This is a genomic window from Cyclobacterium sp. L-R (assembly GCF_056859355.1).
Genome location: NZ_JBSXOH010000034.1, coordinates 57,672 through 102,538, shown reverse-complemented (window position 1 = coordinate 102,538; position 44,867 = coordinate 57,672). Strand labels below are relative to the sequence as shown.

37 protein-coding genes and 1 pseudogene are annotated in these 44,867 nt (G+C 38.8%); 34 read left to right on the top strand and 4 right to left on the bottom strand.

Features of this window, described 5'->3' with window-relative positions; translation table 11 throughout:
• Positions 1-200: 200 nt before the first annotated feature.
• Positions 201-1,529 carry a Gfo/Idh/MocA family protein gene (locus AC13EX_RS03330; RefSeq protein WP_482891534.1) on the bottom strand — a complete coding sequence of 443 codons (1,329 nt, stop codon included), beginning with the start codon at positions 1,527-1,529 and terminating at the stop codon, positions 201-203.
• Between the two features lie 345 nt (positions 1,530-1,874).
• Here AC13EX_RS03330 and AC13EX_RS03325 point away from each other — a divergent pair, with 345 nt between their 5' ends.
• From AC13EX_RS03325 to AC13EX_RS03230, 20 genes are all read left to right on the top strand, one after another.
• Positions 1,875-2,876 (top strand): 3-keto-disaccharide hydrolase, encoded by a 1,002-nt coding sequence (locus tag AC13EX_RS03325; RefSeq protein WP_482891533.1) that lies wholly within the window; start codon positions 1,875-1,877, stop codon positions 2,874-2,876.
• A 468-nt stretch (positions 2,877-3,344) separates the two neighbouring features.
• On the top strand, positions 3,345-4,439 hold the full coding sequence (locus tag AC13EX_RS03320; RefSeq protein ID WP_048644716.1) for a PepSY-associated TM helix domain-containing protein: 1,095 nt from the start codon (positions 3,345-3,347) through the stop codon (positions 4,437-4,439).
• A 264-nt stretch (positions 4,440-4,703) separates the two neighbouring features.
• Entirely contained in the window at positions 4,704-5,045 is a 342-nt protein-coding gene (locus AC13EX_RS03315) for a zinc ribbon domain-containing protein YjdM (RefSeq protein ID WP_048644024.1), read from the top strand.
• Between the two features lie 553 nt (positions 5,046-5,598).
• Positions 5,599-8,043 (top strand): ligase-associated DNA damage response DEXH box helicase, encoded by a 2,445-nt coding sequence (locus tag AC13EX_RS03310; protein ID WP_482891532.1) that lies wholly within the window; start codon positions 5,599-5,601, stop codon positions 8,041-8,043.
• Positions 8,044-8,129: 86 nt separating this feature from the next.
• The gene (locus AC13EX_RS03305) at positions 8,130-9,257 is read left to right on the top strand and encodes a PQQ-dependent sugar dehydrogenase (protein WP_048644026.1); all 1,128 of its coding nucleotides are present in this window, start codon (positions 8,130-8,132) and stop codon (positions 9,255-9,257) included.
• Between the two features lie 87 nt (positions 9,258-9,344).
• A complete protein-coding gene (gene betA, locus AC13EX_RS03300) occupies positions 9,345-11,003 on the top strand; it encodes a choline dehydrogenase (RefSeq protein ID WP_482891531.1) in 1,659 nt (552 codons plus the stop codon).
• Positions 11,004-11,017: 14 nt separating this feature from the next.
• Complete coding sequence (locus AC13EX_RS03295; RefSeq protein ID WP_482891530.1) at positions 11,018-12,496, top strand: aldehyde dehydrogenase family protein; 1,479 nt, start codon at positions 11,018-11,020, stop codon at positions 12,494-12,496.
• A 12-nt stretch (positions 12,497-12,508) separates the two neighbouring features.
• A complete protein-coding gene (locus AC13EX_RS03290) occupies positions 12,509-14,050 on the top strand; it encodes a sodium:solute symporter family transporter (RefSeq protein ID WP_048644029.1) in 1,542 nt (513 codons plus the stop codon).
• The gene (locus AC13EX_RS03285) at positions 14,034-14,999 is read left to right on the top strand and encodes a nucleoside hydrolase (protein ID WP_339713858.1); all 966 of its coding nucleotides are present in this window, start codon (positions 14,034-14,036) and stop codon (positions 14,997-14,999) included. Before AC13EX_RS03290 ends, AC13EX_RS03285 begins: the two co-directional genes overlap by 17 nt.
• Positions 15,000-15,082: 83 nt before the next feature.
• Positions 15,083-16,723 carry an acetolactate synthase large subunit gene (locus AC13EX_RS03280; protein WP_048644031.1) on the top strand — a complete coding sequence of 547 codons (1,641 nt, stop codon included), beginning with the start codon at positions 15,083-15,085 and terminating at the stop codon, positions 16,721-16,723.
• A complete protein-coding gene (locus AC13EX_RS03275) occupies positions 16,720-18,117 on the top strand; it encodes an aldehyde dehydrogenase family protein (RefSeq protein ID WP_048644032.1) in 1,398 nt (465 codons plus the stop codon). The genes AC13EX_RS03280 and AC13EX_RS03275 overlap by 4 nt, the downstream gene beginning before the upstream one ends.
• Positions 18,118-18,384: 267 nt before the next feature.
• A complete protein-coding gene (locus AC13EX_RS03270; RefSeq protein ID WP_482891529.1) occupies positions 18,385-18,984 on the top strand; it encodes a YdeI/OmpD-associated family protein in 600 nt (199 codons plus the stop codon).
• Positions 18,985-19,025: 41 nt separating this feature from the next.
• Entirely contained in the window at positions 19,026-19,670 is a 645-nt protein-coding gene (locus AC13EX_RS03265; protein ID WP_482891528.1) for a YdeI/OmpD-associated family protein, read from the top strand.
• Between the two features lie 39 nt (positions 19,671-19,709).
• A complete protein-coding gene (locus AC13EX_RS03260; protein ID WP_482891527.1) occupies positions 19,710-20,252 on the top strand; it encodes a DUF1697 domain-containing protein in 543 nt (180 codons plus the stop codon).
• A 339-nt stretch (positions 20,253-20,591) separates the two neighbouring features.
• Positions 20,592-21,407, top strand: a complete 816-nt coding sequence (locus AC13EX_RS03255; RefSeq protein ID WP_482891526.1) for an alpha/beta hydrolase — start codon at positions 20,592-20,594, stop codon at positions 21,405-21,407.
• A gap of 131 nt (positions 21,408-21,538) precedes the next feature.
• Positions 21,539-22,120, top strand: coding sequence for an O-methyltransferase (locus tag AC13EX_RS03250; RefSeq protein WP_482891525.1), 582 nt, complete (start codon positions 21,539-21,541; stop codon positions 22,118-22,120).
• 125 nt (positions 22,121-22,245) lie between these two features.
• The gene (locus AC13EX_RS03245; RefSeq protein WP_482891524.1) at positions 22,246-22,704 is read left to right on the top strand and encodes a DUF1569 domain-containing protein; all 459 of its coding nucleotides are present in this window, start codon (positions 22,246-22,248) and stop codon (positions 22,702-22,704) included.
• A gap of 193 nt (positions 22,705-22,897) precedes the next feature.
• Entirely contained in the window at positions 22,898-23,242 is a 345-nt protein-coding gene (locus tag AC13EX_RS03240; RefSeq protein WP_482891523.1) for a hypothetical protein, read from the top strand.
• Between the two features lie 80 nt (positions 23,243-23,322).
• Positions 23,323-23,688, top strand: coding sequence for a DUF1801 domain-containing protein (locus tag AC13EX_RS03235; protein WP_482891522.1), 366 nt, complete (start codon positions 23,323-23,325; stop codon positions 23,686-23,688).
• Between the two features lie 211 nt (positions 23,689-23,899).
• Entirely contained in the window at positions 23,900-24,415 is a 516-nt protein-coding gene (locus AC13EX_RS03230) for a hypothetical protein (protein WP_482891521.1), read from the top strand.
• A gap of 103 nt (positions 24,416-24,518) precedes the next feature.
• Here the strand turns inward: AC13EX_RS03230 and AC13EX_RS03225 are convergent, their stop codons facing one another.
• Complete coding sequence (locus tag AC13EX_RS03225; protein WP_482891520.1) at positions 24,519-25,406, bottom strand: LamG-like jellyroll fold domain-containing protein; 888 nt, start codon at positions 25,404-25,406, stop codon at positions 24,519-24,521.
• Positions 25,407-25,625: 219 nt separating this feature from the next.
• On the opposite strand from AC13EX_RS03225, the pseudogene AC13EX_RS03220 reads away from it, so the two are divergent.
• Together AC13EX_RS03220 and AC13EX_RS03215 are read left to right on the top strand one after the other, a co-directional pair.
• Positions 25,626-27,218, top strand: a pseudogene (locus tag AC13EX_RS03220) (sulfatase family protein).
• 21 nt (positions 27,219-27,239) lie between these two features.
• Positions 27,240-31,067 carry a PVC-type heme-binding CxxCH protein gene (locus tag AC13EX_RS03215; RefSeq protein ID WP_482891519.1) on the top strand — a complete coding sequence of 1,276 codons (3,828 nt, stop codon included), beginning with the start codon at positions 27,240-27,242 and terminating at the stop codon, positions 31,065-31,067.
• Here the strand turns inward: AC13EX_RS03215 and AC13EX_RS03210 are convergent.
• A complete protein-coding gene (locus AC13EX_RS03210; protein WP_482891518.1) occupies positions 31,064-31,681 on the bottom strand; it encodes a hypothetical protein in 618 nt (205 codons plus the stop codon). The genes AC13EX_RS03215 and AC13EX_RS03210 overlap by 4 nt on opposite strands.
• Positions 31,682-32,039: 358 nt before the next feature.
• On the opposite strand from AC13EX_RS03210, the gene pdeM reads away from it, so the two are divergent.
• The 12 genes from pdeM (at position 32,040) to AC13EX_RS03150 (ending at position 43,617) form a co-directional block, all read left to right on the top strand.
• Positions 32,040-32,723, top strand: coding sequence for a ligase-associated DNA damage response endonuclease PdeM (gene pdeM, locus AC13EX_RS03205; RefSeq protein ID WP_482891517.1), 684 nt, complete (start codon positions 32,040-32,042; stop codon positions 32,721-32,723).
• A 42-nt stretch (positions 32,724-32,765) separates the two neighbouring features.
• Positions 32,766-33,656 carry a cell division protein FtsX gene (locus AC13EX_RS03200; RefSeq protein ID WP_482891516.1) on the top strand — a complete coding sequence of 297 codons (891 nt, stop codon included), beginning with the start codon at positions 32,766-32,768 and terminating at the stop codon, positions 33,654-33,656.
• A 4-nt stretch (positions 33,657-33,660) separates the two neighbouring features.
• Positions 33,661-33,864 carry a DUF3098 domain-containing protein gene (locus AC13EX_RS03195; RefSeq protein WP_048644046.1) on the top strand — a complete coding sequence of 68 codons (204 nt, stop codon included), beginning with the start codon at positions 33,661-33,663 and terminating at the stop codon, positions 33,862-33,864.
• A gap of 5 nt (positions 33,865-33,869) precedes the next feature.
• Positions 33,870-34,664, top strand: coding sequence for an undecaprenyl-diphosphate phosphatase (locus AC13EX_RS03190; protein WP_482891515.1), 795 nt, complete (start codon positions 33,870-33,872; stop codon positions 34,662-34,664).
• The gene (truB, locus tag AC13EX_RS03185) at positions 34,664-35,353 is read left to right on the top strand and encodes a tRNA pseudouridine(55) synthase TruB (RefSeq protein ID WP_482891514.1); all 690 of its coding nucleotides are present in this window, start codon (positions 34,664-34,666) and stop codon (positions 35,351-35,353) included. Before AC13EX_RS03190 ends, truB begins: the two co-directional genes overlap by 1 nt.
• Positions 35,340-36,290 carry a bifunctional riboflavin kinase/FAD synthetase gene (locus tag AC13EX_RS03180; RefSeq protein WP_339713801.1) on the top strand — a complete coding sequence of 317 codons (951 nt, stop codon included), beginning with the start codon at positions 35,340-35,342 and terminating at the stop codon, positions 36,288-36,290. The genes truB and AC13EX_RS03180 overlap by 14 nt, the downstream gene beginning before the upstream one ends.
• The gene (locus tag AC13EX_RS03175) at positions 36,283-36,978 is read left to right on the top strand and encodes a CoA transferase subunit A (protein WP_048644050.1); all 696 of its coding nucleotides are present in this window, start codon (positions 36,283-36,285) and stop codon (positions 36,976-36,978) included. Before AC13EX_RS03180 ends, AC13EX_RS03175 begins: the two co-directional genes overlap by 8 nt.
• Positions 36,979-36,990: 12 nt before the next feature.
• Positions 36,991-37,659 (top strand): 3-oxoacid CoA-transferase subunit B, encoded by a 669-nt coding sequence (locus tag AC13EX_RS03170; protein ID WP_048644051.1) that lies wholly within the window; start codon positions 36,991-36,993, stop codon positions 37,657-37,659.
• 58 nt (positions 37,660-37,717) lie between these two features.
• A complete protein-coding gene (gldC, locus tag AC13EX_RS03165; protein WP_048644052.1) occupies positions 37,718-38,059 on the top strand; it encodes a gliding motility protein GldC in 342 nt (113 codons plus the stop codon).
• Between the two features lie 585 nt (positions 38,060-38,644).
• Positions 38,645-41,536 carry a TonB-dependent receptor gene (locus AC13EX_RS03160; protein WP_482891513.1) on the top strand — a complete coding sequence of 964 codons (2,892 nt, stop codon included), beginning with the start codon at positions 38,645-38,647 and terminating at the stop codon, positions 41,534-41,536.
• A gap of 12 nt (positions 41,537-41,548) precedes the next feature.
• A complete protein-coding gene (locus tag AC13EX_RS03155; RefSeq protein WP_482891512.1) occupies positions 41,549-43,015 on the top strand; it encodes an SGNH/GDSL hydrolase family protein in 1,467 nt (488 codons plus the stop codon).
• A 5-nt stretch (positions 43,016-43,020) separates the two neighbouring features.
• Positions 43,021-43,617 carry a nucleotidyltransferase family protein gene (locus tag AC13EX_RS03150; RefSeq protein WP_482891511.1) on the top strand — a complete coding sequence of 199 codons (597 nt, stop codon included), beginning with the start codon at positions 43,021-43,023 and terminating at the stop codon, positions 43,615-43,617.
• A 391-nt stretch (positions 43,618-44,008) separates the two neighbouring features.
• Here AC13EX_RS03150 and AC13EX_RS03145 read toward each other — a convergent pair whose 3' ends face one another.
• Complete coding sequence (locus AC13EX_RS03145; RefSeq protein WP_339718104.1) at positions 44,009-44,758, bottom strand: glucosamine-6-phosphate deaminase; 750 nt, start codon at positions 44,756-44,758, stop codon at positions 44,009-44,011.
• Positions 44,759-44,867 lie beyond the last annotated feature (109 nt).

Genomic DNA, 44,867 nt, shown 5'->3' with positions numbered 1-44,867 from the left:
AAGTGTTGCAATTGCAAGAAAATCAGGCTGTTTGGAGATTTTAGCATAGCACCGCTATGGTGAAATTGAAAACAGCAACGAAGTGGCTGATTTTAAAGCGATTTCAGCACGTAATAGATTGTCTATTGCATATTTCGGGTTTAATTTACATTTAGAAAAAAGGAGAATTACTAAAAGTAATTTTCATGTATAGCAGCAAACTACACTTTTGGGAATTCCCATTCCCCATGGTATTCGGGTGCAATGAATTGATTTGCTACCTTATTCCCATTAAACTTACCAGCGGCTTCATTCCAATTCAAATATTGGGTACCAGACCTGGCCGCAATATTTCCCATATGAGCATAAAGAGCTACATTTCTACCTGTTTCAATTGGGCAATTGGTAATACCTCTACTTCTTACACAGTCTAGGAAATTCAGCACATGAATTTCCATATCGCTCTTCCCTTTAAAGTCAAACTTTTCCTTGGCCAAAAACGTGGCTTTTTCACTTTCTCCTTTGTCTCCTAGCCTAATACTCCAATCACCTCTATCTGCTAAAAGAACACCTTTTTCACCTACGAATTCCACCCCATAGGCTTTGTCATAGGGACCTGTTTGTATTCCCGCCGTATGCGACCAATGAATCATATAATCCTCCATGGGGTAACTCACATCCATCATTTCATAAGTCTCACGGTAATAAGTATCCATATTGTAATTGGCAGCAGAAGCAAGCACAGTTTTGGGTTCATGGCTTATTTTCTTAGCCCAAAGTGCCATGTCCACCAAGTGAACTCCCCAATCAGTCATCAAGCCTCCTCCATAATCCCAAAAATGCCTCCAACTACCGTGCACATGATTGGGGTTATAAGCTCTTTTTTCTGCTGGACCTTGCCAAAGCGCATAATCCAATCCTTCCGGAACCGACTGATTAGGTACTTTACTTGAACCCATACCATAAGGAAAATTGGCCCAAACATTCACTTTCTTAATCTCTCCAATTCCTCCTGAATGGATGTGTTGCATGGCACTATTCCATACTTCACCACTTCTTTGCTGTTGGCCAACCTGCACTACCCTATTGTATTTATTGGCTGCGGCCACCATCACATTACACTCAGCAATACTGTTTGCCAAGGGTTTTTCCACATATACATCTTTACCTGCCTGACAGGCATACACCGTAATCAAGCAATGCCAATGGTCTGGAGTACCAATAATAACAGCATCTATTTCTTGGTTATCAAGCAATTGCCTAAAATCTCCATAACCTTTCGGCGTTTGTTTAAATTCATCTTTTATATCTACCAATCTTTTCTCCAGAACGTTCTGATCGACATCACAAATCCCAAGACAGTTTACCTGGCCCGTTTTCATCATGTGGTGTAAAATATTAAAGCCTTTGCTTCTAGCCCCAATCAAGCCAATATTGATTTTATCATTGGTCGAAAAATTGGGTAAACCGGAATAAGCTGAGTGCATCATCCCTAAACCTGCTACTGTCAAAGTGCTGTTTTTTAGAAATGCTCTTCTAGATTGTTTCATACTATTCATTTTTTTCCAAATTGAATATAAATATTTAAAGTAAACTATGCCATTATTTCTTTTTTTAGAATTCAAAAAAAACAGCTTCTTACCTAAAATCACATGAGAAAAAGAACATATAGAGCAATTAGCATTAGATTTTCGAGGCAATTATATATGCTGTACCCAGCACTGTTCTCTGGGATTTTTTATAGGCCAATACAGTAATGTATCATTGCTATCAAGCAGAGGCAAAAGTATTTATTGAGAAAAAATCGTTCAAGAATAGAAATAATTATTTACTTTCAATATTTCCATGTTGAAATTGGAAAATAGCTTTAAGAAACAACTCAAAATTAACACGCAATGAAAAATGTCATAAGTTCATTTTTATTATTATTATTTATTGTCGTTCACAGCCATGGCAATACCCTTTCAAACAATCAGTTGGCCAATCCTTTTCTGGGCATGTGGGGTCTGGAAATTGAAGGAGGAGGAGTCGGATGGCTTCATGTGCATGAGGATCAGGGTTTTTTAGATGCTGAGCTCCTATGGATTGGTGGAAGTGTCCTGCCCGTATCCAATGTATATTTGGCAAATGAAAACACACTCGTAGTCACTAGAACCAATATTTCAAAGAAAAGTGATGAGCGAAGCCATACCATTACCAATACCCTTAGAATAGAAAAGACTGGAAACACTTTAAAAGGAACCATGTCAGGCCCACGAAGAAACGGAGAATATGTGGCAAATTTCACTGGGTTCCCTATGCCTGCCATGCCAGCCAAACCAGACCTTTCAAAGGTAGTTTATGGGCAACCCATTTCCTTGTTCAATAAGAAAGACCTAACAGGTTGGGAATTGATGAATCCCAAACAAAAAAATGGTTTCAAAGTAGAAAATGGAATATTGGTTAACGATCCGGTGCAACCTGAAAATGGAAAACACATATCTTATGGAAACATCCGTACCAAGCAGGAATTCAAAGATTTCAACCTCAAACTTGAGGTAAATGTACCCAAAGGAAATAACAGTGGTGTTTATCTAAGGGGAATTTATGAAATTCAGGTGGTAGACTCCTATGGAAATGACTTGGATTCGCACAACATGGGCGCATTGTACAGTCGTATACAACCTAGCCAAGCCGCAGAAAAACAAGCAGGTGAATGGCAAACAATGGATATCACTTTAGTAGACCGACATGTGACGGTAATATTAAATGGTAAAAAAATCATTGACAACCAACCTGCTTGGGGACCTACAGGTGGAGCCATGAGTGCTGATGTACTATCTGCTGGCCCTATCTATTTGCAAGGGGATCATGGGAATGTAAGTTACCGAAATATCGTATTGACACCTGTAAAATAAACTACATTAGTCGACTTACTTCCAAGGTATTTAATCTAAAAAAAACCACAGGAACAAGCCTGTGGTTTTTGTATTTAAACATTGTGCTTTTCTGAAATAAATACTTCAATACGAGCAAAATCGAATAAATACTTTCCTGTTTTTGCAAATTTATGTCAACTGTTCCTCCATTTTGAAACCACAGGTTTAATCGAAAGAATAGCCATGCCAAAACAGAATTCTAAAAAAAAATATTTACATTCAAAGCTTTAAACTCCTATTCTGCAAAGAAATTCACCCTTCTTTTCCTGATAATAGGTTATAAGGTAATGTATTCGCAAAAAAATCAGTTTTCCCAACACTGCTGGGACTTCTGCCAAAACCGCAATGATTGACGGATAATGAACCTATACCTACGAAGGACAAAGTCGCTTTTGCATGTCTTGGCTTAAAATAAATCACCCCTATCATTTTAAACTTTATTCATTCATGTCCATTAGAAAAGTCCTTGCTAAAATACACCTGATAATTGGTTTGGGAACAGGTTTTCTATTCTCGATTATAGCACTTTCCGGAGCACTATACACTTGGGAACCTGAAGTAAGCCGGATAATTTATCAGCACGAGGTAGAGAAACAAGACAAACCTTTTGTTGATATTTCGACATTAAGAAACACCATGCAACAAGCCTTCCCGGAAGGCGATTTCCGCACTGCACTCTATCGCGACCAAGAAAGTAGTATCGAGGTTTTATTGTATGTTCCAGGCACCTATTTCCTGGCCCAAATCAATCCATATACGGCTGAGCTTATCCACTTACAAGACATGAAAAAGGGATGGCTAAACCATTTGAAAAACTTACATCGCAATCTTTTACTTGGAGACATAGGTAGAGAAATTGTTCATTGGGTAACCTTATTGGCGCTACCAATGCTGATTTCTGGCCTGGTATTGTGGTGGCCACTACGAGGCTGGCCAAAAAAAGAAAAATTCAGCATTAAATGGTCCGTTTCTCCAAAGAAGTTAAATTATGATCTACACAATGTTCTGGGATTTTATGCCACTTGGATCCTTATTTTTAGCATTATCACAGGACTCTTTTGGGGTTTTAAGGTGGTGAAAGATGTAACCAAAGAAATAAGTGGTGAAAATGAAATGAGCTATGAAAGCCCAAGTTCTCTGATCCCAACTACCGATCAAGGTTCAGATCCCAACAAAATTTTAAACATGCTGATTGAAAAATACCATACTGAATTTTCTAATTCTCAAGTAAGAATTAATGTTCCTCATGGCAAAAAAGAAGCCATCCATATTTCCGTTATTGATCCCAATAAAGGGTTAAATGCTATCAATCATTTTTATCATGATCAATACAGCGGAGCCCCTATTCAAGGAAAATTTTTATATGGATTATCTAGTGAAAACAGCACTTTCAACACTATTAACGCCATGGTCTATGGAGTTCATTTAGGAGACATTTTGGGACTTCCAGGAAGAATGCTTGTGTTTTTAGCATCGCTTATAGGTGCCTCCCTACCTATAACTGGATTTATTTTCTGGCTTGGGAAAAACAAGAAAAAGTGATAAACTCAACTTAAACTATAGGCTCCCCCTGTTTCATTCGAACTTTACATAAACTAATTAAGTTCAGGCTATTTGTAAAGAATCCGTTAAGACACTACCTTAAGAAAAAAACAGAATAAACAACTGAATTAAATATTTTTTCCTCACGAAACAGAAGGATACTCGTCTATTTTGACTTAAAACAAAATTCAATAATTCACAATAAATTCATGGACAAATAGAAATATTATCCTTTAATTGCGCCAAAATCAAATTTATGAAATCATGTCCGAATTCCCACCTTGCCCAAAATGTGAATCTAAGTTTACCTATTCTACAGGAGGCCTACTATTATCTTGTCCTGAATGCGGACATGAATGGAATCCCGAAGAAACAGAAACAACAGATTCTGGTACAGAAGTAAAAGATGCTAATGGCAATGTTTTGGTAGATGGAGATTCTGTAATTGTATTGAAGAATTTACCCGTAAAAGGTTACCCTCAACCAATAAAAGCAGGTACAAAAGTGAAAAACATTCGACTAACAGATGGCGACCATAATATCGATTGTAAAATTGCAGGTTTTGGGTCAATGGCTTTAAAATCTGAGTTTGTAAAAAAAGGTTAAAAAAGCTGATTTAACGAAATGTCTTATAGAAACATCCGTTTATTAAAAGTCTATGAGCGAGCGGTGATACATCATGCCGCTCGCTCATAAACTTAAAAGGCCAATAATTTTATTATTGGTAATTAATTAGATTTTTTTTTAAAACCTTGAAATTGTTTTATTGACACTTGGGGTAATATAAAATGAGCAAAATAAAACCTATGACTCATTAACTTTGTCAATACCAAACTAAATTGACTCTATTTCCAATACCTTATTTTGGTAGTTGCATCTTTTTGGCCCAATTTTCTCTACTCTAGAAACTTACTCGAAATAGAATAAACATTCACAAACAAATTGTGTTTTCAAAGCAGAATTGAAGTTGGTTTTAAAGAAAAGGCACAATACTGTAAAATTGGATGTGTTTTTCGAAATTTTCAACTCTATAGCCGAAGAAAAAAGAGCTACCTGAATTTGCTTGGCATACATTACATATACTGCTGAATATTGCATAGTTTAGGTAAAACCTTTTTTATTATTAGGCATAGCGCTTCACTTATAGGAGTTAAGATATATGAAGAATGAATGGGTAAAAGATTGGTATTCCTTAAAAAACAGAACTCCCTACGATTTCCAGAAAGCTTGCCTAAAAAATTATCTAGCAGGAGAAAGTGGTCTATTGAATGCCCCTACAGGTAGCGGGAAAACAATGGCACTGTGGATACCTGTATTACAGGAATATGTCAACCAGTATCCCGACAGTTGGAAAAAGCCTAGAAAGAACGGTTTGCAAGTAATTTGGGTAACACCATTAAGGGCATTGGCACAGGACATTGGCCAAGCCATGAAGGAGGTATGTTCAGAGACCGGCTTAGCTTGGAGAGTGGCTGTGCGAAATGGCGATACATCTGCAGCCCAAAGACAGCAGCAAAAAAGATCCATGCCAGAGTGCTTGATTACAACTCCTGAAAGCCTTCATCTATTAATTGCACAAAAAGGAAATGGATTATTGTTCCAAAACCTGAAAGCAATAATAGTGGACGAATGGCACGAATTATTAGCAAATAAACGAGGGGTTCAAATTCAGCTGGCCATAAGTTACTTAAGGACTATTGCAAAGACATCTATAAAGGTTTGGGGGATTTCAGCTACGATTGGTAATCTGTCTCAGGCACACCAAGTATTGATAGGTCCTCAAGCGCCTGTCCTAATCGTTAGAAGTAAGTTAAAGAAAAAGATCAAAGTAAGTTCTGTGTTACCTGATGAGGTGGAAAAATACCCTTGGGCAGGACATTTGGGAGTAAAATTACTTCCTAAAATCATTCCTATAATAGAGAAAAGCCAAACTGTGCTGCTCTTCACAAATACTCGTGCCCAAACAGAAATTTGGTATCAAAAAATATTAGAAGCCAAGCCAGACTGGGCAGGTGTAATGGCCATGCACCATGGTTCTCTGGATCCTCAAGTAAGAGAGTGGGTGGAAAATGCCCTTCATGAAAAGAAATTAAAACTTGTGGTATGTACAAGCAGTTTGGATCTTGGGGTTGACTTCAGACCCGTGGATACGGTAATACAAATTGGCGGGCCAAAGGGAGTAACCAGGTTCGTTCAGCGGGCAGGTAGATCTGGCCACGAACCCGGTGCTACCAGTAAAATATTCTTTGTGCCTACCCATTCTTTGGAATTAATAGAGGCAAGTGCATTAAGGAAAGCCATAGACAAAGGGGAATTCGAAGACCAGATTCCCATGGAAGACTGCTACGATGTAGGCGTGCAATTTTTGGTCACCCTTGCATTAGGAGATGGGTTTAAATCCGAAAAGGCCTATCTATTAATGAAAAGTTGTTTTTCCTTTCGAAACCTTACTAGAGAAAAATTTGATTGGATGTTGGCATTCATAACAGTTGGAGGAAAAGCATTGGGAAGTTATGAAGAGTTCTCCAAGGTAAAAATCTCTGAAGAAGGCCTTTACCAAGTAGTGGACAGAAAAATCGCCATGCGCCATAGGCTTTCTATAGGCACAATTGTAAGTGATCCCATGATTCAAGTCAAGTTCATTACAGGAGGTTATATAGGTTCTGTAGAAGAAAGTTTTATCACCAAATTAAAACCTGGGGATGCATTTTGGTTTGCCGGTAGAAACCTCGAATTCATTAAGGTAAAGGAAATGAAGGCTTTGGTAAGAAATTCTAAAAAGAAAACAGGAACCATTCCAAGATGGATGGGTGGAAGAATGCCTCTTTCATCAAGACTGGCATACATGATTCGTCAGGAGTTACAAAATGCCTCAGATGATCACCTTGATTCCATTGAATTGAAAACCATACTACCTATCCTACAACTTCAAAAAAACCTCTCTGAAGTACCAAATCAACAATCATTATTAATAGAAAAATGCAAAAGTAAAGAAGGCTACCACGTCTTTTTTTACCCTTTTGAGGGAAGGTTTGTCCACGAGATTCTTGCAGCACTAGTGGCTTACCGAATCAGCATAAGTCATCCCATCAGCCTCAGCATTGCAATGAATGATTATGGATTTGAATTGCTCTCGGATAGTCCAATTCCCATTGAAGATAGTCTAGAAGGGGATTTGTTTCGAAGGCAAAATTTGATGGATGACATTTTTGCAAGTATTAATGAAAGCGAAATGGGTAAAAGGCGTTTTAGGGAGATTGCTGCAATTGCGGGTTTGGTTTTTCAAGGTTATCCAGGAAAAAGCGTTCCTACCAAACACCTACAGGCAAGCTCAGGAATTATATATGGGGTATTTGAAAGCTACGATCCTGACAACCTCTTGCTACAACAAGCACAGCAGGAAGTCATGCAAATTCAGATGGAAAAAAACAGGCTTTTTCAGGTTATTGAGAGGATTAACAAACATGAAATCAACCTTATCAACACTAAAAAATTAAGTCCATTTGCCTTTCCCATAATGGTGGACAGGCTTAGTCGAAACAACATTAGCTCTGAAAATCTAACGGACAGGATACTAAGGTTGCAATTTGAACTGCTAGATTAAAACTTGTTTTGGAGCATTTTTAAATTTAAATTAGCCATTTAAATACCAAAATAAATCTATCCTATTCCATTATTTACTTATACTTTATGAAATCATTATTACTTACCCTTTTGGTGATCAGTTCGTATGTGACCTGTATGGGTCAAACACCTCCCAATGGCCCCGAAGTTACGGATCCAGAATGGAATGCTTATGATATAGAAACAGTAGTCGATGGCTTCAATATCCCTTGGGGATTAGCGATTTTGCCTGATGGAAGTATGCTTATCTCTGAGAAATCAGGAGATTTAGTACATTTCAAAAATGGAAAGAAAACAAGTATTACGGGATTGCCTGAAATATGGGCAAAAGGTCAAGGAGGACTTCTTGACGTGGTTTTACACCCTGACTTTGAAAACAACAAATACGTTTATATTTCTTATGCATCTTCAAGAGGCCCTGAAAAAGGAGCACACACTGCCATAGGACGTGGACAATTGAATGGTACTCAATTGGTTAATTTTGAGAGATTATATAAAGCCTCGCCAAATTCAGAAGCAGGTCAGCATTATGGTTCTAGAATCGCTTTTGATAAAGAAGGCTACTTGTATTTCTCCATAGGAGAAAGGGGAGCGAAATTTGAGAACCCACAGGATATCACTCGAGACGGTGGTAAAGTTTATCGACTTTACGATGATGGAAGAGTACCTGAAGACAATCCTTTTTACAATGAATCTGGCGCAAAAAAAGCCATCTATTCATTTGGACATAGAAATCCACAAGGTATGATTGTACACCCAAAAACTGGAGCTGTATGGGTAAACGAACATGGTCCTAAAGGAGGTGACGAAATCAATATAGTGAAAAAAGGGGCTAATTTTGGCTGGCCTGAAATCACTTACGGGATCAATTATGATGGAAGCATATTGTCAGAAGAAACAGCTAAACCAGGCATGGAGCAACCACTTTACTATTGGGTGCCTTCTATTGCTCCAAGTGGATTTGCCTTTATTTCAAACAGCAAATACCCAGCTTGGGAGGGAGACTTTTTAGTTGGTTCTTTGAAGTTTGGATACTTAGAGAAACTTACAATTAAAAACAACAAGGTTACCAAAAGAGAAAAAGTTATTGATGGTTTAGGACGAGTTAGAAATGTTGTCCTGGGTCCTGACGGAATAATTTACGCCGGAATAGACGGAAAAGGGATAGTTAAAATTGTCCCAAAAGGAAAATAAAACATACATGTTCAAACAATAGTAATTGCTGCTTAAAAATTAACTTAAAGCAGCAATTACTTTTTTTTGGCAGGCCAACAATCCTTCATGAAAAAGTCCAAAGAAAAATATGATTTTATAATTATTGGTGGAGGTTCTGCAGGCAGTGTACTGGCCAATAGATTAAGTAAAGACCCCTCTAATAAAGTTCTTGTTATAGAAGCTGGAAGACCTGACCACGGTTGGGATTTTCGAATTCAAATGCCTGCTGCTTTAACTTATCCCCTAACCAACAATTTCTACAACTGGGGATACGAATCAGAACCTGAACCTTTTATGCACAATAGAAGGATTTTCCAACCTCGTGGAAAGGTATTGGGAGGGTCCAGTGTTATTAATGGGATGATCTTTATTCGTGGCAATGCCATGGATTATGAAAAATGGGCCAGGGAAGAAGGACTTGAAAACTGGAGCTTTGAGCATTGTCTCCCCTACTTCAAACGATTAGAAAACCGACTTATAGGTGGTGACACCTACAGAGGTGATAAAGGTCCACTTTACCTAACTACTCCTAAGTGCGACAACCCACTATTTAAAGCATTTTTTGAATCCGTTCAAGAAGCTGGATACCCACTCACTGACGATGTCAACGGGTATCAACAGGAAGGTTTTGGGAAATTTGACGCCACCATTTATAAAGGGAAAAGGTGGAATGCTGCAAGGGCCTATGTGCACCCTATAAAAGACCGTAAAAACTTAACCATACATCTCAAGTCAACGGTAAGTAATATCCTATTTGAAGGAAATACTGCCATTGGAGTAGATTATTTAAAAAATGGAAAAAATGAGCAGGCTTACGGAGCACAGGTAATTTGCTGCGGTGGAGCAATCAATACCCCTCAGGTCTTGCAACTTTCCGGAATAGGTAATGCCAATGAGCTAAAAAAATTAGGAATTCCTGTAGTAGCCGACCTAAAAGGTGTGGGTGAAAACTTACAAGATCACCTGGAAGTGTATGTACAATGGGCCGCAAAAAAACCTGTTAGCCTCTACCCTTCCTTAAAATTCTATAACCAACCCAAGATTGGACTTGAGTGGCTGTTTAAAGGAACTGGTGTGGGTGCAAGCAACCATTTTGAAGCAGGAGGATTTATCCGCGGAAATAAAGAGGTAGCTTATCCCAATTTACAGTATCACTTTCTTCCAATTGCGATTAGGTACGATGGCTCTGCTCCAAACGAGGGGCATGGTTTCCAACTACATGTTGGTCCAATGAATACAGATGTGAGAGGCCATGTAAAAATAAAATCCACCGATCCAGGTAAATACCCAATAATAAAATTCAACTACTTGTCCACAGAACAAGAGAGAAAAGAATGGATAGAAGCGATCAGGTGTACAAGAAATCTTATCAATCAACCTGCTTTTGATGAGTTGCGGGGGAAAGAATTATCACCTGGAGCTAAGGTTGAAACCGATGAAGAAATACTTGATTTTGTAGCAAAAGAAGGTGAAAGTGCTTACCACCCTAGTTGTACTGCCAAGATGGGTTATGACGACATGTCTGTGGTAGATGCGAACTTAAAAGTTCATGGTATTAACAACCTTTCCATTGTGGATGCATCTGTGATGCCCCATATTACCAATGGAAATATTTACGCACCAGTGCTAATGATTGCTGAAAAGGCTGCTGACATTTTGTTAGGCAATAGCCCTGAACCTCCTCAAAAGGTCCCTTACTACAAGCACAATCCTGAACAAAACTAAAAACCATTCTTCAATTGATCAAACCAACTAATTTATATATTGACGGCACTTGGCAAGAGGCTATTTCTAAAGAAGTCAGGACCATTTACAACCCATTTGACAATCAACCATTAGCCACTGTTGCAGAAGGCGATAGAAAGGATGCTCAAAAAGCAATCTCAAGCGCAAGGAGTGCCTTTGAATCAGGAGATTGGCGGTATACGACTGCTGCAGAACGCGGAAGGTTGGTCTATTTATTGGGAGATCTTATTGAGAAAAATAAAGAAAAACTAGCCGAGCTTGAAACACTGAATACAGGAAAAACACTTGCTGAGAGTCTCTGGGACATGGAGGACATTGCTGGAATTTTCAGGTATTATGGTGGTCTTGCGGATAAAAATGAGGGCGAAAGCATCGCCAGCCCAAATCCCAATAGCCAAAGTTTATTGGTAAAAGAACCCATTGGAGTGGTTGGAATGATTTGTCCTTGGAACTATCCACTACTTCAAGCTGCCTGGAAAATTGCCCCAGCCCTTGCTGCAGGATGCACCATGATAATAAAGCCCAGTGAATTCACTCCACTTACAACGCTTCTATGGACAAGTTTAGCTGAAGAAGTAGGTTTCCCTAAAGGTGTTATCAATACAGTTTTGGGGCCTGGTCACAGCATTGGAGCAGAACTTGCAGAAAGTATGGAGGTAGACATGATCTCCTTTACTGGCGGAATTGTTACAGGGAAAAAGATAATGGAAGCAGCCGCAGGAAATGTCAAAAAAGTAGCATTAGAACTGGGAGGCAAAAACCCCCATATCCTATTTGAAGATGGAGATTGGGAAACGGCTATTGACTTTATATTAAATGGGGTATTCTTCCATGCAGGCCAGATTTGCTCTGCAGGCACACGTGTAATGGTGGCCTCCTCCATACATGACAAGGTAGTAGAACACTTAAAACAGAGGATAAGTAATATCCGCCTTGGCAACGGAATGGAAAATGACACCCAAATGGGGCCTCTGATTTCTCAGGCTCAATTAGATAAAGTATCAAACCACGTGCAGAAAGCCCTAAAAGAAGGGGCTAAATTGGTTGTAGGAGGTAAAAGACCAACTGAAGAATCTTTGAAAAATGGTTTTTTCTATGAACCAACTTTGCTCACTGATTGTACGGCTGACATGGCCATTGTAAAAGAAGAAGTATTTGGTCCGGTGGTTCATGTGGAAAAATTTGAAACCGAGGAAGAAGCCATCAAAAAAGCGAATGACACCATTTATGGCTTATCCGCTGGCTTTTGGTCTCAAGACCAACAAAGAGTTTCCAGGGTTTCAAAAGCATTGCGATTTGGTACTGTTTGGGTCAATGACTTCAACGTCTATTTTGTTCAGGCACCATGGGGTGGTTATAAACAATCGGGACAAGGAAGAGAACTCGGCCACGCAGGACTAGAAGAATTTCAAGAAGTAAAGCATATTTATCAAAATTTCAAACCCTCGCCTTTAAACTGGTTCGGAAATTAAACCACCAAAGTTATCGATACCAAGACCTTAGGAATCCTCATAACAGTACTATTTTATCTAATTATTCTTTACATTGGATATTATGCCAGCAAAAAAGAATCCGGTGACCAAACATCGCAAGGACTTTTACTAGCTGGTCGCCGAATGCCCGCCTGGATCGGGATTTTCACCATGACTGCCACATGGGTAGGTGGCGGTTACCTCATTGGAACAAGTGAAGCCGTATACGATAGTGCAAGAGGCCTAGTTTGGGCGCAAGCTCCCTGGGGCTATGCATTAAGCCTAATATTGGGTGGATTGTTTTTTGCAAAAAAAATCCGAAGCTTTGGTTTTACTACATTCATCGATGTATTCGAACATAAATACGGTAAAAAAACCGCTGCAATATTATTTATTCCTGCCCTAATAGGTGAGATTTTCTGGAGTGCCGCCATTCTCGCTGCTTTGGGCATAACCTTCGCTACCATTTTTGAACTAGACCTAGAAACATCAATTCTTGTTTCAGCAAGTATTGCCATAGGCTATACCATGATGGGGGGATTGTGGTCGGTAGCCTATACGGATGTAGTTCAACTTATTTTTATTATCCTAGGTTTGGGAATAAGTATTCCTTTTGCTTTAGATAAAATTGGAGGTTTAGATGCCGCATTAACCATTTACGACCAACAAATAGCCAATGGCTTTACCTTATTTCCAAGTCTAAATGCCTTTACAGGAAACGATCCGGCATGGGGAAATAGCATATGGGTGTGGGTGGATTTTGCCTTGCTCTTGATTATGGGAGGAATTCCCTGGCAAGTCTATTTTCAGCGGGTCTTGTCTTCAAACTCAGATAGATCAGCGGTTAGATTATCTATCTTGGGTGGGCTTTGTTGTGCCTTAATGGCCATTCCTGCCATACTTATCGGGGTTGCAGGTGTTGGTTTTGATTGGACACAATCTACCTTAGGCGTAGCTCCCGAACCAACCATGGTCCTGCCCTATGTATTGCTAGAAATGACTCCTCCAATTATTGGAGCATTGGGGCTTGGAGCCGTAGCTGCAGCTGTAATGTCATCTGTGGATTCTTCCATATTATCTGCAGCTTCTATGTTTACCTGGAATTTATACAGGCCATTGATAAACCCTTCATGCACAGACAAACAAATCAAAACCTCAATTCGACTGGCCATTTTGGTCATAGGTTTGGTTTCTACCTGGCTTGCCTTAACACTTCAAAGCGTATATGAACTCTGGTACCTTTGTGCCGATTTGGTTTATGTCGTTTTGTTTCCTCAATTGGTGATGGCTTTATATTTTAAAAAGGCAAATAGAAATGGGGCCATTGCAGGAATAATCATAAGTTTATTTTTAAGGTTTGGTGGCGGTGAACCCATCTTTGGAATTTCCCCATTCTTACCCTACCCTATGGAAGACCCAATTGCGGGAATTGAGTTTCCTTTTAGAACATTCTCCATGTTTTGTGGTTTAATTAGTATTCCAATAGTGTCATTGCTTTTTCCAGATAAAAATCAGATTGAAACATCCTCTTTAACCAATGAACGATCGAATTAATTTAATCTTTATTCTATTTTTTATTATTTCTCTACCCCTAAAAGCGCAGATCCCCGTTATCTTGGATGCGGATTTGGATTCCGACGTAGATGACGTTGGTGCACTAGCCATGCTGCATACGCTTGAAGACAATCAAAAAGTCAAACTATTAGGTGTGGTTGTAACTAGTGATGACCAAGATGCTGCTGCCTGTGCCGCTGCAATCAATACTTTTTACAATAGACCAGAAGTACCCATTGGGGTAGAAAAAGGGATTGCACTAAGAAGTTTTTCCAAATACACAAAAAGTTTGGCAACAAGTTTTCCCCACCCTTTAAGGGGAGGGAAAGAACCTGAGGATGCCACTCAACTCTATAGAAAATTACTGGTCAATTCTCCTGACAATAGTGTAATCATCATTAGTATTGGCCACTTGACCAATGTGCGAAACTTATTGGAGTCTAAGCCTGATCATTTAAGTCCCTTGACCGGCAAGGAACTGATTCAAAAGAAGGTGAAACTTTGGTCCTGCATGGGTGGACAATTCCCAAGCGGAAAAGAGGCCAATTTCTATCGGCCTGACCCGGAGTCTACGCTAATTGCAGTTAAAAACTGGCCAGGCGAAGTGATTTTTTCAGGTTGGGAAATTGGCAATGAGATCATCACAGGTGGAGATTTCCTAAAACACGCACTCAGTGCTGACCACCCGGTAAGCCTTGCCTATAAATTATTTAATGAATACGCTGGAAGACAAAGCTGGGACCAAACCTCGATTCTTTATGCAATATCTGATAAAAAGTATTGGGAGTTGAGCCCAAAAGGTCAGGTTCTTGTTAATAAAGATGGAAGCAATTCCTGGAAAGAAGATCCTAATGGCTTACATCGCTACTTAATAAAACATTTACCTCCTGCTGAAATAGCAAAAATAATTGATTCTCTAATGATTGGTATTTATAGGCCTGGTTTTTGAGGCTGCACAGATAATGAATTGTTTATCCAAAGCTCGGTTTTTTCTATCTTGAAATTGAAACCACAACCAAAAACTTTTATTGTATGAAAGCATCAGATTTATTTGTAAAAGCACTGGAAAAAGAAGGTGTGGAATATATTTTTGGCCTTCCCGGAGAGGAGAATCTTGATATACTGGAGTCTTTAACGGATTCAAAGATTAAATTAATTTTAACCAGACATGAGCAAGGGGCCGGTTTTATGGCGGCCACCTACGGAAGGCTAACAGGAAAACCAGGGGTATGTATGTCAACACTTGGTCCAGGTGCTACCAATTTGTTTACTCCTGGAGCTTACGCTCAATTGGGCGCCATGCCCATGTTAATGATAACTGGTCAAAAGCCAATTAAAAAAAGTAAGCAAGCACGCTTTCAGATAATAGATGTGGTCGATATGATGCGCCCTATCACCAAATACACGAAGCAAATTGTAGATGGCAATGTAATCGCTTCTAATATTCGGGAAGCTTTTCGCTTGGCCACTGAAGAACGTCCGGGAGCTGTACACCTGGAGTTACCGGAAGACATTGCCCAAGAGGAAGTGGATGATCATGTATTTGATGTGGTAAGCCATTTATTGCCCAAACCGGACGATGCCGCTATTTTAGCTGCGACTGAGATGATTCAAAAGGCTAAGATGCCTCTATTGCTAATTGGAGCTGGTGCCAACAGGAAAGTGATATGCAAAGCCCTTGCAGATTTTGTAGACAAAACAGGAATCTACTTTTTCACTACCCAAATGGGAAAAGGGGTTATCGATGAGCGACACCCACAATATCTTGGAACAGCAGCGCTTTCAAGCAATGATTTTGTGCATGCTGCCATAGATGAATCTGACCTAATTATCAATGTAGGTCATGATGTTATTGAGAAACCTCCTTTCTTTATGAAGCAGGGTGGTAAAAAAGTTATCCATGTCAATTTCTCTGCAGCCGAAGTAGACCCGGTATATTTCCCACAATTAAATGTTGTTGGTGATATTACCAGTTCTGTTGAGAAATTATCGGAAGCAGTAAAACCTTCTAAAAGTTGGGATTTTAATTTTTACAAAAAAGTAAAATCTGAGGTTTCTCAACATCTAAGCAAATATTTTGAAGATGAACGCTTCCCTACCTTACCCCAAAGGTTAGTCAATTTACTGAGGAATAAACTTGGGGAAAAAGATGTGATCACCTTAGACAATGGAGTGTATAAAATCTGGTTTGCCAGGAATTATACTTGTTATCATCCCAATACTCTTTTGCTAGACAATGCTTTGGCAACCATGGGGGCCGGTCTCCCATCTGCCATGTGTGTTAAATTATTAAACCCAGACAAAAAAGTAGTAGCTATTTGCGGTGATGGAGGATTTATGATGAATTCTCAGGAACTGGAAACAGCAGTACGATTGGGATTAAACATGGTGGTAATTATCCTCAATGATGAATCCTATGGCATGATCAAATGGAAACAAGAAGACATGGGCTTTAAAGATTTTGGTTTAGACTTTAAAAACCCTGACTTCGTGCAGTATGCCAATAGCTATGGGGCACACGGTCATCGCCCAGAGAGTGACAAGGAATTACAAGAAATTCTGGATAAAGCACTTAACAACCCGGGCGTACATGTAATCGACCTAAAAGTTGATTATTCTCTAAACCACCCGATCTTAAATGTAATGTTGAAAGAAAAAATTTCTAAGTTATGAATGAGGAATTAAAAGTATATTCACCTTATGACAATACACTAATAGGCACTTTACCTATGACCAACGCGGAAGAGTTGGAAAAAATAATAGAAACCGCTCATGTCCTTTTCCAGGACAGAAAGCAATGGATTCCGGCCCATAAAAGGATTGCTATATTGGAAAAGGCCAGGGCAATAATGGAGGGAAAAATTGAAGAACTGACCAACAAAGCTGCTCAAGAAGGAGGAAAGCCTTACCAAGACTCCAAAGTAGAAGTAAAAAGGGCCATCAACGGATTGAAAATTGCAACCGAAGAAATCTCCCATATGAAAGGTGGGCAGATCCCTATGGGAATCACTGAATCTTCAATGAATAGGCTGGCATTTACCATCCGTGAGCCTATTGGTGTGGTAGCTTCCTTGTCCGCGTTCAACCATCCTTTAAACTTGATTGTTCATCAAGTGGTTACTGCATTTGCAGCAGGTTGCCCGGTTATCGTCAAACCAGCAAGCAAAACACCATTTTCTTGCCTGGCATTGGTAGAAATACTTAAAGAGGCTGGAGTACCAGAGGGCTGGGTTCAATCCATCAACTGTAGCAATGAACTCGCAGAAAAATTAATAAAAGACCATAGAATCAATTTTCTATCCTTTATAGGTTCTGCCAAGGTTGGCTGGTCACTTAAATCTAAAATGGCTCCTGGAACAAGGTGTGCATTGGAACATGGAGGTGCAGCTCCAGTGATAGTTGAACCAGATGCGGTTATGGAAGACATGGTGCCTTTATTGGTTAAAGGCGGTTTTTACCATGCTGGACAAGTTTGTGTGTCGGTACAGAAGGTGTTTGCCCACAGCTCTATAGCAGAAAAGCTGGCTAAAGACATTGCCGACGCAGCGAAAAAATTAAAAGTTGGCGACCCATTGGCAAAGGATACGGAAGTTGGGCCATTGATACAAACTGGAGAAGTGGACCGTGTGGATGAATGGGTAAAAGAAGCCATTTCAGGCGGTGCTGAGCTATTGTGTGGTGGTAAAAAAATCAGTGATACTTGTTATGAACCTACCGTATTACTTAATCCTTCAAATGATGCCAAAGTTTCAAAAGAAGAGATATTTGGTCCAGTTGTGTGTGTGTATGCCTACGATGATAGAAATGAAGCCATTGACTTGGCCAATAGCTTGGAGCTCCATTTTCAAGCTGCCGTTTTCACAAAAGACCTTGACATCGCCTTAGATACAGTACACAAATTAAATGCTACCGCCGTTATGGTAAATGACCATACTGCCTTTAGGGTAGATTGGATGCCATTTGGTGGAAGGGATGCTTCTGGGGAAGGAATGGGGGGAATACCTTATTCCATGCACGAAATGACACGTGAAAAACTCATGGTCTTCAAAAGTAAATTATTGCCTTGATCAATATTTACTCTTTTTATTAAAATGGCTTTTCGAATCAGTTGAAAAGCCATTTTTTTGTCCATATATAGTGAACATTAGAATTCACCCTGAAAATTAGCCAGATAAAGTGAGAGTAAACTACCCTGAAAAAACGGCCTCTTTCTCCAATACAGATTAACCATCCCCCATTATAGCTCAATTAATAGGGGCTACAAAAATTTTATTTTTTGTTTAGAAACATATATTGTGATATTTTAGAGTGTCATAAATAATTCAGCAGTATCTATGAATTCTAATGTTGATTTTTATTTCGCTAAAGGCAAAAAATGGCAGGCAGAAATGAGCCTATTAAGAAAGGTGATTTTGGAATTCCCATTGACCGAAGAATTGAAATGGGGTGTTCCATGTTACACAATGCCCTCAAGCGCCTCCACCAAAAAAAGCAATAATGTTCTATTGATTCATGCTTTTAAGGAGTACTGTGCCGTATTGTTTATTAAAGGAGCATTATTAAAAGATGCTGACAAGGTACTTGTTCAACAAACTGAAAATGTGCAGTCAGCTAGGCAAATGCGGTTTACAAATGAAGAAGAAGTCCAAAGGCTTTCACCAACCTTAAAACTTTTAATCAAGGAGGCCATTTCAATTGAGAAAAAAGGCTTAACTGTACCAAAGAAAAAAACAACAGAATATACCATTCCTGAAGAATTTCAGAAGGAACTTGATAAAGACCCTGAACTACTCGCTGGCTTTAAATCACTAACTCCAGGTAGGCAAAGAGCCTATCTATTGTATTTTTCCTCAGCAAAGCAATCCAAAACCCGATCTTCAAGAATAGAAAAATACAAGCACAATATCCTTAATGGAAAAGGATTGGATGATTAACAGGACCTTTGCTTAGAAAGCTCAAAAAATAAGAGAGAACAATGAACCTTGGAGTAGACCATTATTTAGCAGACGGCTGTGGACGTTGTCCATTGGGAGCTACACCAGATTGCAAGGTGAATAACTGGCGGGAGGAATTGAAGCTTTTAAGAAAAATTATTCTAAGCTGTGATCTCACAGAAAAAATTAAGTGGGGTGTTCCTTGCTATACAATTCAAAACCCTAAAACCAGCAAGTCAGAAAGCAATGTATTAATAATGAGTGCCTTTAAAGAATATTGCTCAGTAAGTTTTTTTAAAGGAGCACTACTCAACAATGTAGACAATCTCCTAGAAAAACCTGGCAAAAACACCCAAGCTGCTAGATTAATCAAATTCACCAATGTTCAACAAATAGTGGATAATGAGAAGCACATTCGAAAATTAATTTTTGAAGCCATAGAAGTGGAAAAGGCAGGTTTAAAGGTAGAAAAGGAACATAACCCAGCTGAAATCCTCCCCGAGGAATTAAAGGTCAAATTCATTGAAAACCCAGACTTTAAATTGGCTTTCCATACATTAACCCCAGGAAGACAAAGAGGATATATTTTGTATTTTTCACAACCAAAGCAAGAAAAGACCAGGCTGTCTCGAATAAATAAATACCTTCCAAATATTATGGAAGGAAAAGGCATGCAAGATAAATAGCCTTTTCAATTAAAAATAAATAAGTATTCAGCAAATAACATGGAGAAGAAAATCGCGATTCTAAGAGGGATTAATGTTGGTGGTAAGAAGAAAATTTTGATGGCGGACCTAAAATCCATGTTTGAAGGATTGGGCTATTCAGAGGTCTTAACATATATCCAAAGTGGTAATGTGATTTTCACTTTTGAAAATCACATTACTGAAACAGAAATGGCTGAAGCCATAGAAATAGCAATTAAAAATAAATTCGGTTTTGATGTTCCAGTAATCGTATTAGCTGCCAAGGAGATACAAAACACTTTTAAAAACAATCCATTTTATGGAACTACTGATACAGACATCTCAAAACTCCACGTGACCTTCTTAGCTGATGAACCTGAAATCGAACTGCTTAATAAGATTCAAGCTTTGGATTTCAGTCCTGATAAATTTGATATTATAGGAAGAACTGTTTTTATTTATTGCGAAGGAAAATACCATCAGTCCAAGTTAACCAATAACTTTTTTGAGAGTAAACTTAAAACCTCAGCAACTACAAGGAACTTAAAAACTGTCAAAAAACTTTGCGAATTAAGCCAATAAACCTATCCAATAAAAAGAACATGAACTTATAGCCAATGAAATCCATAAGTAATTTAAACCCGAAATATGCAATAGACATTCTATTACGGCTGAAATCGCTTTAAAATACCCAATCGTTGCTGTTTTCAATTTCACCATAGCGGTGCTATGCTAAAATCTCCAAACAGTCTGATTTTCTTGCGATTGCAACACTTCTCGTAAACACGGAACAGGCATCACCCCTGACTATCGTCAGGGCCAGGAAATCCTATTAAATAATCCGGGTTAAAAATTCAATTGTCCTACTTTTAAAAAATCGAGCATATATAAATTCCCAAAATATTTAACCAACCCAATCCCATGAAAAGAATTGTATTGATTTTATGCTTTGCCTTATCGGCATTGTATACCCATGCGCAGGGGGACAATTATGAAATCGTTGAGAACATCCCTTATTATGGGGATGAATTAAGGAAATCAGATGCTTACATTGCTGAGCGCTGTGTGCTGGATATTTATTACCCTAAAGACCTGAAAAGTTTCGCTACAATAGTTTGGTTCCATGGTGGCGGAATCACTTCCGGGAAGAAAGAAATTCCAGAACCTTTAAAAAACAAAGGAGTAGCTGTGATTGGGGTAAACTATAGATTATCTCCAAAAGTCAAAGCCCCCGAATACATAAAAGATGCGGCCGCAGCAGTTGCCTGGGCCTTTCAAAACATTGCCGACTATGGAGGAGACCCTACAAGTATTTTTGTTTCCGGACACTCTGCCGGTGGCTATTTGGCAAGTATGATAGGCTTGGATAAATCCTACCTTGCAGCCCACAAAATAGATGCAAATGACATTGCCGGATTGATTCCTTTTAGCGGTCATACGATTACACATTTCACTATACGCGGTGAGCAAGGAATCCCTGGAGAACAACCTACCATAGATAAATATGCGCCCTTGTTCCATGTCCGAAAAGATGCTCCTCCACTATTATTGATCACAGGAGACCGTGAACGCGAACTTTTGGGAAGGTATGAGGAGAACGCATACCTAATGCGTATGATGAAAGTAGTTGGACATAAAAAAACTGTCTTGTATGAAATGGATGGTTATGGACATGGAATGACGCACCCTGCCTTTCCTTTATTAATCAATGAAGTCAAAAGAATTATTGGAAAATAAACCTTGCTATATTGCAAGTCTATTTGCACAGTTTCTAGGAAAAAAAGAGGCTTCAGTGAAAAAGAATTAACCCTAAAAAAGCTAGGAAACCAGCTTTTAGGAAAAAAATAAATTTAGCTATAACAATAACTATGGATCAGTCCAATATTACAGACATTCCCTCTGTTTACCCAAAAATTCAAGCCAAATCCGATGAGATTGGCTTTAGCATGCCTTCTGATTTGTACATTGGTAGTTTGCTAAAAACACTTATTTCCTCCCGTACAAATGCCAATATTCTGGAATTGGGCACAGGGATCGGCTTGTCCTTGGCATGGATGGTGGATGGATTAGGAAAAGATGGTTTACTTACCACCATTGAAAACGATCCCGAATTAACGGACATTGCAAAGGATTATTTTGGAACAGACCCAAGGCTTTCTATTCTTTGTGAAGATGGCGAAAAATGGATAATAGGCTATTCGGGTCCACAATTCGATTTAATATTTGCAGATGCATGGCCAGGTAAATACAGCCAGATAGATGAAATATTATCTATGGTAAAAGTTGGCGGCTTTTACATAATTGATGACATGAATCAACAAGAAAACTGGCCAATAGGACATGCTGAAAAAGCCGAAAACCTAGTTAAATACCTTGAGAAAAGGAATGACTTTAACCTAACCAAAATGAATTGGTCAACGGGTGTAATTCTCATGACAAAAATAAAGTAGACTTAGGGAAAACATTAATATTTCGAATATTAACCTATCCCAAAGAACTGAAAGAAATTGCATTTAGAGGACTCGTTTTAGTCTAAAAATCGTAAATAACACATTCAAACTTTAAGGACATTAAAATGGCTTTACCCAATATATTTAACAAAAGTGTAACGGATGAAATGATTGCACGAATCAATAAGCTGAAAGCGGATACCAAACCTGAATGGGGTAAAATGTCGGCCCCGCAAATGCTTGCCCACTGCAACGTCACCTATGAAATGGTATACGAGAACAAACATCCCAAACCAAATTTTTTCATGAAGTTTATTTTAAAAACTTTTGTGAAAAACATAGTTGTAGGTGAGAAACCATACAAACGCAATTCCCAAACAGCTCCGGCTTTCCTGATTACTGATTCCAGGGATTTTGATTTAGAGCGTAAAAGACTTATTGGTTATCTAAATCAAACACAGCAACTAGGAGAAGAAAGCTTCGATAACAAGGAATCTCATTCCTTTGGCAAGCTTAGCAAAGTAGAGTGGAACAATATGTTCAACAAGCATCTTGACCACCATTTAACGCAATTTGGGGTTTAAATTATTTCTAGAAATTCATTGTTTTTAGAAACTAGAGCTACGACCAAAATGCATTGTTCCTGATATAGGAAAATTTATAGGCTTCTGTGGCTTTCATTTTAATTTAGAGAAAATCAACCCTTATGAAATTGGGTAAGTGAAAGCTCCTGACTATCGGTATAAAGAATTCGGTAAGGCATAGAATAGTTTAAAGATGATAAAACCTGCAAATAAAAATCTTTTACCTTTCCCTGATTTTGTTAAGCGAGTTTTCAGTTATGGATCCATTGCTTCTGCTATTCTTATAGTATCTCTTGGAATAGGCATACTTGGGTACCACTATATAGGTGAATTAGAATGGATCGACAGCTTGTACAATGCGTCCATGATTTTGACTGGAATGGGGCCTATTGATGAAATGTCTACCAATGCGGCCAAATTATTTGCCTCCGCCTATGCACTCTTCAGTGGGGTGGTGTTTTTAAGTACTGTTGCGATATTTTTTGCACCCTTTGCCCACAGGTTAATGCATTTATTACATATAGAATCAATTGATTAAGGATGAGGAAAAGCGCCTTCACTAAATTATTCGCCGTGTTTACAGTAAAAAATTAGTCCACTTACAAATTCACCGTCCTCTTGAAGAAAATAGACTCATTTTACCACAATACGCCTGAACCTGAGCGAAGTGTATTTTTAGCTATCAGTAATTTCATACTTTCTCTGGATGGAAATATCAGCACTGATTTGAAATACGGCATGCCCTTTTTTAGCTATAAAAATAAAATGTGTTGTTACCTGTGGAAAGACAAGAAAACAAATGAACCCTATATCGGGATTGTTGAGGGAAATAGAATAAACCACCCCCAACTTGAAAAAGGTAATCGAAGGCGGATGAAGATTTTACGCGTTGACCCGAACTTGGACATTGACATAGAGACCATCAGTGAGATTTTAAATAGCGTAATCGCCCTGTATAAAGATGGGACCATCAAAACCAAATAAGTAGGGCTGCTAGGTTTTCGGCAGGGATTTTGGCAGCAAAAATAGCTAAGCCATTATAATTAGAATTTCAATATAATGTTAGTATTTCACCAATAAACAAATGGTAATTAATCCTTTATAAAGTTAAAAGTTCACACCATCAATTTCTAATTCCCATAGGAATAGCTTATTATAGTAATTAATTCTACCAACAAGCCCAAAAGAACCAAACATGCACTTATACAACTATAAACGAAGAGACCTACGAAACGGCATTCACTTATTGGGTGCTATCCTTATATTGACTAGTATTTTCGTCTTATTAAGCCCCTTATTTATTGAAGCTGGGGAAAAGTTGCAGAAAACTCTATGGGTAGGTATCAGTGTATTCATTGCAGGACTCCTTATTATCAATACCTATGAGGGAACATTGATTAATATTGACGACAATAAGGTCAAGGATTACTTTTCATTTTGTGGTTTTAAAACCGGGAATTGGAGAAAACTTCCTGTAGTAAAAGCCATTAAGTTAGTTCCTATTGAGCAAAAAACAAGCAACACTCCGAATGGAATAAGTCCGACTTTTATTTCTATAAAATCCAGTTATGAAATCATCCTCATTTTTGCTCCTGAACATCCTACTTATGCCTTTTCATATACCAATAAAACTTTAGCCCATAAGAAGTTAGAATTACTTTCGAAAAAGCTTTTAGTAGATAATAAAAAAACAATTCCATCACGGAATTGAGCAATCAAAATGCAACAAAACCTTATTTCATCACATAAATGGAAATCAACTGATTAACCCTATGTTAAATTTAAGGCAAAAAGATTAGACCATTTGAACTGGTTTAATCCGCTTTAGTCGTGAATCCATTTTCCACCATTGTTTGCTGAAAAATCTCATTTATCTCTATTTCATCTAAAACCTTGTCAAAAACAGCCAATCCTCCAATTTGTCCATTGAAAAAATTCCCCATTCCTCTGGAAAGAACTACTGCCCCCACTGTAAAATCCGAACCGTTATTTCCTATGCCCTTTTTAAAATGATAGGGGTTTTTGGAATGAACTAGGCCATCAGGAAGTCCTTCAAAACCTTTGGTGTTATTGATTGGCTCAGGTGCTCTTTCCTGAAACTCCCCATCTAAAAAGGCCTTAATGTATTCACCGTCATAGGTAAAAGCAATATAGTGCCATTCCCCTTTGGTTAGTTTTTGCTTACTTGCTGCATAATCGCAACTGTAAGGAAAAGGTGGTGTAGGACCACCGGAATAGGAAATATGGCCACAAACCTGAGCTGCGCCATTATAATGTGGGAGGTCTACAAACAATCCATATTGACGTTTACCTCCATCCGTATATTCATTCCACATTCCACCCACAAAACCTGTTTTACCTTCCCACTTCACCCAGGCCATTACCGTAACACCTTGATTTTTACCATGTATATTAAGCTCACCCGTATTTTCATAAGGCAAAGAGAAAAAAGCCTCATTTTCCATTAGGGCTGAATATCCTGTCAATGGTCCCTCGGCAACTCTTTCAACACTTCCATTCATTTCTTTAAGTGGAAATTCTCCCTTACCTACAGCCAACCTTTCATGGCCTGCTTCTTCTTCAAAACCCCAGGCAGCTACAAGACCATCCCTTTCTTGAAGTTGGGTCATGGGATCACTTTCCTTACAACTGAGCAGAAGGAGAACAGAAATCAAAAAATAAGCTAATTGTGAAAATTTCATGGTAGACAATTTATTAGTTGATCAAATATAATAAAGGAACCTGATTCAACAAGGCATTTCCCCAGTCTCAAACCCTTTCTATGCCTCGTTTTACTCCTCACAAACCACAGCAGGATAATTGGAAAATAAAATTTACAACAAGGTTTTACACCTAACAATTTCTAGATCACCCAATATTCTATATATTGTTTACTTCTTTAGCTATTTGCAATTGAGAAGATGAAATTTATCAATATGAAAAGACAACCATACCTGTCATGGATGATGAAACCCTTTGTTTTTTTCTTGCTTTTTGTACTGGCCTCCTGCTCAGAAAAACCAAAAGATGAAGAAGAGACACCTAAGCAACCTAATATACTGTTCATCTTCACCGACGACCATGCCTTTCAAGCCATTAGTGCTTATCAAGGTCGTCTTGCAAAATTGGCTCCCACTCCAAATATAGATCGTATTGCAGCTAAGGGAATTCTTTTCAACAAAGCCTATGTAACCAATTCTATATGTGCTCCTTCAAGAGCTTCAGTGCTCACGGGAACACATAGTCATGTAAATGGGCATAGAACAAATGCAGATACTTTTGATGGTAGTCAAATCACCTTCCCTAAACTTCTCAGAGAAAATGGCTACAACACTGCATTGATAGGCAAATGGCACTTGAAATCTGTACCCACAGGCTTTGATCATTGGGAAATCCTTCCTGGCCAAGGGCACTATTACAATCCTGATATAATTTCTGCTACAGACACTACGATTGCAGAAGGCTATGTTACGGATATTATTACAGACAAGTCTTTGAAATGGCTGTCTGAAAATCAGGATAGTGGAAAACCTTTTTTGCTTATGCTTCAACACAAAGCACCTCACCGAAAATGGGAAAAAGGTCCTGAGCATTTAGACCTTTATGAAGAGCTTACCTTCCCCGAACCAGACAACTTATTTGATGACTATGCCACCAGAGGTACTGCAGCCAAAACACAAGACTTGAGCATAAATAAAACCATGGATTTGGCTTCTGATTTAAAGATATGGACAGATGAAAATAAAAAAGGTCCAGTATTTAATCGTACCTATGGACGAATGAATGACAGCCAACGTGCCAATTGGGATGCTACTTATGATCCAATTATAGCAGATTTTCAGGCTAAAGACCTTAAAGGTGATGATTTGATCCGATGGAAATACCAAAGGTACATGAAGGATTACCTGGCCACTATTAGATCAGTGGATGACAATGTGGGACGTGTATTGGATTACCTTGAGGAAATTGGGCTCAACGAAAACACTTTGGTGGTATACACTTCAGATCAGGGGTTTTATTTGGGAGAACACGGTTGGTTCGACAAGCGTTTTATGTATGAAGAATCTTTCAGAACGCCCTTATTGATGCAATGACCTGGTAAAATCCCGGAAGGGATTACCAGTGACAAACTTGTTTCCAATCTTGATTTTGCCCAGACCTTTTTGGATTTGGCAGATATTCCTGCCCCAGACCGCATGCAAGGCCGCAGTTTAGTTCCTTTGATGATGGGGAATACTCCAGAAGATTGGCGAGACTACTTGTATTATCATTACTATGAATTCCCTGCGGTTCATAGTGTTAGAAAACACGAAGGTGTTACAAGTGAAAGGTATAAATTAATGCATTTTTATGAATTGGACGAATGGGAACTCTATGACCTTGAAGCTGATCCCACCGAAATGAATAACATCTATAACGACAGTTCCTGCGATTCCATTAAAACCGCCATGACGGATCGCTTAAAACGTATCAAGACCCAATATGGAGTCATCGTACCCAAAAGCAATTATTAAGTCAATACCAAGCCCAAAACCATGCGAATAACTTATTCTCTAATCCTAATTGTATTTATTGTTTTCGGTTGTGGACAAAGCAATAAAAATGAAGAATCCAAAACATTAACCGGAGCTGATAGCCTTATTGTCAAGCTTGACGAATCAAATCAACAGGTACAGGTTTTTAGAAAGGGAGATTTGAAAACACCTCTTCTAACACAGGTGGCGGAAACAGATTTCAGGCCTTATATACATCCAATAGTGGCTCCTGATGGTAAAGGCATTCTGACAGAAAAAAGCCCCAATCACCACAAGCACCAAACGGGAATCTATTGGGGATTTACAAGGGTGAATCAAAGAGATTTTTTCCATAATCCAGGAGGAGATTATTGGAAAAAAGTCGCTGTCAACGTATTGGAAGAAGAAGGTGAGCGTGTTTCTTGGCAAACAATCTACGAAATGCTGGACAGCTTGGGAAATCCTTTAATGACAGAAACGCAGACCTGGACCTTAAAAGCCCAAGGACAGCAATACCTATTAGACCTGGATTGGAACGGTCAGGCCCAACAGGACCTAACGATAGGGAAGTATGATTATGGTGGGCTATTTGTCCGGATGCCCTGGAAGGAAGGCATAGATTCAGAAATCATCAATACTGCTCGACAAGTAAATGAATTGGCCGAAGGAAAAAATTCAATGTGGATCAACCTGGGCATGCAGGTAGAAGGAAGGGATAACAGGGCAAATATTGCTCTGTTTGATCATCCTGACAATAAAGGCTACCCGCAAAAATGGAGAGTGGACAACCAATTTGGGCTGGGGCCTGCCTATACCAGAGATGAAGATTGGAAAATTGATAGTGGTGCCAATGAACAAATTAAACATCGATTATTTTTCTACACCGATGAATTCAATGATGTTGCCATCACTGAGGCCTGGGCCGAATATACAGATCGAAAAGGCAAGTACAACACTGCCTCATTGTGGCAATTGGCCAGAGATGAAGGTAGAAAAGCTAAATTCCTAAACCCACAAGAGGCCATCGCAGCCATGACAATAAAACCTGGTTTTAAAGTCAATGTATTTGCTTCAGAACCTATGATTACCCAACCCATGGCATTTTGTTGGGATGATAAGGGAAGGTTATGGATAGCTGAAAACAAGGATTATGAATCTAGGCAAGATGGATTTTCAAACAGCGGAAATAGCCGGATACTCATCCTTGAGGACAGTGATGGAGATGGACAAGCTGACACGAAAAAAGTCTTTATGGAAGGCCTGGCCTTTCCTGCAGCACTGGCTGTAGGTTTTGATGGTGTATATGTAGGAGCACCACCAAACCTCCTTTTTATCCCTGACAAAGATCAGGATGACAAAGCAGATGTAGAGGATATTGAAGTATTGCTAACCGGATGGGGCATAAGAGATAGACATGAGACACTGAACAGCTTACATTGGGGACCTGATGGCTGGCTCTATGGTCTTCAAGGTTTTGCCACACCTTCCAAAATAAGAAATCCTACTGAGGAAGAAAAAACAAAATTGTATTACCACAAAGACCCCTTCCCTGAGGGCCTACTTGAAGCCGATGGAGTAGACATTAATGGTGGGGTATGGCGGTACCACCCTACGCAACACAATTTTGAAGTAGTGGCTCACGGTTTTAGCAATCCTTGGGGAATAGATTACGATGCTAAAGGCCAACTCATCATGTCTGCCTGTGTCATTCCCCACCTATGGCATGTGATACCAGGCGGAATTTTTCACAGGCAAGGAGGGCAGCATTTCAACCCTTATGTATATGAGGACATTAAAACAATCACTGATCACAGTCACCGTTCTGCGCATGGAGGTGCAAGAATTTACCAGTCAGATGCCTTTCCTGAAGAAGAAAGAGGAAAGGTTTTTATGGCCAATATCCACGAACATGCCGTCTTAACAGACAAGTTGGTACCAAATGGTTCGGGTTTTATAGGCAAGCATGCAGATAATTTCTTAATGGCCAATAATGCCCAGTGGGTAGGCTTTAGCATGGAAGTGGGGCCTGATGGTGGCGTTTATGTATTGGACTGGCATGATGCTGATATTTGCGGACAAGAAGTCCTAAATGGTGAAACGGGAAGGGTTTTTAGAATAATGCCTGAAAAGAGCTTGGCAGAAAACTGGAAAGGACGTTACTCAGACCTCAATTTACTTTCTGATCTGGAACTGGTAGAATTGCAAAGCAGCAAGAGTGACTGGCATGCCAGAAGAGCCCGGGGTATTCTTCAAAAAAGGGCATATAAGGGTGAAATAGAAGAAAAAGCGATAAAAGCATTAAAGGTACTTTTTGCTAATAAAAAGAATCCTGACCTAAGGTTAAGGGCACTTTGGACCTTGCATCAGACAAGAAATTGGCAAACAAGTGAACTGATTCAGAATCTAAGAGATGCTGATCCCTATGTTCGTTCTTGGTCAATTCAGTTGCTTTGTGAAACCAAAACCCCACCAGAAGAGGCGCGAAGTTTATTTTTAGAAATGGCCAAAAATGACCCCTCTCCTACTGTGAGGCTTTATCTGGCTTCAGCTTTACAACGGATACCTGAAAACTGGAAATGGGACCTGGTAACTGATTTATTAAGCAGGAATGAGGACAGCAATGACCATAATGTGCCCAAACTTATATGGTTTGGCATATCTGACCTAATTGAAAAAGACCCAGAAAGATTTATGGCATTGGCCAACCAGTCCCAAATACCTTTGCTAACCGGATACATGGCAAGAAGAGCTGTGGATGGGGAAGAATTGAAACACCTCGTAAGCACCATCCAAATGGCTACTTCCAATAAAGTTTTATTACTTGAAGGCATGATCAATGGTATGGAAGGGAGAACGGATTTAATTGCGCCTGATAATTGGAAAAAGCTGGAAAGTCAGTTAAAAGGTAATAATTCTACTGTCAAGCTTGCTGAAGACATCAGTGCCTTATTTGGAGATGCGGAAGCTACACAAAAAGCACTGGCCAATTTAAAAGGCAATTCTGCAAGTCGTGAAGACAAAATAAAATCCCTTCAATTACTGACGGCCAGGCAAAAAAATGAATTGGTCCCATTACTCCCGGATTTATTCAAAGATAAAGAAATGCGTACAACCGCTATCCGGTCTGCTGCTGCTTTCAATAACGAGCATTTGGGCAGGGAACTTATAAAATTGTACCCAAATTCATCTGCTGAGGATAAAATAGCCATTCTCCAAACCCTGTCATCACGCCCAAGGTATGGCAATCTACTTTTGGACGAAATTAAAGCTGAAAATATTGTGAAAAAGGAAATCCCCGTCACCTTGGCTAGGCAGCTTCATAGGGTAATTGGGAGTGGCTTTGTTGAATTTTGGGGTCCAATAGAGCATGTGCCTAATGATGCGGCGGCCTATGACAGCTACCGATCAATTCTAACAACAAAAGCACTGGAAAAAGCAGACCTTAAAGCGGGAAAACGGCTTTTTATGCAATCTTGTGGGACTTGTCACAAAATGTTTGGGGAGGGAGCTGAAATAGGTCCTGATCTGACTGGGTCCAACCGAGCGAACACAGATTATATTCTCCTTAATGTACTTGAGCCTAGTGCTGAAATTCAGGATGCTTATAAATTGGTAGTCATCACCACAATGGATGGTCGTACTTACACAGGTAACGTTGTGGCTGAAAACGGTAAACAGTTAACCTTAAAAATCGCTGGACAGGAGTCTGTGAAAATCAACAAGTCTTCCATTCAAAACAAAGAAATAACCAATGTCTCTTTAATGCCTCCTGGTTTATTTGAGTCATTGAGCGAGAAAGAAATTGTGAATTTAATGGCCTACCTTAAAAGCTCGAAAAAAATAGATTAATAAAGGTAACCATTGTTAAATTTAATTCTGATGCCTGCCGAATTGTTCAGCAAATGGGTCCATTTTGAGGATGGGTTTCCCCAAGTTGGATGGTCGCCAAGGTAACGTCCTAAGTCGTAGGATAGCTTGTAATAAACGGACAAGTAGGGATTAAATTCAAAATTAAATCCCGCTTTTGGCGCCAGTACACCTTTGGTAAATACTTGGGTTGTCCTTTCAGAAGAAAGGACAACATTTTGATCAGTCTTTAAATTAATGAATTGAAAACCTGCCTCTATTCCTGAGAACAATGAAAAGTTACTTTTGACAAAATAATCATAACGAAAAGATCCTTTGGTTTCAAACAACTGTTGATGCTGGTCTACTAGGCCATCTTCTGAATAGTATCGATTCAATCTATAAGCCCCAATATTAAACCCATAACTTACAGAATGGGCAAAACGGTAATCATTTACATGATGATTAAAACCAAGCTCATAGCCTAAAGAAGGCCTGTAAACACTCTTTTCCTGACCAAACAAAACTTTTTGGGCTAAGCCACCACTTATTTCAACCTGTTGGCCAAAACCATTACTGGCACTTAAAAAAAATACAAAGCTTATAAAGATGGCCATTTTTAACCTCTCAATAAATTTTAATTTTCTGCAATCCATAAAGTTTTAAGATAGTTTAATTTTTCAACGCGAAATACGCCATAGATTCCAATTGGAATCCTTTCCCAATGAAAATAAAGTCGATCAACACTATTGGATAATTTGGGTTTTAAAGGAACAAATGCCTAAACAATATCCATTCCAAAAATTACAGAATTGATATTTTAGTCTTCATTACTTTGAGTCAGATAGAACTTAAACGGTAAACCGCTTAATTCATTGTAAAATCTATATAACTTACTTTTCGACCAAAGCCCAAGCAATCCATGCTTCAAAACCCAAAGAAAAAATTACCTTTGTGATCAAACTTTTATAACCTTTGGCAGCAACAGACAACGGAACATATATTTGGAATCATGAACTGGCGACTTTACATTTATTAAAAGAAAAGGCCATATGGATAGCGGAGGAAAACAGCCTCTTGTTGGCTGACACTCACTTTGGTAAAGCTGCTCATTTTCGAAAGGCAGGTATACCTGTTCCAGAAAACATTCATTTGGCTGATTTTACTCGAATCCACGAATTATTGACTTCTACTGGTGCTTCTAAAGTATTATTTTTAGGAGACCTGTTTCACAGTGCTGCCAATGAAAGCTGGTTTACATTACTTGAATTTATTGAATTGCATCCCAATATTGATTTCCATTTGGTAATGGGCAATCATGATATATTGACAGATACTATTTACAAAGACAGCCCATTATTAATTCACTCAGGAAATTTAAAAATGGGCAATTTGCTCTTAAGCCATAAACCTCAAGAAGGACTACCTAAGGGTATTTTAAATATTTGTGGCCATATCCATCCAGGTATAGTCTTAAAGAAAAATGGTAAACAAAGCTTTAGATTGCCGGCCTTTTATCATAAAAACAACACATTGATTATGCCTGCATTTGGTCAATTTACCGGATTATTTTGCATGGATGTAAAAAGTGCCGAAAGCGTCATGGTAACAACTCCAGAAAAGGTAATTCCAATCAAATTAAATAATAAGGTTGGTTAAGTTAATATACCTGATTAATTTTGACAAACACACTATTATGTGATGGCTAAATTTAAGAGAAAAAAAACGAGACTGGGAAGTTATAAATTTGCCAGCGTATTATTCAGCATAACCCTATCATTGCTAATGATGGGGCTTTTTGGTGTAATTGCCATTCAGGCGAAAAAGCTAACTTCCATAATACGTGAAAACATAGAAGTTCAGGTATTTCTAAACAAGGAAATGGAGCAATCCAAAATAGACAAGCTCATCAGCCAGATGAGAAAGAAACCCTATGTTCTTAAAAAGGAAGATACTGCCATGCTTCAATTCACAAGCAAGGATGAGGCTGCAGAGGTATTTTTAAAGGAAGTAGGGGAAGATTTCACCCAATTTCTGGATGACAATCCCCTCAGAGATTCTTTTACCTTTTCCATAAATGAGGAATTTCAAACCTCTGAGAAAATTCAAGAAATTGTAACAGAGATCGAAGCTATCCCTGGTGTTTTTGAAGTTACCTATATGCAAGATGTAGTATCTTCTATCAATGAAAACTTATTAAAAGTAGGCATTGTATTGGGAGCATTGATTTTAATTCTACTTATAACGGTGGTGATTTTAATAAGCAACACAATAAAACTGGCTTTATTCTCTCAACGTTTTTTGATCCGAAGCATGCAACTCGTTGGTGCTACAAAGGGATTTATAAGAAGACCGTTTTTGTGGCGTGCCTTCCTTTATGGCGCATTGGGAGGCATTATTGCCTCAGGTATTATTTTCAGCCTGCTGGAATATGGTAAAAATTTCATTGAAGGATTACAATTACTTTACGATATAGAATTGCTCGCCATGTTATTTGGAAGCCTAATTTTATTGGGAGCCTTAATGTCCTGGTTAAGTACTTACCGCTCTATCAATAAATACCTCAACATGTCTTTGGACGAATTATACTAAGAATATGAAAAACAATCCATTGCCTTTTTCGAAAAAAAATTATCAGCTCATGCTTATCGGTATTGCAATCATCGTGGTTGGGTTTGCCATTATGGGATTAGATAGCAGCCCTCATGGGTTTGGCTTTATGGGTTTAACCTTAGGCCCTATTGTAGTATTATCAGGTTTTCTTTTTGAATTTTACGCCATTTTTTATAAAAATAAATAAAAGTAATGACCATTTTTGAAGCAATTATTTTGGGTATAGTTCAGGGGCTTACTGAATTCCTACCTGTATCATCCAGCGGACATTTAGAAATTGCAGCTGCACTACTGGGTAGCAATTCTGTCCCCGAAGAAAGTTTACTATTTACTGTAGTCGTCCATTTTGCCACTGCTTTAAGTACACTAGTCGTATTTAGAAAAGATGTTGCTGATCTTTTAAACGGATTGTTTCAGTTTAAAAACAATGAGGAAACCCAATTTTCCTTAAAAATCATCTTATCCATGATTCCTGCTGTTGTGGTAGGTTTACTTTTTGAAGAACAGTTGGAGCAATTGTTTGGTGGTAAGGTTGTTTTTGTAGGATTCATGCTTTTGATAACGGGCTTATTACTCTATCTGGCAGACAAAGCAAAAAACACAGGTAAACCAGTTTCCTTTGTCAATGCTGTTATTATTGGGATTGCGCAGGCTGTCGCCATGTTGCCAGGAATTTCTCGCTCTGGAGCAACTATTTCGACTTCTGTTTTACTGGGTATAGATAAGAATAGAGCAGCAAGGTTTTCTTTTTTAATGGTAGTTCCATTAATCTTAGGAAAAATAGGTAAAGATGTTTTATCAGGTGACCTGACTTACCAAAGTGACCAGTTTGGAAGTATGGTTATCGCTTTCACTGCGGCATTTGTCGCAGGACTTATAGCATGCACATGGATGATTCAACTTGTTAGAAAAAGTAAGTTGAGTTATTTCTCAGTTTATTGTGTCATAGTTGGTGTACTCGCCATTGTTGCTGGAACATATTATTAATGAACAATCAGCAAATACCATACGGAGAAGTTTTTCTCGTCAACAAACCCTACAAATGGACTTCTTTTGATGCCGTAAAAAAGCTAAGAAATGCGCTTAAGGTAAAGAAAGTAGGACATGCAGGCACCCTTGATCCTTTGGCTACAGGCCTATTGATTATTTGTGCTGGAAAAGAAACGAAAAACATCGAACAGTATCAGGCTCAAAAAAAGGAATACTCTGGTACTTTTGTTTTGGGTAAAACCACTGATTCTTTCGATTTAGAGCAGGAGGTGATTGATGTTGCCGACCCAATGCATCTGACCGAGGAGGAGATTTTAAAGGCTGTTGCTACCCTTACGGGAGACATCATGCAAATTCCACCAAATCATTCCGCTATTAAAAAGGATGGAAAACGCGTCTACGAATCTGCAAGAAAAGGGATTACTGTAATACTTGACCCTAGGCCAGTTACTGTGGAAGTATTTGAAATAACCCGTATCGAGCTACCAGAAATCCATTTCAGGATAGTTTGTTCCAAGGGAACTTATATCAGAAGTCTGGCAAGAGATCTTGGAGATGCGCTTGAGGTGGGTGCATACATGTCGGCCCTTTCCCGAGATGCTATTGGTGAATTCAAGCTAGAAAATGCCTGGGAGCTTGATCAATTGATAGAAAAAATCAAAAAAGAGCAAAATGAAAATTTATAAATCTCTTGATGATTTCCCTGACATTCAAAAACCTGTAGTTACGATTGGCTCTTTTGATGGTGTGCACCTTGGCCATCAAAAAATACTCAAAAGACTTAAAAACATTGCCAAATCCATAAATGGAGAAACCGTATTGGTCTCCTTTTGGCCCCATCCGAGAATGGTATTGTTTCCTGAATCGCATGGGATAAAATTGCTTTATAGCTTTAATGAAAAAGTAGCACTTTTAGAAAGTTTTGGCATTGATCACCTATTAAGTATTCCATTTACGATGGAGTTTTCTAAAATGGAATCTAAAGATTTTATTGAGAAAATATTAGTAGAGAAAATCAAAACCAAGAAGCTGGTCATAGGCTACGACCATCGATTTGGCAGAGGCAGAGAAGGCAGTTTTGCCCACCTACATGCAGAACAAGGTCGGTATAATTTTGAACTTGAGGAAATCCCCAGAAAGGACATAGATAATATAGGCATAAGTAGCACCAAAATCAGAAAAGCACTCGAAACGGGAAATATCGTTTTAGCCAATGAATTTCTTGGCAGACCTTACAACTTACAGGGAGAAGTAATAGAAGGTGATAAAATTGGTAGAACTATAGGCTTCCCTACAGCCAATATTAAACTTGAAGAAAAGAATAAACTGGTACCAATGGATGGGGCATATATTGTAAGGGTTTTGATAGAAGACAAAGCCTACGAAGGTATGCTTAATATAGGCATTCGTCCAACTATCTCTGGCGAACGAAGAAATATTGAAGTAAATATTTTGGACTTTGATCAAGACATTTACGGTAAAATCATTAACATGGAGTTATTGGCATTCCTACGTCCTGAGAAAAAATTTGAGAACCTCAATGCCTTAAAAAAGCAATTGAATATAGACCAAGAACAGGTAGTAGATTTCTTTTCTGCAACAAACAAGAAGTCTAATGATTGATAAAACTGTAAAAGATGCACATGAAGCAGTCTCTGATATAGAAAATGGAGCTGTTATACTTATTGGTGGTTTTGGACTTTGTGGCATACCTGAAGCCAGTATCAATGCATTGCTAAAGACAAAGCTTAAAGGCCTGACCTGCATTTCCAATAATGCGGGAGTTGATGATTTTGGAGTAGGTTTACTCATCAAACAACATATGCTTAGAAAGTTAATCTCAAGCTATGTAGGGGAAAATTTAGAGTTTGAAAAACAATTCAAAGCCGGAACCCTGGAATTAGAATTGATACCTCAAGGGACGCTTGCGGAACGGATAAGAGCTGGTGGTGCTGGCATACCTGCTTTCTATACCCCGGCTGGGGTTGGCACACATTTAGCTGAAGGCAAAGAAGTAAGAGAGTTTGACGAACGTTTATTTTTATTGGAACGTTGGATAAAAGCTGATTTTGCACTTATTAAAGCCTGGAAAGGTGACACTGCCGGAAATCTGATTTATAAAGGAACAGCCAGAAACTTTAATCCATTGATGGCCACCGCAGGTAAAATCACTATCGCTGAAGTGGAAGAACTGGTACCGGTGGGAGAGTTAGACCCCAACCAAATTCATACGCCTGGAATATATGTGCAGCGCATTTTTCAAGGTGACAATTATGAAAAAAGAATAGAAAATCAAACCGTTAGAAAATAATCTTTACTACGCATGCTAAGCAAGAAACAAATAGCTCAGAGAATCGCCAGTGAGATCAAAGACGGTCAATACATATATCTAGGCATTGGCATCCCCACTTTAATTGCCAATTATCTTCCGGAACAGCTACAGGTTGTGTTTCAGTCGGAAAATGGACTTTTGGGAATAGGCCCATATCCGGAAACGGAAAATATGGATCCCGATATAATCAATGCAAGCAAAGAAACCATAAGTATGGTCAAGGGCTCCTCTTTGTTTGATTCTGCAGAAGCTTTTGCCATGATCAGAGGAGGGCATATTGACCTTTCCATTTTAGGTGCATTGGAAGTATCAGAAAATGGGGACATAAGTAACTGGAAAATCTCATCCGGGCTTGTAAAAGGTGTCGGAGGGGCATTGGATCTGGTAGCTTCTGAAGCTAAACTTTATGTAGCCATGCATCATTGTCATAAAGATGGTAGTTCCAAATTGCTTAAACATTGTGAGATGCCTATTACGGGAATTAGATGCGTTCAAAAGATTTTCACAGACCTTGGTGTATTCACTATACTTCCTGAAGGTGGTTTTAAACTCTGTGAAAGAGCTCCTGGCGTCAGTATTGAAGAAATAAAAGCAAAAACCGAAGGAAGACTTGTAATAAAGGGAGATATAAAGGAAATGGAATTGTTTGATAGGGATTAGTGAAGGCACTTTGCCAATTCTTTCTTAATTTTGCATGAATAAATTGAATCTAATAAAAATGAAAAAATCTGAGATCAAATTTACTGTTTCCCTGGACGATGATAATCTGCCAAAAAGTATAGAATGGGATGCTACTGACAAAGAAGCCGAAGGGGCTGAATCTACCAGAAGCATAAGTTTGAATGTTTGGGATACGCTTAACCAAAGTACCTTAAGAATCGATCTTTGGACTTCAGAAATGTCAGTTGCAGAAATGAAAAGATTTTATATTGATATTTTAGGTGGTATGGGACAAAACATATTGAACAGCACAGGAGACGAATACTATTCTGAAGAGATAAAAGCCCTTTGTGACCGTTTAGTAAAACATGTCAACGAGGAAAACGAAAAAAAGCAATAATTCTTTGAATGCTTTAGAGGTACAATTACCTCTTTATTTTAATTATAGCAAATGGATAATCCTTAATTTGGATTATCCATTTTTGTATACAAAGGTTTTAACCCGAAATATGCAATAGACATTCTATTACGTGTTGAAATCGCTTTAAAATCAGCCACTTCGTTGCTGTTTTCAATTTCACCATAGCGGTGCTATGCTAAAATCTCCAAACATCCTGATTTTCTGCGATTGCAACACTTCCCGTAAACACGGGACAGGCTTCACCCCTGACTATTGTCAGGACGGAGAAATCCTATTACATAATCCGGGTTTAATGATAAATAATCACCAACTGAACGCAATTTGAAAGCATCTACAAAAAGCTCATTTTTTAAGTGTCCAATGTTTTAATTAAAAACAAAATTGAAATTCGATATCTTAACTTTGTGTAACACTATTTTATTAGGAATTTTATTGTAAATTAATAACAAGTTTATACGAATAATAGCAGAGCTCAATTGTTAACAATTTAATACCTATAAGCTATTGCAAAATGACCTGAATTAACTTATTCTTATCCATTTTGACAACTAAACCCAAAGTGCCATGAAAACTAACCGACAACAAAAGGGTTTCCATTATTATATACTATTAATTGGGTTATTTCTTCTCCCATTAACACCCTTACTCGCTCAGCAAGCAACAACGATAACAGGTACGGTCAAAGACATGGATACCAACGAAACCTTAATCGGTGTAAATATCTTGGTAAAAGGAAAGGTTTCGGGAACCATTACGGATGTAAAAGGAAATTTTTCAATTACCGTGGGCTCCCCACCTCCTATTACTTTGATCTTTTCAATGGTGGGTTTTACCAGCCAGGAAATAACAATTACCTCTCCTAATCCCTCACCATTAGAGGTTATTTTATCAGAACAAACCTTTTTGGGACAAGAAGTAGTTGTTTCCGCCTCTAGAGTAGAAGAAAGTATTCTCCAATCACCAGTATCTATAGAGAAAATGGATATATTGGATATTAGAGAGGCTCCAGGGGATTCCTACTACAAGGGCATAGCCAATTTGAAGGGCGTGGATATAACAAGTTCCTCAATAAACTTCCAAATTTTAAATGCCAGGGGTTTTAACTCAACAGGAAATACCCGTTTTGTTCAACTAACGGATGGCATGGACACGCAGGCCCCTTCGTTAAACTTCCCTATTGGAAATCTGAATGGACCATCTGAGCTTGATGTAGAAAGTATTGAGTTTATACCTGGAGCCTCCTCGGCCCTTTATGGTCCTAATGCTTTCAATGGAATTTTGCTGGTAAATAGTAAAAACCCCTTTGATTATCAAGGCTTAAGTGCTTATTACAAGCAAGGAATAAACCATATAAATACTAATCCTGAAGAACCTGGCTCACCCCAACCAATGTATGAAGGAGCCATCAGGTATGCCAAAGCATTCAATAATAAGTGGGCTTTCAAAATCAGCGCTTCAATGATGAAGGCGGTGGATTGGTACGGTACCAACAGCACCGACCTCAACTCCATTGCCCAAGGAGACTTACCATTCAACCCAGGAGCAAATCAAGTCCACACTTTTGGAGACGAGGTTTCCAATAATATTGGTCTACTAAGAAATGTGAGTGCCATTCAAGAACAAGCAAATTTGCTTGGAATAGGCGCTTATATTGGTAGCATTCCTGATCAGGTGGTATCAAGGACTGGTTATCCTGAAAAAACACTGGTAGATTATGGGGCACGTAATTATAAGTTAAATGGAGCTTTGCATTACCGTATCTCTGACAATGCGGAAATATTTTACTCCTTAAACTACGGTTCAGGTACTTCTATTTATACCGGGGCCCAAAGATACTCCCTTAATGAATTTTTTATCACCCAGCACAAATTAGAATTAAAAGGTGATAACTATTTTGTCCGTAGCTACACGACTAGAGACAATTCAGGTAAGTCTTATATCTCAGATTTAAATGGAATTTTAATCAATGATACCTGGAAGGACAATTCTACCTGGTATGGAGAATATACCCTAAACTACCTAGGCGCATTGGCCAATCAACAAGTTGTTCCGGGCCAGCTTGGTACCACAGCACAACAGGCAGCAGCGCACCAATTTGCGAGACAACAGGCAGATCAGGGCAGGTACCTTCCCGGAAGTGCTGAATTCAACAATACAGCTGCGGATATTAGTGGAGATTTTATCCCTAGTGGTTCATTGTTTTATGATCGTTCCAGAATGTACCTAACGGAAGGTCAGTATGATTTCAAAAATGAGATAGACTTTTTAGATCTCCAAGTTGGGGCAGCTTACAGGGTTTATGATTTAAGATCCAATGGAACCATATTTGCTGATTATGAAGGCAATGACATCACCATTTCAGAAATCGGTAGTTATGCACAAGCCTCCAAACGTCTATTGCAAGAAAAGTTAAGACTAATGGGTTCTTTAAGGTACGATAAGAATGAAAATTTTGATGGACAGTTTAGCCCAAGAATGGCGGCAGTGTTCACAGAGAAAAATCATAATTTCAGGTTGTCTTATCAAACTGGGTTTAGAATGCCTTCAACCCAAGCTCAGCACATTGACCTCAATGTAATATCTGCCCGACTAATTTCTGGTTTACCCTACTATAGAGACAAATACAAAATATATGAGAATGGATATTCATTGGCGTCTGTCCAAGAATATACTGCTGCTGTAGCTCAAGGAGCCAGTCCGGTTGGAGCATCTGCAACAGGGCTTTTAGAGCCAGTGACTTCACTTCCTGCCCTAAGTCCTGAAAAGGTTAAAGCCATAGAAATTGGCTATAAGGGATTGCTAATGGATAACAGGCTTCTAATTGACTTCGCCTATTACTACAATAGATATAATAATTTCATTTCCCAAACGGCCATACGAAAAGCTCCGGGACCAGTATACCCAGGTGCTGACCCTAGCTCAGATGAAGGAGCCATAAATGCCATCAATGCACCTTCCCTTCTGACACCTGTGACCACACCAGGACAAGAAAACACCTTTCAGTCCTACACCAATATTGTGGACAGAGAGGTTCGGGCCCATGGCTTGGTTCTTGGAGTTAATTATAATCTTCCAAGCAATTATACTATCAGTAGCAATTACAACTACAACAAGTTACTAACAGAATTTGAGGCGGGATATTTGTCAGAATTTAATACCCCGGAACATAAGGTCAACATAGTATTTGGGAACAGAAAATTAACTGATAAACTAGGGTTTAATCTTGCCTACAGATACCAAACTTCATTTAGATGGGAATCAAGCTTCGCTAGAGGTACAGTTCCTGAAGTCCATAATTTGGATGCACAGGTCTCCTACAAAGTTAAAAGCATGAAGTCAATTCTTAAGTTAGGAGGATCAAATGTTCTTAACAATAGGTATTTTCTAAATTTTGGAGGACCTACTACCGGAGCCATATATTACCTGTCCATTACATTTGATGAATTGCTAAACTAAACCAATAAGATTATGAAACGATATCAAACGTTTATTACATTTTTGGCCCTTGGTTTACTCCTTTCCTGCCAATATGAATTCCCAGAACCTGATTTATTAACTCCGGATTCCGGGCAAGCCGACTTCACTAAAATGGTCACCATTGGAAGTTCAATTACTGCGGGTGTTATGGATGCGGCTTTATACAATCGATCGCAACAAAACTCTTTTGCCGTCATTTTAGCCAATCAAATGAAAGAAGTTGGCGGAGGTGTTTTTAACGTGCCTGAAATTGATGCTGAGGTGGGTGACTTGATCCTCACTCCTACAGGAGGAGGTTTGGGCCGCTTAATACTAACTGTAAACAGAAATACCGGCAGTATTTTACCTTCACCAATAATTCCCGGTAATCCCATTACTCCATTTACCGGAGATAAATCTTCAATCAATAATTTTGGAATAAATGGGCTTTCATTGGCCGGAGCACTATTACCGGCATCTGGGGATCTACAAAACCCCACGCACCCTTTATTCAACCCCTATTATGCTAGATTTGCCAGTAATCCTGGGATGTCAACACCTATAGAAGATGCTGCGGCGGCCTTGGCAGATGAAGGAACATTCTTCGTTTTTTGGCTAGGTAAAAACGATGTTTTACCCTATGCTTTGACAGGTGGTGCCATTCCGGAATTATTAACAAGCGATCAGGATTTTTCACAGCGCTATCAGGCGGCTTTGGGAACCATGCTTCAAGCCAATACGGAAGCCAAAGGGGCTCTTGGAAACATCCCTAACATCAATGAACTCCCTTACTTTAGCACCGTTACATGGGATGCTCTTCCATTGCCATTAGCATTGGCAAGCATCGCTAATGGCGTCTATAGTGACTATAATGCAGGCTTAGATAATCTTGTAACTGCAGGTATGCTTAGTGAAGCCGAAAGAGACCTTAGAAAAATAAATTTTATCCCCGGGCAAAACGGTTTTATTATTGAAGATAAAACTTTAACTGATTTTAATGGAAATGGTTTACCATCAATCAGGCAAAGCAATATAAACGACAAAGTTGCCTTAACAACAGGTCAGGTATTGGGACAAATAATTGGAAATGATCCAAATATGATCGTAGGTGTTACCGTTCCTGTAGGTGACCAATACATTTTGCTTCCCTCCGAACAAGAATTGATGACTGAAAAAATTAACGCTTTCAATCAAATAATCGCCACAGCTGTTTCTTCAAATTCCGACAGATTGGTTTTGGTAGATGCAAAAAACCTAATGGACAATATCAACCAAGGTTTGGTCAATGCAAATAGTGTTGCTGTTACCAATTCTATTTCACCACCAAATGGAGCTTTTTCAACCGATGGAGTTCATCCTAATGCAAGAGGGAGTGCGGTTTTAGCCAACCACTTTATCCAATCCATTAACGACAAGTGGGGAAGCTCAATACCTATGACAAACCCAAATTCATTTATGGGCAACGACCTACCCCGATAAGTGCTATGGAAACAGCTACCATTATACTAGCTGCAGGAAACTCAAGTAGATTAGGAGAACCAAAGCAGCTAATCAATTTCAATGGAGTAAGTCTTTTGCAAAGGATTTCAAGCATTGCATTGAACACTACCTTAGGTCCTGTAATAGTAGTTAAAGGGCAACAGAAATACCCCCTTAGCCCTCACCCAAGGCTACAGACGGTAGTCAATTTGGAATGGGAAAAAGGTATGGGTAATTCCTTGAAGTTAGGTTTAAAAACTCTTATGGATGATTTTCAAGTAGAGCAGGTTTTGGTACTATTATCAGATCAGCCAATGGTAAATGAAGAATTAATCCATGTTTTACTGGATTCAAAAGCCAAAGGTAAGCGGCCAATTGCCGCCGCCTTTTACAAGAATTCACCAGGCGTACCTGCTATCTTTGACAAGTCTGTTTTCAAGATGATAGTGGATATGCCTGACAAACAAGGTGCAAAAAAGATACTTCTTTCCAATCCGGGTTTGGTATCTCTGGTGAAATTTGATGCAGGTAAAATAGACATAGACACACCCGAAGATTTGCTCGCCTTACAACAATCAAACTGGGAGCATTTTAATAATTAAACGCGAAATACGCAATAGACAATCTATTTCGTGCTGAAATCGCTTCAAAATCAGCCACTTCGTTGCTGCTTTCAATTTCACTATAGCGGTGCTATGCTAAAATCTCCAAACAGCCTGATTTTCTTGCGATTGCAACACTTCCCGTAAACACGGGACAGGCATCACCCCTGACCTTGTCAGGGCGGAGAAATTCTATTACATAATCCGGGTTAAAGCCAAAATATCAAACGGCCAATCTTTTGGATGAATAAAATACTTGCTTAATAAAAGGCAAAACTGATTCTCTAATACCAATGAGCCTAAAAAAAAACATCCCAAGCACATCATACAGCTTTTCAATTAAGTATTGTTAAGCTGCAAATATGCTTGGGATGAAAATATATATTATTACCTAGTGTACAGTAATGGTTGCATCTAAAAGTGATGCAGCAGCCTCATCAAGGTATATCCCACAATCTGCGTGTTGTTGTAAAATACTCGCTGGAAATTCAGGACTAACTTCATTTTCAAGGCATGCTTTAACGGCCTTTGCTTTTCTTTCATCTGGAACAGAACAAATGATTTTATTAGACTTCATTATCTGTTGAATAGACATGCTTATGGCCTTTTTTGGAACATCTTCCAAAGTTGGAAACCAACCTTCACCAAATTGTTGTTGACGGCAAGCTACATCTAAGTCCACAACAAGATAAGGAGTGGTAGTTTCAAAGTCAGCTGGAGGATCATTAAAAGCAAGGTGTCCATTTTCCCCGATTCCTACCATTGCCACATCTATAGGTGATTGGCTAATAAGCTCATTCAATCGATTGGTTTCTTCCATAGGATCCTTCTCTCCATCAATTAAGTGATAAGCTTTCAATCCTTTGACCTTATCCAAGAACCTTTCTTTTAAATATTTCCTGAAGCTCGCAGGATGGGTAACAGGCAATCCAAGGTATTCATCCAAATGAAACATTGTAACCTTACTCCAGTCAATATCATGGGACAATATTGTTTGAATCGTCTCAAATTGACTTGTTCCGGTGGCCAGAATAATATTGGCTTCACCTTTATTTTGGATCGCATCCAAAATTGCCTCAGCAGCATGATCTCCTGCTAATTTGCCCATTTCAGATGGGTCTTTTCGATTATAAATCTTCATTTAATAGGTATTATTTGTTTGATATTTATCCTCAGCTAATAAATCCATCTTGGCCAAGTAAAATGTAATTAAGCACTTTATCGTATCACCAGTTTTCAGGCAAAATATT

Coding starts and splice junctions, on each gene's coding strand:
- AC13EX_RS03330 (WP_482891534.1), bottom strand. CDS start 1,529: ATGAAACAATCTAGAAGAGCATTTCTAAAAAACAGCACTTTGACAGTA.
- AC13EX_RS03325 (WP_482891533.1), top strand. CDS start 1,875: ATGAAAAATGTCATAAGTTCATTTTTATTATTATTATTTATTGTCGTT.
- AC13EX_RS03320 (WP_048644716.1), top strand. CDS start 3,345: ATGTCCATTAGAAAAGTCCTTGCTAAAATACACCTGATAATTGGTTTG.
- AC13EX_RS03315 (WP_048644024.1), top strand. CDS start 4,704: ATGTCCGAATTCCCACCTTGCCCAAAATGTGAATCTAAGTTTACCTAT.
- AC13EX_RS03310 (WP_482891532.1), top strand. CDS start 5,599: ATGAAGAATGAATGGGTAAAAGATTGGTATTCCTTAAAAAACAGAACT.
- AC13EX_RS03305 (WP_048644026.1), top strand. CDS start 8,130: ATGAAATCATTATTACTTACCCTTTTGGTGATCAGTTCGTATGTGACC.
- betA (WP_482891531.1), top strand. CDS start 9,345: ATGAAAAAGTCCAAAGAAAAATATGATTTTATAATTATTGGTGGAGGT.
- AC13EX_RS03285 (WP_339713858.1), top strand. CDS start 14,034: ATGAACGATCGAATTAATTTAATCTTTATTCTATTTTTTATTATTTCT.
- AC13EX_RS03280 (WP_048644031.1), top strand. CDS start 15,083: ATGAAAGCATCAGATTTATTTGTAAAAGCACTGGAAAAAGAAGGTGTG.
- AC13EX_RS03275 (WP_048644032.1), top strand. CDS start 16,720: ATGAATGAGGAATTAAAAGTATATTCACCTTATGACAATACACTAATA.
- AC13EX_RS03270 (WP_482891529.1), top strand. CDS start 18,385: ATGAATTCTAATGTTGATTTTTATTTCGCTAAAGGCAAAAAATGGCAG.
- AC13EX_RS03265 (WP_482891528.1), top strand. CDS start 19,026: ATGAACCTTGGAGTAGACCATTATTTAGCAGACGGCTGTGGACGTTGT.
- AC13EX_RS03260 (WP_482891527.1), top strand. CDS start 19,710: ATGGAGAAGAAAATCGCGATTCTAAGAGGGATTAATGTTGGTGGTAAG.
- AC13EX_RS03255 (WP_482891526.1), top strand. CDS start 20,592: ATGAAAAGAATTGTATTGATTTTATGCTTTGCCTTATCGGCATTGTAT.
- AC13EX_RS03250 (WP_482891525.1), top strand. CDS start 21,539: ATGGATCAGTCCAATATTACAGACATTCCCTCTGTTTACCCAAAAATT.
- AC13EX_RS03245 (WP_482891524.1), top strand. CDS start 22,246: ATGGCTTTACCCAATATATTTAACAAAAGTGTAACGGATGAAATGATT.
- AC13EX_RS03240 (WP_482891523.1), top strand. CDS start 22,898: ATGATAAAACCTGCAAATAAAAATCTTTTACCTTTCCCTGATTTTGTT.
- AC13EX_RS03230 (WP_482891521.1), top strand. CDS start 23,900: ATGCACTTATACAACTATAAACGAAGAGACCTACGAAACGGCATTCAC.
- AC13EX_RS03225 (WP_482891520.1), bottom strand. CDS start 25,406: ATGAAATTTTCACAATTAGCTTATTTTTTGATTTCTGTTCTCCTTCTG.
- AC13EX_RS03215 (WP_482891519.1), top strand. CDS start 27,240: ATGCGAATAACTTATTCTCTAATCCTAATTGTATTTATTGTTTTCGGT.
- AC13EX_RS03210 (WP_482891518.1), bottom strand. CDS start 31,681: ATGGCCATCTTTATAAGCTTTGTATTTTTTTTAAGTGCCAGTAATGGT.
- AC13EX_RS03200 (WP_482891516.1), top strand. CDS start 32,766: ATGGCTAAATTTAAGAGAAAAAAAACGAGACTGGGAAGTTATAAATTT.
- AC13EX_RS03195 (WP_048644046.1), top strand. CDS start 33,661: ATGAAAAACAATCCATTGCCTTTTTCGAAAAAAAATTATCAGCTCATG.
- AC13EX_RS03190 (WP_482891515.1), top strand. CDS start 33,870: ATGACCATTTTTGAAGCAATTATTTTGGGTATAGTTCAGGGGCTTACT.
- truB (WP_482891514.1), top strand. CDS start 34,664: ATGAACAATCAGCAAATACCATACGGAGAAGTTTTTCTCGTCAACAAA.
- AC13EX_RS03180 (WP_339713801.1), top strand. CDS start 35,340: ATGAAAATTTATAAATCTCTTGATGATTTCCCTGACATTCAAAAACCT.
- AC13EX_RS03175 (WP_048644050.1), top strand. CDS start 36,283: ATGATTGATAAAACTGTAAAAGATGCACATGAAGCAGTCTCTGATATA.
- AC13EX_RS03170 (WP_048644051.1), top strand. CDS start 36,991: ATGCTAAGCAAGAAACAAATAGCTCAGAGAATCGCCAGTGAGATCAAA.
- gldC (WP_048644052.1), top strand. CDS start 37,718: ATGAAAAAATCTGAGATCAAATTTACTGTTTCCCTGGACGATGATAAT.
- AC13EX_RS03160 (WP_482891513.1), top strand. CDS start 38,645: ATGAAAACTAACCGACAACAAAAGGGTTTCCATTATTATATACTATTA.
- AC13EX_RS03155 (WP_482891512.1), top strand. CDS start 41,549: ATGAAACGATATCAAACGTTTATTACATTTTTGGCCCTTGGTTTACTC.
- AC13EX_RS03150 (WP_482891511.1), top strand. CDS start 43,021: ATGGAAACAGCTACCATTATACTAGCTGCAGGAAACTCAAGTAGATTA.
- AC13EX_RS03145 (WP_339718104.1), bottom strand. CDS start 44,758: ATGAAGATTTATAATCGAAAAGACCCATCTGAAATGGGCAAATTAGCA.